Here is a 52,021-nt window from a genome sequence, read left to right as displayed (position 1 = left end):
GCGCGCCCTTCCCCCCCCCGATCTCCCCCCCCCGCCCTCGGCACGCAACAGCACGCCACTCCCGAACAACCCCCCGGGCGGGGGCCCACGCCGGGGGGGCCCCCGCCCCGCGGCGTGTCCGGACACGCCGCGTGTTCAGGTCGTTTCAGAACGTCTGCAGCGTCACCAGCGTGATACGGCGGGCTTCGCCCTCGCCCTCCGTCTCGATGCGCACGCGCTGGCCGGGCCGCAGCAGCCGCAGGCCGCCCGCGTCGAACGCCGGGGCGCCGAACGGCACCGGGGTGCCGTCGTCGAGCAGCACCTGGCCACTGCGGGTGTCGGGGTCGTACGTGTACGCGGTCGCCTGCATGATGCGCAGCCTACTGTCCGGGTATCAGCAGCCGCGCGGCCGCGGCGGCCGTACGGGGCCCCACCCCCAGCGCCAGCGCCGCCCGCAGGTCGTCACCGGTGTCCACGTCCTGGCGCACGGAGTCCACCGCGTCGAGAGGGAGCTCCACGGCCCCCGAGGCGCGATGGCGGGCGCGGGAACCGACGCCGAAGGCCGGGAGCAACGGCGCGCCCGGGCTCGCGGCCAGCAGCGTCGTACCCAGGGTCGCGGCGTCCGCGAGGAAGGCGCGCGGGAACGCGGCCGCCGCGTCCAGGACACGGGCCAGTTCCGCGGGGCGCAGAGCCGGCAGATCGGCGTTCAGGGCCGCCACGGGCTGCTCGGGCCGTGAAGAGCGGACGACCGTCTCCCCGTGCGCCAGGGCGGCGTTCAGGCCCGCTCCCGGGGTGTCGGGGACGATCCGGGCCCCCAGCGCGGCCAGCTCGCGGCCCGCCAGATCGTCGTCGGTGACGACCGCCACGTCCCGGACGGCGGGACAGGCGAGCGCCGCGGCCACCGTGTCCTGCGCGAACGCGAGCGCCAGTCCCGGACGCACCGCGTCGTCGGCGGCGTCCGAGAGCCTGCTCTTGGCCCGCACCAGCGGTTTCAGGGGCACCACCAGGGTCCACTGCACGAGCGCTCCGTTCCTCCCTCGCCGGGCCCGGACCCCGCCGCCCCGGCTCCCGTCCGCGACAGGGCTCGGCCTGTTGTCTGCCGCGCCCATTCTCACCCGGCCTTTACAAGGACCATGCTCTGGGCGCCCTGGTACTCCGACCCTCGGGGCGTACGGTGTTCTCGACAGACCGTCGGCTTGGGGTCACACTTGTGCGGCTCCCCGGGCCCCAGAGCCCAAGGTTCTAGAGGAAGGTGTCCGCGTGCCCCGCCGCAGAATCGGCTTCTGGTACCGCTTCGCAGCGGTCCTCTGCAAACCGCCGCTGGTGGCTCTGCTCAAGCGGGACTGGCGCGGAATGGAGAACATTCCGGCCGACGGCGGATTTATCACCGTGGTGAACCACAATTCCCACGTGGACCCCTTCGCGTACGCGCACTTTCAGTACAACACCGGGCGCGTTCCGCGATTCCTCGCGAAGAGCGCGCTTTTCAAGAAGGGATTCGTGGGCGCCGCGATGCGCGGCACCGGACAGATCCCCGTCTACCGCGAGAGCACCGACGCGCTGAGCGCCTTCCGCGCCGCGATCGGGGCCGTCGAGCGCGGGGAATGCGTCGCCTTCTACCCCGAGGGCACCCTCACCCGCGACCCCGGCCTGTGGCCCATGACCGGCAAGACCGGCGCCGCGCGGGTCGCCCTGCAGACCCGGTGCCCGGTGATCCCGGTGGCCCAGTGGGGCGCCAACCTGCTGCTGGCGCCGTACGCCAAGAAGCCCGACCTCCTTCCGCGCAAGACCCACCACGTGCTGGCCGGCCCGCCGGTGGACCTGACGCGCTTCTACGACAAGGAGATGACCCCGGAGCTTCTGAAGGAGGCCACCGAGGTCATCATGGCCGCCGTCACCGCGCAACTCGAGACCATCCGCGGTGAGAAGGCGCCCGAGACGCCGTACGACCCGAAGCAGGTGCGCATCGAGCAGCGCCGCCGGGCCGCGCACACGGAGAAGGCCGAGCAGCAGCACGCCATGGGCAAGCAGGGACAAGGAGAGGGGCACAGCACGTGAGCAAGCCGGTCAAGGCGGCCGTCTTCGGCACCGGTTCGTGGGGCACGGCGTTCGGGATGGTGCTCGCCGACGCCGGCTGCGACGTCGTCCTGTGGGGACGGCGCGCGCAGCTCGTGGACGCGGTCAACTCCACCCGGACCAACGCCGACTACCTGCCCGGCGTCGAGCTCCCGGCGAACCTGCGGGCCACCACGGATCCCGCCGAGGCCGCCGCCGAAGCCGACTTCACCGTCCTCGCCGTCCCCTCGCAGACCCTGCGCGGCAACCTCGCCGAATGGGCGCCGCTGCTGGCCCCCGGCACGGTCCTCGTCTCCCTCATGAAGGGCGTCGAACTCGGTTCCGCCATGCGGATGAGCGAGGTCGTCGAGGACGTCGCCAAGGTCGGTCAGGATCGCGTCGCCGTGGTCACCGGGCCCAACCTCGCCCGTGAGATCGCCGCCCGCATGCCGGCCGCCTCCGTGGTCGCCTGCACCGACGAGATCGTCGCCAAGCGCATCCAGGCCGCCTGCCACACGCCGTACTTCCGCCCGTACACCAACACCGACGTGGTCGGCTGCGAGCTCGGCGGCGCGGTGAAGAACGTCATCGGTCTCGCCGTCGGCATCGCGGACGGCATGGGCCTCGGCGACAACGCCAAGGGCTCGCTCATCACACGCGGACTCGCCGAGACCACCCGGCTGGGCCTGTCGATGGGCGCCGACCCGCTGACGTTCTCCGGCCTCGCCGGACTCGGCGACCTGGTGGCCACCTGCTCCTCGCCCCTGTCCCGCAACCACACCTTCGGCACCAACCTCGGCAAGGGCATGACCCTCCAGGAGACCATCGCGGTCACCCGGCAGACCGCCGAGGGCGTCAAGTCCTGTGAGTCCGTACTGGACTTGGCGCGCCGCCACGGCGTCGACATGCCGATCACGGAGACCGTCGTCGGCATCGTCCACGAGGGCAAGCCGCCCGTCGTCGCCCTCAAGGAACTGATGTCGCGCAGCGCCAAGCCGGAGCGCCACTGAGGGACGACGCTCCGCAGCCGTCCGTACGACACTCGGCGATGATCGGCGACGACCGGGGGAACTCGCCACGCGAGGGGCCGGTGGGGCACTGACGAGCCCCGCTACCTACGGGTACGCTCATCGCGATATGAGCACCGAGAACCTCCCCCAGAGCCCTGGCCAGCCGCCCCGCAAGCCGCGCGTGGCCGTCGTCTTCGGCGGCCGCAGCTCCGAGCACGGGATCTCCATGGTCACCGCCGGCGCCGTCCTGCGCGCCATCGACCGGACGAAGTACGACGTCCTGCCGATCGGCATCACCCGGGACGGCCGCTGGGTGCTCACGGCGGACGACCCGGACCGCATGGCGATCACCGAACGCCGCACGCCCGAGGTCGAGCAGCTCGCCGAGTCCGCCGAGGGCGGGGTGATCCTCCCGCTCGACCCGTCCAACCGCGAAGTCGTCTACAGCGAGCCCGGATCGGTCCCCAAGGCCCTCGGCGAGGTCGACGTGGTCTTTCCCGTGCTGCACGGCCCGTACGGCGAGGACGGCACCCTCCAGGGCCTCCTGGAGCTCTCCGGGGTCCCGTACGTCGGCTCGGGCGTCCTCGCCTCGGCCGTCGGCCAGGACAAGGAGTACATGAAGCGGGTGTTCACCTCCTTCGGGCTCAAGGTGGGCCCCTACGTGGTGATCCGTCCGCGCGAGTGGGAGCGCGACGAGCCCGCCGCCCGCAAGAAGATCATCGACTTCGCCGGGGAGCACGGCTGGCCGCTGTTCGTGAAGCCCGCCCGCGCCGGGTCCTCGATCGGCATCACCAAGGTCGACGACCTGTCCGGCCTCGACGAGGCGATCGCGGCCGCCCAGCAGCACGACCCGAAGATCCTCGTCGAGGCGGCGGTGCGGGGCCGCGAGATCGAGTGCGGCGTCCTGGAGTTCGAGGACGGCCCCCGTGCCTCGGTACCCGCCGAGATCCCGCCGCCCGAGGCCCACGCGTACTACGACTTCGAGGCCAAGTACATCGACTCGACGCCGGGCATCGTGCCCGCCCCGCTCACCGACGAGCAGACCGCCGAGGTCCAGCGGCTGGCCGTCGACGCCTTCGAGGCCGCCTCCTGCGAGGGGCTGGTCCGCGCGGACTTCTTCCTCGGCGAGGACGGCGAGTTCGTGATCAACGAGATCAACACGCTGCCCGGTTTCACACCGATCTCCATGTACCCGGCGATGTGGCAGGCCAGCGGGATCAGCTACCCGGAGCTGGTGGAGCGGCTGGTGGAGGCGGCGCTGCGGAGGTCCACGGGCCTGCGCTGAAAAGCGCGGCTGAGGGGCGCGCCCTCAGGGCGCGGGGCTGTATCGATATGCGGCTCCGCCGCGATGGGGGTCCCCCCGCTCGAGCGAAGGCGAGAGTGGGGGAGCGACCAGCCACAATGGACCCGCAGCGCTGAGACGACCCGTCACACAACGGCGCTCAATCCGGCTCACCCAGCGGAGCGCTCAGTCCGCGATGCCCTCCGGTATCGCCTTCTTGATCGCCCCGGCCAGGTCGATGAGCGCGCCCGAGCTGTCGCGCCCCTTCGCCACGGAGACCTCGACGTACGCGGTGCGGTTCGCGGTGGTGAAGCGGTACGCGCCGTCGTCCCGCTTCTCCATCAGCCAGTCCACGCCGTTCACGCCCCCGGCCACCGCGTCCGGGTCGGCGCCCTTGGCCACCTTGGGGTCGATCATCTTCGGAGGCCGCTGTACACCGCAGCGCAGTATGATCGCCGAGCCTCCCCAGCCCGCGGTCAGCGCCGACCGGGGCTCGGGATCCTCACGGCTCAGGCCGTCCACCTTGTCCGGCAGCGCCTCGTCCAGGTTCCGGCACAGCCCGGTGGCCTTCGTGTCCGGGCTGGGAACCGCGGCCGAGTCGTTGTCGTCGCTTGAGGAACAGCCCGCGGTGACGATCAGCAGGGCCAGGACGGGCAACCCGGCAAGGGTGCGCCGCCGGCGATGGAAGATGTTCACCGGCCACAGGGTAGACGGGGGCTAGAGGTGCACGACCGGGCAGGTCAGGGTGCGGGTGATGCCGTCCACTTGCTGGACCTTCGCGACCACCATGCGGCCGAGATCGTCGACCGTGTCGGCCTGCGCGCGCACGATCACGTCATACGGTCCTGTCACGTCCTCGGCCTGGATGACGCCAGGGATCTTGCTGATCGTCTCGGCGACGGTCGACGCCTTGCCGACCTCCGTCTGGATCAGGATGTACGCCTGTACCACGGAACCTCCAGGGCGGCCACGAGGATCATGGGGGGAAAAGGAACGCCACGGTATCGCGTCGCCGCTCAACTCGGGGAGACCCGTGGAGGCTGTGGCGCGCACATCGGGGCGCACGCACCACACTGGTTGACGGTCGACCTGACCGTACCGAGGAGCAGGCCCGCCCGCGACCGGGCGCGGGCGGCAGAAGAAGGGGACGTACACCGATGCTGTGCCATCCCGGGGGCCGACCCCCGGACCCGCGGCCGAGGAACACCCGGCGCCGGGCGACGATCGTTGAAAGGACCAGGTGAGACACGGTGAAGGGAACCGTGGGCGAGCTCGGGGAGTTCGGGCTCATCAGGGAGCTCACCTCGCGGCTCACCACCACCCCGGCGGTCCGCGTCGGCCCCGGCGACGACGCCGCCGTGGTGGCCGCACCCGACCGCAGGGTCGTGGCGAGCACCGACATCCTCCTGGAGGGGCGGCACTTCCGCCGCGACTGGTCCACGGCGTACGACGTCGGGCGCAAGGCGGCGGCGCAGAACCTCGCCGACATCGCGGCCATGGGCGCCGTGCCCACCGCGCTGCTGCTCGGGCTGGTCGTGCCCGCCGAACTCCCGGCCACCTGGCCGTCCGAGCTGATGGACGGGCTGCGCGACGAGTGCCAGGTCGCGGGAGCGGCCGTGGTCGGCGGTGACGTCGTACGCGGCGACACGATCACGGTCTCGATCACCGCGCTCGGCGATCTGCGGGGCCACGAGCCCGTGACCCGGGCCGGCGCGCAGCCCGGGGACGTGGTGGCCGTGACCGGCTGGCTGGGCTGGTCCGCCGCCGGGCACGCGGTGCTCTCGCGCGGGTTCCGCTCGCCCCGCGCCTTCGTGGAGGCCCACCGGCGCCCGGAGCCGCCGTACCACGCGGGGCCGGCGGCGGCCGGTCTTGGCGCGACCGCGATGTGCGACGTGAGTGACGGGCTGATCGCCGACCTGGGGCACATCGCGGAGGCGAGCAAGGTCAGGATCGACGTCCGCTCGGGCGCGATCGACATCCCGACCCAGATGAACGACATCGGGCAGGCCGTCGGCGTCGACCCCATCCAGTGGGTGCTCACCGGGGGAGAGGACCACGCGATAGTGGCGACCTTCCCACCCGACGTGAAGCTGCCCGCCCGCTGGAAGGTGATCGGCGAGGTGCTCAACCCCTCGGCGCTGCCCCAGGTGACCGTCGACGGGGCGCCCTGGACGAAGAAGGGCGGCTGGGACCACTTCGGGGACATCGAGTCATGAGCGCCCCGCGCCCACTGCCAGGTCCCACGCCAGGTGCACTGCCCCGCGTGCTGACGGTCGCGGGCTCCGACTCCGGGGGCGGGGCAGGCATCCAGGCCGACCTGAAGACGATGCTCGCCCTCGGCACGCACGGCATGAGCGTGGTCACGGCCGTCACCGCCCAGAACTCCCTCGGCGTGCAGGGGGCTTGGGAGCTGCCCGTGGAGGCGGTACGGGCCCAGTACCGTGGCGTCGTCGACGACATCGGCGTCCAGGCGGTCAAGACCGGCATGCTGGCCTCGGCCGAACTCGTCGAGGCGGTGGCCGAGTTGATCGGCGGCACGGACGCGCCGGCCGTGGTCGACCCGGTGGGGGTCTCGAAGCACGGGGATCCGCTGCTGGCGGCCTCCGCGCTGGACTCCGTCCGCACGAAGCTGCTGCCGGTCGCGACGGTGGCGACACCGAACCTGGACGAGGTGGCCCAACTCACGGGCGTCCGGGTCGAGTCGGAGGAGGACGTGCGGCGGGCCGCGGCGGCCGTCCTGGCGTACGGCCCGGCGTGGGTGCTGATCAAGGGCGGCCATCTGCCCGGCGACGCCGTCGACCTGCTGACCGACGGCTCCGATGAGCACTGGCTGCGCGCCCCGCGCCACGACAACCGGCACACCCACGGCACGGGGTGCACGCTGGCGTCGGCGATCGCCTGCGGGCTGGCCAAGGGGGAGACCGCCCCGGACGCGGTGGCGGCGGCCAAGGAGTACGTGACCGGAGCGATCGCCGCCGGGTTCGCACTCGGGGGCGGGATCGGGCCGGTGGACCACGGGTGGGCCCTGAGAGCCCGGGGGTGAGCCGCGGCGCTCACACGGGGTACTCCGGCAGCTTGATGTTGGTCGCCGACTTCTCGGTGAGCCGCTTGAAGAAGGCCGCCAGCGGGCGGGAGGCGAGCAACCGGTACATCCGGTCCCGGCTGCGGATGCGCCGCTCGGTGGCCGGCGCGAAGAACGGACCGGCGTTGCCGGAGGTCTTCTGGCAGCCGATGGCGAAGTCCCGGATCCGCTCCTCGTAGGCGGCGAACGCCGTACGGTGATCCCCGCCCGCCAGGGCGAGTTCACCGGCCAGGACGTACGAGCCGACGATCGCCACACCGGTGCCCATGCCGCCCATCGTGGCGCCGTACCCCGCGTCCCCGAGCAGTGCCACGCGGCCCTTGGTGAGCCGGTCGACGTGGATCTGGGCGATCGCGTCGAAGTACAGGTCGTCGGCCGTCGCCAGGGCCTTCAGGACGTTCGGGCCCTCCCAGCTCATCCCCGCGAACTTCTCGGCCAGGAGCCGCTTCTGCCCGTCGATGTCCCGGCGGTCGTACGACAGCCGCTCGGACCGGAAGACCAGCAATGCGCCCGCGCGGTCCGGGTGACCGTCGTAGTTGCCGAGGGCGATCGCGCGGCCGGGCTCGCTGTAGACCCGGCCGGTGCGGTCCAGGCCCAGGTGGTTCGGGATCTCGAAGCCGGCCACGTAGTGGTCGAAGAAGCGCAGGTAGCGGGACTCGTCGCCGAAGACGAGGGAGCGGGTGCGGGAGTGGAGGCCGTCCGCGCCGATCACCAGGTCGAAACGGCGCGACGGGCTGTTCTCGAAGGTGACGTCGACGCCGTCGGGCGTATCGGTGAGTGTGGCGATCGAGTCGCCGAACACGTACTCCACGCGGTCCCTGGTGCGCTCGTACATGATCCGCGCGAGCTCGCCGCGGAAGATCTCCACGTCGCCGCTCATCATCTCCGACGGCAGGTCCACCTTCGGCGAGCCGTCCGCGTCGACGACCATCTGCCGGCCCATATGGGTCTGCCGGGCGTGGATCTCGTCCCAGATACCCATCTCGGTGAGGACCTTGCGGTGGACGTGCCCCCGGAAGTCGACGGCGAAGCCGCCTCCTCGCAGGTCCGGTGCTTTCTCGACGACGGAGACCCGGGCGCCGTAGCGCTGGAGGTTCAGGGCGAGCGCGGGCCCGGCGACGCTGGCGCCGGAGATCAGGACGGTGAGGTGGCTGAGGTCGTGCGTCTTGTTCGTCATGTACGGCAGCTTGGAGGGAGGCGCTGACCGTCCTCCTACCGTTCACTGACCGTCGCTGACCACCGCTCCCGGCCCCGCTCGAAGGCCTTGTCGTAGGCCTCGGGGGACAGTTTCGCGCGTACGTCCTCGCGCGTCCGTACGGCATCGGGGTCGCCCTGCGGCTCGGCGCCCCGCAGGCCCGCGGCGGCGCCGAGGAGTTCGGCGGCCCGCTCCGGGGCCGGGGCGACGGACGCCAGCGCGTCCACGACGGCCGCCAGGGCGATGACGTCGGGCGAGTCCAGGGCATGCGTGCGGGCCTGCGCGAACCAGTCCCGGGCCTGTTCGACCGCTCCCTCCGCGGCGGCGGTACGCCCCAGGCCGACGAGGATCAGCACGGTCTCGCCGACGCTGAACCAGTTCGCCGCGCACGCTTCCAGGGCGCTTTCGTAGTGCACGCGCGCGTGGGCGGTGTCACCGGACAGCCGGGCCGCGTCGCCAAGGCCCCGCCGGGCGCTCGCGACCTTGTCCAAGGCGCCGGCGGTGCGGGCCAGGGCGGCGGAGCGCTCGTAGTGGGAGACGGCCGCCTCGGTCTCGCCGCGGTGCAGCAGCACGGTCGCCCGCGAACGCAGCAGGTCCGCGGCCTCTTCCGACGCCTCCAATTCCCGTACGTGCTCCAGTCCCTCGTCGAACAGTTCCAGGGCCCGCCCGTACTCACCGCGCCAGTTCGCGAACGTGCCCAGCGGGTCCAGGCAGTTCGCCATGCCCCAGCGGTCGCCGGTCGCGCGGAAGCCCGCCAACGCGCGCGTGAAGGCGGCCTCGGAGTCGGCGGGGCGCCCGGTGAACAGCGCCCGGTAGGCGAGCCCCATCTCCAGCAGCGCCTCGCCCCAGGGGTCGCCGCTGATCTGGACGGCCAGGTTCCGCTCGTCCGCGGAGAGCAGCGGGCCCCCGGTCAGCGACCACAGGACCATGGTGAACGGCAGCCGCAGTGGCTGGTCCATAACCTGCATGATCTCGGCCGCTCGATCGATGCGCCCCGGTTCGGCCGGATCGTCGCCGCGTCCGGTGACCGTGTTCATCAGGCACAGGGCGTACTCCTCGGCCAGGCCCTCCGGCGGTTCGTCGCCGGCCGCCGCCAGCAGCGCGCGGGCCACCGGAACTTGCTCGCCGTACGACCCGCGCAGCCGCCAGAACCAGGACAGGGAGGCCATGAGACGCAGGGCGTCCGCCGGCGCCACCGTCACGAGACGGCGCAGGGCCGCGTCCAGGTTGTCGCGCTCGGCGGTGAGCCGGGCCAGCCAGGGCAACTGCTCCGCGCCCCGCAGATACGGCTCCGCCCGCTCCGCCAGCCGCAGGAAGTACGCGGCGTGGGCGTCCCTGACGTCCCGCTCCCGGGCGTTGCCCTCGGCGGCGAACGCCCGGATCGTCTCCAGCATCCGATAGCGCCCCCCAGCCACCTCCAGGAACGACTTCTCGACCAGCGAGGCCAGCAGATCCTCCGGATACGGCATACCGCACACCGTCTCGACGGCCTCCAGCGTCGCGCCCCCAAAGAACACGGTCATCCGTCGGGCCAACTCCCGCTCCTCGTCGTCGAGCAGATCCCAGCTCCACTCCACGACGGCCCGCAGGGTGCGGTGCCGGGGCGCCTTGGAGCGGTCGCCGCGGGACAGGAGGCGGAAGCGGTCGCCGAGGCGGTCCGCCAGCTCGTCGGGGGTGAGCGTGCGCAGCCGGGCCGCCGCCAGCTCGATGGCGAGGGGGAGCCCGTCGAGGGCGGCGCAGATGTCGGGCACGCGCGCGTGGCCCTCGAAACCCGGGCGCACGGCCCGCGCCCGGTCGAGGAAGAGCCGCACCGCCGGGTCAGGCTGCAACGGCGGCACAGGAACCAGCACTTCGCCGGTGATGCCGAGGGACTCACGGCTGGTGGCGAGGACACGTACGCCGGGGCAGGCCGCCAGGAGCAGCGCGGTGAGCCTCGCGGCCTCCTCGACCAGGTGCTCGCAGTTGTCGAGCACGAGCAGCAGCTCGCGCTCCTCCAGGGCGGCCAGCAACCGGTCCGCGCTGTCCGTCGCGGGGGTGCGGGCGCCTCGGACACCCAGGGCGGTCAGAACGGCGTACGGGATCTGCGCACCGTCGGTCAGGGGGGCCAGCTCGACGAAACAGACACCGGGCCGAGCGCTCGCCGCCTCGATCGCGAGCCGTGTCTTGCCCGCTCCGCCGGGACCGGTGAGCGTGACCAGGCGCACCTCGGTCAGGAGGGCGGCGATCCGGACGAGTTCGCTCTCGCGGCCGACGAAGCGGGTCAACTGGACGGGGACCCGCTTGCGCTCCGCCTCACGACCCCGCAGCAGCTCCAGATGGAGCGCGGCCAGTTCGGGCGAGGGATCGGCGCCCAGCTCGTCGGCGAGGGTGCGCCGGGCCTCCTCGTAGACGGTGAGCGCCTCGGCGGCCCGCCCGGCCGCGTGCAGAGCCCGCATCAGCTGCCCGTAGAGCCGTTCACTCAACGGATGGGCGGCCAGCAGGGTCCGCAGCTCTGGTACGAGTTCGGGGCTGCCCCCGAGCGCCAGATCCGCCTCGATGCGGTCCTGTACGGCGGCCAGGCGGAGCTCGTCGAAGCGGGCCCGCTCGGTGTGCGCGTCGGGCAGGTCGGGCACGGCCGGGCCGCGCCACAGCCCCAGCGCCTCGCACAGCCGGGCCGCGGCCCGCGGATGGTCCCCGGCGGCCAGGGCGGCGCGCCCTTCCCTGGACAGCAGCTCGAACCGGTGGGCGTCGACGGAGTCGGCTGGGGCGGCGACGCGGTATCCGGTCGGGGTCGCCTCGATCTCCGTGTGCGGGGCGAGGCGCCTGCGCAGGCGGGAGATCTGGGACTGGAGCGCGTTGGCGGCTCCGGCGGGCGGCTCGCTGCCGTACAGGCCGTCGGTGAGCCGCTCCGTGGAGACCGCGCGAGGAGCGTCCAGCAGCAGGAGAGTGAGCAGGGCGCGCGGGCGCGGGCCGCCGGGGTCCACGGGGGTGCCGTCGTCGGTGCGTACGTCCAGGGGGCCCAGGATGCCGAAGCGCATTCGCAGGATTCTGGCAGTTCACCCGGGCTCGGGCACAGCAAAAAGCCGGTCCACACTCGGTGGACCGGCTTCGTGCAGCGAACCAGCAGTGGCCGCGCGCTAGCTGAGCGTCAGCGCGAGACCTTGCCGGCCTTGATGCACGAGGTGCAAGCGTTCACGCGCTTCGGCGTCCCGCCCACCACGGTACGCACACGCTGGATGTTCGGGTTCCAGCGGCGGGACGTACGGCGGTGCGAGTGCGAGATGTTGTTGCCGAAGCCCGGCCCCTTGCCGCAGACGTCGCAGTTGGCAGCCACGGGTCACTCCAAAGACTTCAGATCCACTTACGGTTGAACCCGGCATGCCGGGTTCAGGACCCGCGATCGATCGAGATTCACGATCGGAGACCTGAGTGGCGTTGCCAGGGGTAAGGCCCGATAAGGATCGGGCAACCGGAGCAGCATACAACGACTGCTTCCGTACAACGAAACTACCATGGCTGGTCCGGCGCCCGTCCCCGGCCCTCTTCCGGTTCGCACCACCCCTGGGTCTACGCTGCGGTCCCACGTCCAGCAGCTCAAGGAGGCGCAGGTGCCGCAGGTGCCGCAGACATTGGACGCATCCGCGGTGCGCACCTGGTGCGGGCTCGCGCTGGAGGCGCTGGGGCGGGCCCGCGAGGAGATCGACGCGATCAACGTCTATCCGGTGGCCGACGGGGACACCGGGACGAACCTGTACCTGACCGTGGAGTCGGCCGTCGCGGCGGTCGAGGCGGTGTTCGAGGGGCACGAGGCGGCGGGTCGCGGGGCAGCGGACCAGGGGCCGGCGGGCCACGGGGCCAGGGACGGCGCCGGGGACGGGGCTGGGCACGGCGCTGTGGACGGGGCCGGGGACGGCGCGGCGAAACCCCTTCTCGCCGAGGTCGCCCGGGCGATGGCGCACGGTGCGCTGATCGGGGCCCGGGGGAACTCGGGGACGATCCTCGCGCAGTTGCTGCGGGGCATGGCACAGGTGCTGGCGGCCGACGGTGAGGCCGCGCACACCGACGGCCCCGGCCTGCGGGTCGCGCTGCGGCACGCGGCCGACTCCGCGCGCGAGGCGGTCGCGCACCCCGTCGAGGGCACGGTCCTCACGGTGGCCTCCGCCGCGGCCGACGCCGCGAGCGGGGCCGAGGGCGACTGCGGGGCGGTCGCCCGGGCGGCGTACGAGGGGGCGCGGGCGGCTCTCGCGGCGACACCGGGGCAACTGGCCGTCCTGGAGCGCGCGGGCGTCGTGGACGCGGGCGGGCGCGGGCTGGTGGCGGTCCTGGCGGCGCTGGTGCAGACGTTCACCGGAGAGGCGCCGAAGCCACCGGGAGCCGTGCCGTCGACGGCACCGGCACAGGCCCCGGGAACGGCGGCCCCGGACACGGCGGACGGGCGCACGCGCGCACACGGCGCCGAGTGCGGGGACGGCGGTCCCGCCTACGAGGTCATCTATCTGCTGGAGGCCGGCGACACGGCCGTGACGCGGCTCAGGGAGCGGCTGGACGCGCTGGGGGACTCACTCGTCGTGGTCGGCGGGGACGGGCTGTGGAACGTCCACGTGCACGTCGACGACGCCGGTGCCGCCGTGGAGGCGGGAGTCGAGGCCGGGCGGCCGTACCGGATCAGGATCACCCACTTCGGGGCGGAGGACGCGCACATGGCGGGCGCCGGGCGGCCGCCGCGCGAACGGGCCCCGCGCGCGGTGGTGGCCGTCGTGCCGGGGGAGGGGCTGGCCGGGCTGTACTCCGAGGCCGGGGCGACGACGGTCCTGGCCCGCCCCGGGGAGCCCCCCGCCAGCGGGGAACTGGTGGAGGCCGTACGACGTGCCCACGCGCGCGAGGTGGTGCTGCTGCCGAACGACGCGGACCTGCGGTACACCGCCGCCGCGGCGGCCGAGCAGGCGCGTGCGGAGGGTGTCCGGGTGGCCCTGATCCCCACCCGGTCCGCCGTCCAGGGCATCGCCGCGCTCGCCGTCCACGAGCCGGACCGCCGCTTCGACGAGGACGTCGTCTCGATGACGTCAGCTGCGGGTGCCACGCGCTACGCCGAGGTCGTCATCGCCGAGCGTGAGTCCTGGACCATGGCCGGGATCTGCCAGGCCGGCGACGTCCTCGGTCTCATCGACGGCGACGTCGCCGTCATCGGCTCCGACGTCACGGCCACGGCGGAAACCGTCCTCAACCGCATGCTGGCCGCCGGTGGCGAGATGGTCACGCTGGTCCTCGGCGACGAGGCCCCGCCGACGATCGTGGACCACCTGGAGTCCCGGGTACGGGAGTCGTATCTGGCGGTGGACACAGTGGTGTACCGGGGTGGGCGGCAGGGAGCGCTGCTGCTGATCGGCGTGGAGTAGCGCCCCCGCCGCCCCTACCCGTCCCATCCTGTATCTGGGGGCTCCGCCCCCGGGCCCCCGTGGGGTGGGGGGTGTCTGGGGTGGGTTGGTTGGGTGCGGATGGGTGGGGGCTGGTCGCGCAGTTCCCCGCGCCCCTGAACACCGTGCGGTTACCCGGGGCAAATCCAGCCCCTTGGGGGCACCTCCCAGCGGTAGCTGGGGGAGTTTGAGGAGCGGGGTCCGGGGCGGAGCCCCGGGGGACGATGGGGGTCCCCCCGCTCGAGCGAAGCCGAGAGTGGGGGAGGGTAGGGGCGGCGGGGGCGGAATCACCCCAGCAGCTCCACCATCCGTCCGGCCTCCGCACGACGCGCCTCAGCCACCTCGCCCGGCAAACCCTCGTAGGCAGCCAACACCCCTCGGGCCCGCACCACCGCGTCCGCCGGCCGCTGAAGATCCGCCTCCAGCCACCCGGCCGCCAACTCGGCCCCGGTACGCGCATCGAGGCCACCATCACCAAGGGCCCCGTACGCGTCGATCGCCCGCCCCAGATGCCCCAGCGCCTCCTCGAACACCGGCCGGACATCCTCGGCCTCCGGGTCCTCCGCGCCCTCCGGCACGGAACCGGCCATCAGATCCCCGAACTGCCGGTACGACTGCCCGAGTTCGGCGAGCATCGCCCGACGCGCGTCCTCACCGTCACCGAGCCCGTCACCGGACTCGTCGCCCGCCCCGGCGCCCAGCAGCGCCTCACACTCCGCGACCGCCTCGGCCATCAACTCCCGCGCCCGGTCGAGCCCTTCCTCACGATCGTCCCGCGCCACGAGCCAGGCCCGCGCCCGCAGGGCACGCACCAGCCCCTGGACGTTGCCGAGCTCGCGCCACAGGTCGCCGGCACGCGCGTACGCCCGGTCGGCCTCCGCCGGCAACCCCGCGTGCCCCAGCGCCTCCGCGGCGAGGTGCGCGAGCATGGCGTGGTCACGCTGCTCGGGCCAGTGCCGGGCGGTCTCGGCGGCCTGCAACCAGCGCTCGGCGGCCTCCCGGTGCTCCCCGAGCTCGGTGAGGCAGTCACCGAGCCACCACTGGGTCTGGACGACCGCCCCGTCGCCGTGGGTCTCGGGGTCGAGGTCCGGGAGCGCCGACTCCAGCACCTCGGCGGCCTCGGCCCAGCGCCCCTGCCGGAGCAGGAAGTTACCGAGCTGGTGCCGCGCCCACGCGCCGAGCGTCCGCGACTCGCCGGCCTCGTCGGCCCAGTGCGCCGCGTGAAGGGCGTGCTCCGCCGCGGGCGCGAACTGCCCGGCCTCGCTCAGGACCTCGGCCAGCTGGAGGTTCAGCTGGGCGTGTCCCATCGGCTCCAGGTACGGCCCTCCGTGCTCCAGCGCCGCCCGTCCCGCCCGCTCGGCTGTGGCCAGGTCGCCGAGGTGCCGCGCGGCCCTGGTGAGCCGTGCCTCCTGCTCCACGGCGAACCACGGCAGCCCGGCCGCCACGTACGCCTCCGCCGAGTGGGCGAGCAGCTCCGCCGCTGCCCGGGCGTCCCCGCCGCGCGCGGCCAGCTCGCCGAGCATCCCGTGCGCCTCCGCGGCCCGCGAGGCCACGCGGACGTCCGCCGTGTGCGGCTCGGTGAGGGCCAGCAGCTCCCGCGCGGCCTCCTCGGCGGCCGTCAGGGCAGCCGAGGCGTCGTCGTCCTGCGCCTCGTCCAGCCGCTGCATCAGGATGCGCGCGCGTCCCACCAGCACGGACGCCGTCTGCCGAACCCCCGTGCCGCCCTCCGCGAAGAGCGCGAGGACCTTCTCGTACGGCTCGGAGACCAGCGCCAGGGCGGCCTCCGTCCGCCCGGTGAAGGCGTGGACGGACGCCGCGCGCGCACGAGCCGCCAGTGCCTCCCCATGGTCGCCCGCCTCCTCGTACAGCTCGGCCGCCCGCGCGAAGAGGTCCAGCCCCTCGGGGCCGAGACCTATCGCCTGGTGGTCGACGATCTCCGCCCGGTCGTACGGGTCCAGCCGGGTGCCGTCGGCCCCGGCCGCCCGCGCCACCGCGGCCCAGGCCTCCACGGCGTCGGGGTGCACGGTCTCGGCGAGCCGCCGCGCCTCGGTGAGGAGAGCGGGCAGGTCCGGGGGAGTGTCCGGCACGGCGGGCTCCACGGGAGCCGGAGGCCGCGGCGCCGGAACCGGCACCTTCCGGGCCGTGCGTACGCCCAACGGCAGCCGCTCCACCACCGGCCGCCGGTCCATGCGCTCCCTGGCGCGCTCACTCACGTACGGCGTGCCGTTGCGCTCGTCGAAGCGGGCGGCCAGCGAAAGGGCCTCCCCGCGCGCGTGGGCGGCCAGTTCGCGGGCCGTCCACGAGGTGCGGTCGGCGGGACCGGGGACCGACTGGTCACCCATGCCGAGTTCGACCAGCCGGTCCATGAGCAGCGCCACGACCGCCATGAAGTCCAGCTTGCTGCGCGGGTCCCCGTCGTCCGTGAAGTACGCCGGGCGCTCGGCCAGCAGCTCCAGGCCGCGCGCCTCGTTGCCGGAGAGGGCGCAGAACTCCACGTGGTCCGCGTAGGCGCCCCGCATGCTCTCCATGGCCCGTACGAGCCGGAAACCGCGCAGATGGTGGGCGCGGGCCTCGTCCAGGCGGCCCAGGCGCAGCAGCGGCAGCAGGGAGGCCGCGAGGACCGTGTGCGGCTCGTGGGCGCACGTGTACTCGCCCTCCAGGACCGGCGCCCACGACTGAAGGGCCTCGGCGTCCTCGTGCCGCAGAGCCTGCCACCAGCCCTGTCCGTGCAGCTCGCAGGCGTGGCAGTCGGCCATGCCGTCCCGGTCGGCGGCCAGCCACGCCCCGTACGCCCGCCCGGCCCGCTCCAGGTCGCCGACGTGCGCGGCCACGCTGTACTCGGCGCTGCGCACGGCCCGTTCGGAGTGCCCGGCCAGGGCGTAGCGGCGCTCCATCTCGCCGAGCCACTTCTCGATGGAGGCGAGCGGGATGTGCGGCTGGTTCAGCATGCCGGCCGACATCCACTTGAAGACCCAGTGCAGCGAGTGGGTCTCGTACTCGTCGAAGTCCTCGGGCCGCTCGTCCCACATGCGCAGCAGGCGCGCGAAGGGGACGAACATCTTGTCCTTCTCGGAGCTGTAGTTGTAGACCTTCAGCTGGTGCCCGAGGGCCTCGATCACGGCGAGCGGGATATTCAGCCTCTCGGCCTGCGTGAGCAGGTGCTCCGCGCGCGCGTTGCGGGCCGGGCCCTCCGGCTCGTCGTAGTTCTCCGCCATCGCGTGGCGCAGCTCGTCGAAGTCGGTGATCTCGCTGAACTCGCTCATCGGCGGCCGTCCTCCCCGGACTCGGTGTGCGTGGCCCACTCCAGCAGGCCGATGAACGCGCGGTTCAGGAGGGCGGAGTCCGCGGGCCTGAGCGGGCGCTGCGCCATCAGCAGGGCCTGCCCGTAGAGGGACTCCGTGGCGGTGCCGATCAGCTCCGGGTCGTTCAGCGAACTGAGCCTGCGGATCAGCGGGTTGAGGTGGTTGAGCACCAGCCGCGCGCGGGGGGCGCTGCCGCGCAGGGAGCCGAGGATGCCCGCCCACAGGTCGTCGGCCTGCTCCTCGGCCTCCGCGCGCGCCTGCTCGTGCCGGGCCGCCCGGTCGTCCAGGTGCAGCGCGGGCACGGACAGCGGGTGGAAGGCCCGGAGCACGACATCGCACCCCAGGGAGTCGAGCCTGCCCCGCGCGGCCGACAGGAAGCCCGACAGCGCGAGCTCCTCCGCCGGGTCCACGGAGTCCAGGTGCGCGGTCACCGTGTCGGCGTCCAGCTCGGCGACCACCGTCCCCGGGCGCACCGACGGCAACGCCTCGACCAGGTCGCTGTCGTAGGTGTAGCCGCCGTTGACGACGCCGACGCCCTGCGCCGAGGCGATCGGCGCGACCTGCCGGTACTCCTCGACCGTCCGCGTGAAGTGCACGACCGGGTGCCGCTGCGCGAACTCCTCCAGGGACAGCCGCCCGTCCGTGGTCTCGAACGGCAGCCACGGCAGCATCGTGCGCAGCATCTCCCTGTCGTGCCGCGCCAGGGACTTCACGCCCAGGTGGTGCACCGACAGGAAGGCCGCCAGCCGCTCCGGATCCCCCGCGGCCAGCCCGGTCAGCCAGGCGCGGATCCGCTCGCCCAGGGCCTCCCGTACGGCCGCGAGCGTCTCGTCCTCGTACAGCGACTCGCGCGACGCCGTGGGCCGCAGACTGTCCGTGTCGAGGACGCAGCGCACGAAGAACGCCCAGTCGGGCAGCAGCTGTTCGGCCCGCTCGGTGAGCAGCATGCCCTTCAGGTGCACACGGTGGCCCGCGCGCTGGGCGGGGCTCACCGCGGACGGCAGCACGTACGCCACGCCCCGGATCCCGGCCAGCGGCACGTCCAGCTCGATCGAGTCCAGCGGTGTGAACCCGAACAGCTCGTGGCAGTGCCGTGCCAGGGCCACCCTGCGGGTGGCGGGCGACGGGTACGGGCGGTCCCAGGGCGCCGGCAGGTCGGTCACCGCCTCGTCGCCCACGCGCACGTCGTACGGCAGCAGCGAGCCGAAGTCCCGCGCCAGGGACAGCACGCGCTCGTGGGCGAGCCAGTCGGTCGCCCCGGGCCGCGCCACCAGGTGCACGGTCGTGCCGGGCTCGGTGCGGGCGTCCTGCGGCAGGGTGCGCACGGTGTACGAACCGTCGTCGGTCGCCGTCCACTCCACGGGCGCCGCGTCGGGGGTGCGGGCGCTGCGGCTGACGACGCGGATGCGCTCGGCGACGACGAAACACGCCAGCAGCCCGATGCCGAACTGGCCCAGGAAGTCGGAGCGCGCCGACTCCAGGCCGTCGGCGTCGGCCCGCTTGGAGCTGCGGCCGATCGTCGCCAGCAGGTTGTGCACGTCGGACTCGGTGAGCCCCACGCCGGAGTCCTCCACGCGCAGGGAGCCGCCGTCCGCGAACAGCCGCACGCGGGCGGGCGCGTCGGGCTGCTCGGCCCGTCTCGCGGTGATGGCGTCCACGGCGTTCTGCAGGAGCTCGCGCAGGTAGACCTTCGGACTGGAGTAGAGGTGATGGGAGAGCAGGTCCACCAGACCACGAAGGTCGACCTGGAACGTATGAGGCGATTGAGGTGCCTGAGATGCCTGAGGTGCCTGGGATGACTGTGAGCTCTGGGAATCCATCGTCACGGCGCCGCGGGTGGGGGACGTTCGACGGCGCGGGGTCGGGCGGTCCCGGTGGGGCGGTGACCGCGGAAGGAAGGCCGGGAGTGGGCATCCTAGGCCGCGAACTACCCGTCTGACCAGCGGATTTCCAAGACGTATACGGCTTTGTCAGTGCTGTGGTGTGCAATGGATCTCGTGCCCGCACTGCGAGAACCACTGCAACAACCGCTGAAGTCGGTGCTCGGCCCCGCCACCGCGAAGGTGATGGCCGAGCACCTCGGCCTGCACACCGTCGGAGACCTGCTCCACCACTATCCCCGCAGGTACGAGGAGCGCGGGCAGCTCACCCACCTCGCCGACCTGCCCATGGACGAGCACGTGACGGTGGTCGCCCAGGTCGCCGACGCCCGCCTGCACTCGTTCGCCTCGGCCAAGGCCCCGCGCGGCAAGGGCCAGCGCCTCGAAGTGACCATCACCGACGGCAGCGGCCGCCTCCAACTGGTCTTCTTCGGCAACGGCGTGCACAAGCCGCACAAGGAGCTCCTCCCCGGCACGCGCGCCCTGTTCGCCGGCAAGGTCTCGGTCTTCAACCGCCGCCTGCAGCTGGCCCACCCGGCGTACGAGCTGCTGCGTGGCGACACCCCAGACGCGACGCAGGCCATCGACAGCTGGGCGGGCGCCCTCATCCCGATCTACCCGGCGACCGCCAAGCTGGAGTCCTGGAAGATCGCCAAGGCCGTCCAGACGGTCCTGCCGAGCGCCCAGGAGGCCGTCGACCCCCTGCCGGAGTCGCTGCGGTCCGGCAGGGGCCTCGTCCCGCTCCCGGAAGCCCTGCTGAAGATCCACCAGCCGAGCACCAAGGCGGACACCTTCGCCGCCCGCGACCGCCTCAAGTGGGACGAGGCCTTCGTCCTCCAGGTGGCCCTCGCCCGCCGCCGCCACGCCGACGCCCAACTCCCGGCCGTGGCCCGCAGACCCGCGCCGGACGGCCTCCTCACCGCCTTCGACGCCCGCCTCCCCTTCACCCTCACCGACGGCCAGCAGAAGGTCTCCAGGGAGATCTTCGACGACCTGGCCACCGAGCACCCGATGCACCGGCTGCTCCAGGGGGAGGTGGGGTCGGGCAAGGCCCAGCCTCTCGACGCGCTCGTTCTCACACCTGCGGGTTTTCGTCGCATGGGCGATGTGAGGCCAGGTGACGAGATTGTCGTGCCAGACGGGGACATCGCGCTGGTCGATGGCGTCTTCCCGCAAGGAGAGCGCGATGTCTGGCGCCTGGTCCTCTCCGACGGAAGCGCCGTCGAGTGCGACGACGAACACCTCTGGATCGTTGGCACGAGTTGTGGGTGGCACAGAGGCCAGGCCCCCAAGGTCATGACGACTCGGGAGATCCGCCAGGACACTTTCAAGGCCAACGGAAATTCAAAGTGGTACCTCCCGGCAGCCGCTCCGGTCGATCTCGGAGACGACTTCGGGCTGCCTCTCGATCCGTACCTGTTCGGCCTTCTCCTGGGAGACGGCTCATTCCGGCACAACCTGCGTCTGTCCACGATCGACGCCGAGATTCGTGAGGCAGTGGCCACCGCCGTGGCACCGGAATGCCGGCTGGTCCCGGTGAAGGGATCCCGCTGCGACTACACGATCCAGCTGACCCGCCGTACGGGCGGCGCTCGCAATCCAGTGATCCAGGCCTTGCGGGACTTGAACCTCTGGGGTTTGACGTCGCATGGCAAATTCGTCCCCGACATGTTCAAGAACACGTCGATCAAGAACCGCCTCGCTCTTCTTCAAGGGCTCATGGACACCGATGGCACTGTCCACACGGGCGGCTTCAGTGCCTCGTTCTGTTCGGTCTCGCGGAGGCTCGCGGAGGACGTCGCCTGGCTGGTGCGTTCGCTGGGAGGCAGGGCGCGGATCCAGCCGAAGCAAGCGGCGTTCAACGTCTCCGTGTCTCTGCCCGACATGTACGCCCCGTTCAGGCTGACACGCAAGGCGGTACAGGTAGGTCCCCGCCCGAAATACAACACCTTCCGACGGGGGATCCGGGCGGTCGAGTATGTGGGCCGGAAGCCGGTCCAGTGCATCAGCGTCGCGCATCCGAGCCACGCATACGTCACCGACAACTTCACAGTGACTCACAACACGCTGGTGGCCCTGCGCGCCATGCTCGCCGTCGTCGACACCGGCGGCCAGGCGGCCATGCTCGCGCCCACCGAAGTGCTCGCCCAGCAGCACCACCGGTCGGTCACGGAGATGATGGGCGAGCTGGCCGAGGGAGGCATGCTGGGCGGCGCCGAACACGCCACCAAGGTCGTCCTGCTCACCGGTTCCATGGGCGCCGCGGCCCGCCGCCAGGCGCTGCTCGACCTCGCCACGGGGGAGGCCGGGGTCGTCATCGGCACGCACGCGCTGATCGAGGACAAGGTGCAGTTCCACGACCTGGGGCTCGTGGTCGTCGACGAACAGCACCGTTTCGGGGTCGAGCAGCGCGACGCCCTGCGCGGCAAGGGCAAGCAGCCGCCGCACCTCCTCGTCATGACCGCCACCCCCATCCCGCGCACGGTCGCGATGACCGTCTTCGGCGACCTGGAGACCTCCGTCCTCGACCAGCTCCCCGCCGGACGCTCCCCGATCGCCAGCCACGTCGTACCGGCCGCCGACAAGCCCCACTTCCTCGCGCGCGCGTGGGAGCGGGTGCGGGAGGAAGTGGGCAAGGGACACCAGGCGTACGTCGTCTGCCCCCGCATCGGCGACGAGGAGGACGATCCCAAGAAGTCCAGGAAATCCGCCGAGGACGAGGCCGAGAAGCGCCCGCCCCTGGCCGTGCTGGACGTCGCCGACCAGCTCGCGGGCGGCCCTCTCCAGGGACTGAGGGTCGAGGTCCTCCACGGCCGGATGCATCCCGACGACAAGGACGCCGTGATGCGCCGCTTCGCCGCCGGGGAGACGGACGTTCTCGTCGCGACCACCGTCATCGAGGTCGGCGTGAACGTCCCGAACGCCACCGCGATGGTGATCATGGACGCCGACCGCTTCGGCGTCTCCCAGCTCCACCAGCTGCGCGGCCGCGTCGGCCGTGGCTCGGCGCCGGGCCTGTGCCTCCTGGTCACCGACATGCCGGAGGCGAGCGCCGCCCGCCAGCGCCTGGGCGCGGTCGCCTCCACCCTCGACGGCTTCGAGCTCTCCCGCATCGACCTCGAACAGCGCCGCGAGGGCGACGTCCTCGGCCAGGCCCAGTCCGGCGCCCGCACCTCCCTGCGCATGCTCGCCGTCATCGAGGACGAGGAGATCATCGCGGAGGCCAGGGAGGAGGCCGCGTCGGTCGTGGCCGCCGACCCTGAGCTGGAGCACCTCCCCGGGCTGCGCACGGCGCTGGACGCGCTGCTGGACGAGGAGAGGGAGCAGTATCTGGAGAAGGGGTGAGTCTCCCGGCCCGTCGTGGGGTCCCCCCCCCGCTCGAGCGAAGCCGAGAGTGGGGGAGTTCGGGGGAGTTCGAGGACGAGGCCACCACCCGCCCCACTTCCCACCCGGCCTCCGGCCCCGGTCACCACCCGCCCCTGCCAGACTGGATCTGTGACCGCCCCCACGACCAAGGACCCGAGATGACCCGCGTGATCGCCGGCGCGGCCGGCGGACGCCGCCTGGCCGTCCCGCCGGGCCACGGCACCCGCCCCACCTCCGACCGCGCGCGCGAGGGCCTGTTCTCCACCTGGCAGGCCCTGCTCGGCGGCCCGATCGACGGCGAGCGCGTCCTCGACCTGTACGCCGGCTCGGGCGCCGTGGGCCTGGAGGCGCTCAGCCGGGGCGCGGGCCACGCCCTGCTCGTCGAGGCCGATGCCCGCGCCGTCCGCACGGTGCGCGAGAACGTGAAGGCACTGGGCCTGCCCGGCGCCGAGGTCAGAGCGGGCAAAGCGGAGCAGATCGTCCACGCTCCGGCGCCGGCCACGCCGTACGACATCGTCTTCCTCGACCCCCCGTACCGGGTCACGGACGACGATCTTCGCGAGATTCTGCTCACACTCCGCACCGGGGGCTGGCTCGCCGCCGAAGCTCTCGTCACCGTGGAGCGCAGCACCAGAGGCGGTGAATTCCGGTGGCCGGACGGCTTCGAGGCGCTCCGGGCCCGTCGCTACGGCGAAGGGACGCTTTGGTACGGTCGCGCCGCCTCTACGTGCGAAGACGCACGATGACCGGACCGGAGAGCGAGGGACCCAAGTTGCGCCGCGCCGTCTGTCCCGGGTCGTTCGACCCCATCACCAACGGACACCTCGACATCATCGCCCGTGCCTCCAAGCTGTACGACGTCGTTCACGTCGCAGTGATGATCAACAAGTCCAAGCAGGGCCTGTTCACGGTCGACGAGCGGATCGACCTGATCCGCCGGGTCACCGCCGAGTACGGGAACGTCGAGGTCGAGGCCTTCCACGGCCTCCTCGTCGACTTCTGCAAGCAGCGCGACATCCCCGCCATCGTCAAGGGTCTGCGCGCGGTCAGCGACTTCGACTACGAGCTGCAGATGGCCCAGATGAACAACGGCCTCTCGGGCGTGGAGACCCTGTTCGTACCCACCAACCCCACCTACAGCTTCCTGTCGTCCTCCCTGGTCAAGGAGGTCGCGGCCTGGGGTGGCGACGTCTCGCACCTGGTGCCGCCGGAGGTCCTGGAGGCACTGAACGAGCGCCTCGCGAAGGACTGAGCGCGAGGCCGGGCGCCGGACCGGGCTCCGGGCCGGCCCCACTCACGACGGACACCTCGCCACCGCCCCCGGCACCTGACAGCCCGTCACCCGGTGTCGGCCGGGACTCGTGGGGCCGTACAGTCGACCCGTCCGTCTCCAACAACGCTGTAGAGAGTGGCGAGCACACGGTGGACGTGCAGAAGAAGCTCGACGAGATCGTCGCCGCGGTCTCCGGTGCCCGGGGCATGCCCATGTCGGCCTCGTGCGTGGTCAACCGCTCCGACCTGCTCTCGCTGCTCGAAGAGCTGCGCGAGGCCCTGCCCGGCTCCCTCGCCCAGGCCCAGGAGCTGATCGGCGACCGTGAGCACATGGTCGAGCGGGCCCGCCAGGAGGCCGAGCGGATCATCGAGACCGCGCACGCCGAGCGCGGCTCCCTGATCTCCGACACCGAGGTCGCCCGCCGCTCCCAGAACGAGGCCGAGCGCATCCTCGCCGAGGCCCGCCAGGAGGCCGAGGAGATCCGCGCCGAGGCCGACGACTACGTCGACTCCAAGCTCGCCAACTTCGAGGTCGTCCTCACCAAGACCCTCGGCTCCGTGGGCCGCGGCCGCGAGAAGCTCCTCGGCACCGGCCCCGGGACCGACGAGAACGGCTACGAGGACGAGGACGCCCCCGAGCGCAGCCACGACCCCGAGACCCTGCGCAAGGACGCCGACGCGTACGTGGACGTGAAGCTGGGCGCCTTCGAGGCGGTCCTCGCCAAGACCCTGGAGGCGGTCGGCCGCGGCCGCGAGAAGCTGCACGGCCGCATCGCCAGTGACGACCTCGGTGCCCTCTCCCTGAACGACGACGGCACGCCCAAGCAGCACACCAGCGACGCCGACTACCTCGCAGACCTGGCCGCCCTCTCGGACACCCCGGAGCCCGCCCGGACCCCCGAGATCCCGGCCCAGCCGCAGTACGCCCAGCAGGACGCCTACGTGTACCAGCAGCAGGACCAGTACGGCTACCAGCAGCAGTACGCCCAGCAGGCCGATCCGTACGGCGGCTACCAGGCCGATCCGTACGCCGCGTACCCGCAACAGCCGGCGTACGACCCGCAGCAGGCCCAGCAGGACCACCAGCAGCACCAGGGGCACCAGCAGCACCAAGGTCACCAGGCACACCAGGGTGATCAGGGCTACACCCAGCCCCAGCCGAACACGCTCGACGAGACGAGCCTCTTCGACACGACCATGATCAGCGCGGAGCAGCTGCGCCGCTACGAGCAGGGCCGCTGACCGCGCATTGACCGTGGATTGGGACCTGAGCGAAAGGTCCAGTATCCTGGCTCTTCGGTCGCGTGTACGTCCGCGATCAAACCTGCCCGGAACACCGCAGGGCAGCATTTCCACTGAGTTCCGAAGACTGAAAGCAGAATGGCCTTGAACGCCCGCCTCGACCACCGCAACCCCCTCGTGTTCGACACGCACGAGCTGGGTCGGCGGCCCGGTGCGCTGCAGCGCCTGACCCGTGAGGTCGACGCTCCCAAGGACTTCGGTATCCAGGGTGTCGTCGGTGTGCCGGAAGGCGCCCCGATGGAACTCGAACTCCGTCTGGAGTCGGTCATGGAAGGGGTGCTCGTCACGGGCACCGCCCGTGCCACGGCCAAGGGGGAGTGCGTAAGGTGTCTGGAGCCGCTGGAGCTGACGCTCGAAGCGGAGTTCCAGGAGATGTTCTCGTACCCCGACGCCGATGAGCGGGGCCGCGTGATCGCGGAGCCCGACACCGACGCCGAGGACGACGAGGACAGGCTCTTCATCGAGGACGGCTTGTTCGACCTCGAGCCCGTGCTGCGTGACGCGGTGGTGCTTGCCCTGCCGATGCAGCCGGTGTGCCAGGACGACTGCCCCGGCCTGTGCTCCGAGTGCGGAGCGAGGCTCGCGGACGACCCGGACCACCACCACAACGCCGTCGACATCCGTTGGGCGGCACTGCAGGGACTCGCCGAGACCATGACGGACGGCGAGAAGGACGAGATGAGCGGCGGCGCGCCTCGATCAGCACGCGCCGACGAGAAGCAGGAGAAGTAGCTGTGGCTGTTCCGAAGCGGAAGATGTCGCGCAGCAACACGCGCCACCGCCGGTCGCAGTGGAAGGCTGCGGTCCCCACTCTGGTTGCGTGCGAGCGCTGCCACGAGCCCAAGCAGCAGCACATCGCGTGCCCGTCGTGCGGCACCTACAACAAGCGCCAGGTCCTCGAAGTCTGAGCGGCCGGTGAGAGGTCTGATGTCTGACGCCAAGGCGGATTCGAACGCCAGGAAGAAGGCGGAGAGCACGGCCTCGTCCCACACGCTTCTGGAAGGGCGGCTCGGCTACAAGCTCGAGTCCGCCCTTCTGGTGCGTGCGCTGACCCACCGTTCCTACGCGTACGAGAACGGCGGTCTGCCCACCAACGAGCGTCTGGAGTTCCTCGGGGACTCCGTGCTCGGCCTGGTGGTCACGGACACGCTGTACCGCACCCACCCCGACCTGCCCGAGGGCCAGCTGGCCAAGCTGCGGGCCGCGGTGGTCAACTCGCGTGCGCTGGCGGAGGTCGGTCGTGGTCTCGACCTGGGCTCCTTCATCCGGCTCGGCCGGGGTGAAGAGGGCACGGGCGGCCGGGACAAGGCGTCCATCCTCGCCGACACCCTCGAAGCGGTGATCGGCGCGGTGTACCTCGACCAGGGGCTGGACTCGGCGGCGGAGCTGGTGCACCGCCTGTTCGACCCGTTGATCGAGAAGTCCTCGAACCTCGGAGCCGGCCTGGACTGGAAGACCAGTCTCCAGGAGCTCACCGCGACCGAGGGGCTCGGCGTGCCCGAGTACCTGGTCACGGAGACCGGCCCCGACCACGAGAAGACCTTTACTGCTGCTGCCCGCGTCGGAGGCGTCTCGTACGGCACCGGCACCGGCCGCAGCAAGAAGGAGGCGGAGCAGCAGGCGGCGGAGTCCGCCTGGCGCGCCATCCGCTCCGCGGCGGACGAACGCGCGAAGGCGGCCGAGGAGGCCGCCGACGACGACCCCGAGGACGGCGCGCCAGCCGTCGCCTCGGCCTGACGCCGAACTTCCCAGAACCCCCGCCGGACGACCTGTCCGGCGGGGGTTCTGCGTACGGGACGCACGGCAGAGGGCAGGAGGACGGGGACGTGGACTCGGCCGTCGAAGCGGCCCGGTTGCTCGGGGTCCGCGGCGAAGTCGGGTCGGCCGTCGGTGTGTTGACACCCTCGTGGCCCACGGTGACGTGGAGCGGGCCGTACCAGGGGGGCACGGCGCCTCGCCGACGCCCCCTGACCACCGGGTACGCTGCGGAGGTCACCCCGTCACGCTTCCGGAGGACCCCGTGCCCGAACTGCCCGAGGTCGAGGTCGTACGGCGCGGACTGGACCGCTGGGTGGCCCATCGCACCGTGGCCGACGTCGAGGTCCTGCATCCGCGTGCCATACGCCGCCATCTCGCGGGCCCCGAGGACTTCGCTCACCGCCTCAAGGGCCACCGGATCGGCGAGCCCAGCCGTCGCGGCAAGTACCTGTGGCTGCCCGTGGAGGACTCCGGTACGGCCGTCCTCGCGCATCTCGGCATGAGCGGCCAGTTGCTCGTCCAGCCGCACGAGGCGCCCGACGAGAAGCACCTCCGCATCCGCGTGCGCTTCACGGACGACCTCTCCACGGAGCTGCGCTTCGTGGACCAACGCACCTTCGGCGGGCTCTCGTTGCACGACACCACGCCCGAGGGGCTGCCGGACGTCATCGCGCACATCGCGCGCGACCCCCTCGACCCGCTCTTCGACGACGAGGCCTTCCACCAGGCCCTGCGCCGCAAGCGCACGACGATCAAACGGGCCCTGCTCGACCAGTCGTTGATCAGCGGCGTCGGCAACATCTACGCGGACGAGGCGCTGTGGCGGGCCCGCGTCCACTACGAGCGTCCCACGGCCGGTTTCACGCGCCCGCGCAGCTTCGAACTCCTGGGCCACGTACGGGACGTGATGAACGCGGCCCTCGCCGTGGGCGGCACGAGCTTCGACAGCCTGTACGTCAACGTCAACGGCGAGTCGGGCTACTTCGACCGCTCACTCGACGCGTACGGGCGTGAGGGCCTGCCCTGCCGGCGCTGTGCCACACCGATGCGGCGGCGTCCCTGGATGAATCGCTCCAGCTATTTCTGCCCGCGCTGTCAGCGGGCGCCACGGGTCTCGTCGTAACGCTCGCGCGACCGCAGCACGTCCTCCATGCGGCCTTCCACGCACTGGATGAGGGCCAGCAGACGTTCGGAGACCTCATGGCCCAGCGGGGTGAGCGTGTAGTCGACGCGGGGCGGATTGGTGGGCTGTGCCTCGCGGTGGACCAGCCCGTCGCGCTCCAGGGCGTGCAGGGTCTGCGAGAGCATCTTCTCGCTGACCCCGTCCACCCGGCGGCGCAGCTCGTTGAACCGGAACGATCCCTCGTGCAGAGCGCCCAGCGTCAGCGCACCCCAGCGCCCCGTCACGTGCTCCAGGGTTCCCCTGGAAGGACAGTTCTTCGCGAACACGTCAAACGCGAGGGCGTCGAGAGCGTCGAGTTCCATAGGTCGAGGATACTCGCCCACAGCGCTAACCAACAGGTTGCACTAACTCGTGGTTAGTGTCTGACTCGGACTGAGGCGAACCCCTAGTACCCGAAGTCCTGGGTCCACCAGGGCCCGCCGGACCCCAGGTTCACACCCACGCCCAGCGTCTTGAAGTCGCAGTTCAGTATGTTCGCCCGGTGACCGGGGCTGTTCATCCACGCCTCCATGACGGCCTCCGCGGTCGCCTGCCCCCGGGCTATGTTCTCCCCGCCCAGGTCGGTTATCCCCAGAGCGGCGGCCCGGTCCCACGGGGTGTCCCCCTCGGGGTCGGTGTGGTCGAAGAAGCCGCGCTCGGCCATGTCGTCACTGAACGCCCCGGCCAGGTCCGCCAGCGCGCTGTTCGCGGCCACCGGGCTGCACCCGGCCTTCTCCCGCTCCACGTTGACCAGGCGGAGCACCTCCGCGGCGGCCTGGGCCTCCGCGGAGACCGTCACCGGGGTTTCCTTCTCGGACTTCCCGGGCTTCTTCGTGGCCTTGTCGGAGGGCTCCTTGGTCTTCTCCGGCTTGGTGGGCTCGGCCGACGGCTTCTTGGAAGGCGTCTTCTTCGGCGGAGTGGCCGGCTTCGACGGGGCGGCGGAGGGCGAGGTCTCGCGCTCGGAGTCACGGCTCGTGGACTCGTCGGCGCGGTCCGCGGGGCCGTCCGTACCGCCCTGCTGGCTCTCCACGCTCGTCGGTGAACCGGCCGGAGTGACGGTGTCGGCACTGCTGCCGCCGCTGACGGCGTACTTGCCGCCACCGGGCAGTACTCCGGTGGCCACCGCGGCGGTGCCGATGGCGACGGCCGCGGACACGCCCAGCAGGCCGGTCTTCACGGGCGTCACGGTCTTCTTCTGTTTGCGGTGCGAACGCCCGCGGGGCGTTTCGGCCTCGAGGACGGCGGCGAAGCCGTACAGGTTCTCGGGTCCGTAGCGCTCCGTGGTCGCGTCCTGCGCCTGCGCAGCCCCCGTGGCGCGGCCCCTGGCGGCGCGGCCGGCGGCGGAGCGTCGGTGGCGTCCCATGTCCTGGCCTTCCTCGACCTTGCGGTCACTCTCTTTACTGAACTCACACGAACGAGTGAGTTTCATATGAGATTCGTTTGGACCGGGACGGTACAGCATGCCGTGGGGGGACCGTGAGCCCTGAGAGACATTCGCCCGTTAGCGTGCAGGCATGAGCGAGGATGTAAGGCTGGTCGCCTGGGTGCGCGGACACGTCCAAGGTGTCGGTTTCCGCTGGTTCACCCGGGCAAGGGCCCTGGAGATCGGGGGCCTGAGTGGTTTTGCTCTCAATTTGGCGGACGGGCGGGTCCAGGTGGTCGCGGAGGGTTCGCGAGACGGCTGTCAAGGACTGCTCGAGTGGCTCGAGGGACCCGACACGCCCGGGCGCGTGGACGGTGTCACAGAGATCTGGGACACACCTCGCGGGGGCTATGACGGCTTCGCGGTCCGGTGAGCCGGAGGCGCCGAAACGGCCGCCCGGAGCGGCCGGAAAATGCCCTTGGCATCCGCCCGGAACGGAAATGACCTGGTGGTTGCCAAGAATCGCTTGTCGTGACAAGCTCCGCCGTGGATGATGATCTCCTCACCCCTGGGGCCCCTCAGGAGCCGCAGCGCCGCCTGTCCGGGCCGCGCGCGCCCGGGCTGCCCGCCAACGCGGGGCGTGATCGTGTTGACCGTCAAACTTTTTGGTGAGACGCTGAAAGCCCCGCGCACCTTAGCTGTTTGGCATGGAAGAACGGCAGCAAAACTCCACAGTGCCAAGCACCCCGGTGCCATTCCCTCACGACCCACACCGCTTCGATCAGCGGTCACTCAGTGTGGAGGACCATCCATCATGGCAAAGGCGCTTCTCGGTTACGTCGGCGGCTCCGACCCGCGACTCCTCGCCGAGATGCGACGGCTCCAGCAGCGTGTCCAGGACCTGGAATCCGAGCTCGTACGGATCCAGGCGGAGAACGACGCGCTGACGGCTGCCGCTTCTCACGACTCGCTTATGGAGAGCATCGACGCACACCAGGCGGAGCCTGCGCTCACCTGATCACTGCATCGCACCACGACAGCAGTGGTTGGGCGGCTCGTATCAACCGCTAAGTTGTCAGATCTGCAAGGGGCGCCTTTTCGGCGTCCCTTCTTTCTTGGCCCCCGCTTACCAACCCCCGCGCCCCTCCCCACTCTCTTTAACGTTGGGTGTGCCCTCCGCGTTCATGGGTGAAACCGCGCGTTCATGGAGTGAGACAAGGCCGGAAGGTAGAGTCCAGCGCCGTGCACCTCAAGGCCCTGACCCTTCGGGGGTTCAAATCGTTCGCCTCGGCGACCACGCTGCGGTTCGAGCCGGGCATCACGTGTGTCGTGGGTCCGAACGGCTCGGGCAAGTCCAACGTCGTGGACGCGCTGAGCTGGGTCATGGGCGAGCAGGGCGCGAAGTCGCTGCGCGGCGGCAAGATGGAGGACGTCATCTTCGCCGGCACCACCGGGCGCCCGCCGCTCGGCCGGGCCGAGGTGTCCCTGACCATCGACAACTCCGACGGGGCCCTGCCCATCGAGTACGCCGAGGTCACCATCACGCGGATCATGTTCCGCAACGGCGGCAGCGAGTACCAGATCAACGGTGACACCTGCCGTCTCCTCGACATCCAGGAACTCCTCTCCGACTCCGGCATCGGCCGCGAGATGCACGTCATCGTCGGCCAGGGACAGCTCGACTCCGTCCTGCACGCCGACCCCATGGGCCGCCGGGCCTTCATCGAGGAGGCGGCCGGCGTCCTCAAGCACCGCAAGCGCAAGGAGAAGGCCCTTCGGAAACTGGACGCGATGCAGGCCAACCTGGCCCGCGTCCAGGACCTCACCGACGAGCTCCGCCGCCAGCTCAAGCCCCTCGGCCGCCAGGCCGCGGTCGCCCGCAGGGCCGCCGTGATCCAGGCCGACCTCCGCGACGCCCGCCTCCGCCTGCTCGCCGACGATCTCGTACGACTCCGCGAGGCGCTCCAGGCCGAGGTCGCCGACGAGGCCGCGCTGAAGCAGCGCAAGGAGGCCGCCGAGGCCGAGCTGAGGAAGGCGCTCCAGCGCGAGGCGTTGCTGGAGGACGAGGTACGGCAGCTCGCGCCGCGCCTGCAGCGGGCCCAGCAGACCTGGTACGAGCTCTCGCAGCTCGCCGAGCGGGTGCGCGGCACCATCTCACTGGCCGACGCCCGCGTGAAGAGCGCCACGTCCACGCCCGCCGAGGAGCGGCGCGGGCGCGACCCCGAGGACCTGGAGCGCGAGGCCGCCCGGATCCGCGAACAGGAGGCCGAGCTCGAAGCGGCCTTGGAGGCAGCCGAGCGCGCCCTGGAGGACACGGTCGCGCACCGGGCCGAGCTGGAGCGCGAGCTGGCCGTCGAGGAGCGCCGGCTGAAGGACGTCGCCCGGGCCATCGCCGACCGTCGCGAAGGTCTCGCACGCCTCAACGGCCAGGTCAACGCGGCCCGTTCCCGCGCGGCCTCCGCTCAGGCGGAGATCGACCGCCTCGCCGCGGCCCGCGACGAGGCGCAGGAACGTGCTGTCGCCGCCCAGGAGGAGTACGAGGCCCTCAAGGCCGAGGTCGACGGCCTCGACGCGGGCGACGCGGACCTCGCCGAGCAGCACGAGGCGGCCAAGCGGGCGCTGGCCGAAGCCGAGGCGGCCCAGTCGGCGGCGCGCGAGGCGGCCACCGCGGCCGAACGCAAGCGGGCCGCGACCCAGGCCCGCCACGAAGCCCTGGCCCTGGGCCTGCGCCGCAAGGACGGCACCGGCGCGCTGCTCACGGCGAAGGACCGAATCGGCGGACTGCTGGGCCCGGCGGCCGAACTGCTCAACGTGACCCCGGGGTACGAGGTCCCCCTGGCCGCCGCCTTCGGCGCCGCGGCAGACGCCGTCGCGGTCACGACCCCGGCCTCCGCCGCCGACGCCATCCGCCTGCTCCGCAAGCAGGACGCGGGCCGGGCGGCACTGCTGCTGAGCGGCGCCCCCGACGACGTACCGCCGCGGGAACGCGCCGACGGCCCGCCGTTCGCCGCCGACCTGGTCCGCGGGCCGGCCGAACTCATGCCCGCCGTACGGCGGTTGCTGCGCGGCATCGTCGTCGTCGGCACCCTTGAGGACGCCGAGGACCTCGTCTACGCGCGGCCCGAGCTGACCGCCGTCACCGCCGAGGGCGACCTGCTCGGCGCGCACTTCGCGCACGGAGGCTCCGCCGGGGCGCCCAGTCTGCTCGAAGTGCAGGCGTCCGTCGACGAGGCGGCGGCCGAGCTCGAAGAACTCGCCGTGCGCTGCGAGGAGTTGACCGAGACCCAGCAGCTGGCCACCGAACAGCGCAAGGAACGGGCCGCGCTCGTCGAGGAACTGGGGGAGCGGCGGCGGGCGGCCGAGCGGGAGAAGTCGGCCGTGGCGCAGCAGCTCGGCCGGCTCGCCGGGCAGGCCCGCGGCGCCGCCGGGGAGGCCGAGCGCAGCACCGCCGCTGCCGCCCGGGCGCAGGAAGCCCTCGACAAGGCCACGACCGAGGCCGAGGAGCTGGCCGAACGGCTCGTCGTCGCCGAGGAGATGCCGGTCGAGGAGGAGCCCGACACCTCCGTACGGGACCGGCTGGCCGCCGACGGCGCCAACGCGCGGCAGACCGAGATGGAGGCCCGGCTCCAGGTGCGCACCCACGAGGAGCGCGTCAAGGGGCTCGCGGGGCGTGCCGACTCACTGGACCGCGCCGCACGGGCCGAGCGCGAGGCGCGGGCGCGCGCCGAACAGCGCAAGGCACGCCTGCGCCACGAGGCGGCCGTGGCCGAGGCCGTCGCGTCCGGCGCCCGGCAACTGCTCGCCCACGTCGAGGTCTCGCTCGTCCGCGCCGACGAGGAGCGCACCGCCGCCGAGGCCGCCAAGGCGCGTCGGGAACAGGAGCTCGCCCAGGCCCGTAACCAGGGCCGTGACCTCAAGGCGGAGCTCGACAAGCTGACCGACTCGGTCCACCGCGGCGAGGTGCTCGGCGCGGAGAAGCGGATGCGGATCGAGCAGCTGGAGACCAAGGCGCTGGAGGAACTGGGCGTGGAGCCGGCGGGCCTGATCGCCGACTACGGCCCCGACCAGCTCGTACCGCCCTCCCTGCCCGCCGAGGGCGAGGAGCTGCCCGAGGACCCCGAGCACCCGCGCAACCAGCCCAAGCGGTTCGTCCGCGCCGAGCAGGAGAAGCGGCTCAAGGCGGCCGAGCGGGCGTACCAGCAGCTCGGCAAGGTCAATCCGCTCGCGCTGGAGGAGTTCGCGGCGCTGGAGGAGCGCCACAAGTTCCTCAGCGAGCAGCTGGAGGACCTGAAGAAGACCCGCGCGGACCTCCTGCAGGTGGTGAAGGAGGTCGACGAGCGCGTCGAGCAGGTCTTCACCGAGGCGTACCGGGACACGGCGCGCGAGTTCGAGGGGGTCTTCAGCCGGCTGTTCCCCGGCGGTGACGGCCGGCTCATCCTGACCGACCCCGACAACATGCTCACCACGGGTGTCGATGTGGAGGCGCGTCCGCCCGGCAAGAAGGTCAAGCGGCTCAGCCTGCTCTCCGGCGGCGAGCGGTCACTGACCGCGGTGGCCCTGCTCGTGTCGATCTTCAAGGCACGGCCCAGCCCCTTCTACGTGATGGACGAGGTCGAGGCGGCTCTCGACGACACCAACCTCCAGCGGCTGATCCGCATCATGCAGGAGCTGCAGGAGGCCTCCCAGCTGATCGTGATCACCCACCAGAAGCGCACGATGGAGGTCGCCGACGCGCTGTACGGAGTCTCCATGCAGGGGGACGGGGTGTCGAAGGTGATCAGCCAGCGGCTCCGCTGACGGCGAGCGCCCACGGGCCTCGGTTTCGATTTCTTCAAAAGTTGAACGCAAAGCCCTCACCAGCACCTTACTCCACGGTCAACCCCCCTTGTTGACTTCGAAACTTGAAGGCATAGTCTCTGCAACGTTGCTTTTGCCTTCAGGTATCGCCACCTGGAAGGGATCATCCACGCCGGCAGCGTTGCCGGTGGCACGAGGAGTACACGTGACCAGCTCAGCGCAGGCATCCAGGTCAGGAGCCCGGGACGCTCATCCCGAGCATCTCTCCCACGTCATCTTCATCGCGGCGGCGGCCGCGATGGGCGGCTTCCTCTTCGGCTACGACAGTTCCGTGATCAACGGCGCCGTCGAGGCCATCCGGGACCGCTACGACATCGGCTCCGCGGCGCTGGCCCAGGTCATCGCCATCGCGCTGATCGGCTGTGCCGTCGGCGCCGCCACCGCGGGCCGTATAGCCGACCGCATCGGCCGCATCCGGTGCATGCAGATCGCGGCCGTCCTGTTCACCGTCAGCTCGGTCGGCTCGGCACTGCCCTTCGCTCTCTGGGACCTCGCCCTCTGGCGCGTGGTCGGCGGCTTCGCCATCGGCATGGCCTCCGTGATCGGCCCCGCCTACATCGCCGAGGTCGCGCCCGCCGCGTACCGGGGCCGCCTCGGCTCCTTCCAGCAGGCCGCGATCGTCATCGGCATCGCCGTCTCCCAGCTGGTCAACTGGGCCCTCCTCAACGCCGCGGGCGGTGACCAGCGCGGTGAGCTGCTGGGCCTGGAGGCCTGGCAGGTCATGCTCGGCGTGATGGTCGTCCCGGCCGTGCTGTACGGGCTGCTGTCGTTCGCGATCCCCGAGTCCCCGCGGTTCCTGATCTCCGTGGGCAAGCGTGCGCGCGCCCGTGAGGTGCTCGCCGACATCGAGGGCGAGGGCGTCGACCTGGACGCCAGGGTCGCCGAGATCGAGGGCGCCATGAAGAGCGAGCACCGGTCCACCTTCAAGGACCTGCTCGGCGGCGGCTTCCTCTTCAAGCCGATCGTCTGGATCGGCATCGGCCTGTCGGTCTTCCAGCAGTTCGTCGGTATCAACGTCGCGTTCTACTACTCCTCGACGCTGTGGCAGTCGGTGGGCGTCGACCCGGCGGACTCGTTCTTCTACTCCTTCACGACGTCGATCATCAACATCCTCGGCACCGTGATCGCCATGATCTTCGTCGACCGCATCGGTCGCCGTCCCCTCGCCATCATCGGCTCGGTCGGCATGGTCGTCGGCCTGGCCCTGGAAGCCTGGGCGTTCAGTCACGACCTCGTCGGCGGCAGGCTTCCCGCCGCCCAGGGCTGGATCGCGCTGATCGCCGCCCATGTGTTCGTGCTCTTCTTCGCCCTGTCCTGGGGCGTGGTCGTCTGGGTCATGCTCGGTGAGATGTTCCCGAACAAGCTCCGCGCCGCCGCCCTGGGCGTGGCCGCCTCCGCTCAGTGGATCGCCAACTGGGCCATCACCGCGAGCTTCCCGTCGCTGGCCGACTGGAACCTCTCCGTGACGTACGTGATCTACACGGTCTTCGCCGCGCTCTCCATCCCCTTCGTCCTCAAGTTCGTCACGGAGACCAAGGGCAAGGCGCTGGAGGAGATGGGGTAACGCGCCCGAGCCGCGTCACCGAACCCGCGTCACCGAACCCGCTCACCGAGCCCGGGGAGAGGGGTCAACGTCCCCGCCGCCCCTCTCCTCGCACCGTCCGCCGCCCCGCCCCGGTCACTGCCCGGGCCGGGGCGGCGGATTCGGTCCGAGATCAGTCCGAGAGCCGCGGCAGCACGTCCTCGCAGAACAGGTGCAGACTGCGCCAGCCCTCGTCGACCGGCATCCCGCCGGACAACGGGTGCAGGACGAAGCTGTCCAGCCCCTGCGCCAGGCACTCCTCAGGAGTGAGGATCCGGTACACGCCCTCGGCACGCAGTTCCTCCACCGTCGTCGCCGCCGACCTCACCGCCGAGCGGATCCCCTCCGACTGCCAGGAGGCGTACGTCCGCGCCTCGTGCAGGAAGTGCTCGCCGTACACCGCCCACGCCCGGTCCGGGTCCTCGGAGACGTGCAGCAGCGGGGTCTCGGCCGCGGGCATCATGGTCCAGCCCTCGGTGCCGTACTCCACGAGCCGCTCCTTGTAGTACGCCTCCAGCTCCGGCAGATGCGCGCTCGGGAAGAACGGCAGCCCGAGACGCGCCGCCCGCCGGGCCGCCGCCTTCGAGGAGCCGCCGACCAGCAGCAGCGGATGCGGCTCGGTGTACGGGCGCGGAGTGACGCGGACCATGCGGCCCCGGTACGTGAACGGCTCGCCCGTCCACGCCTTCACCACCGTCTCCAGCACCTCGTCCTGGATCCTGCCGCGCCGCTTCCACTCCACGTCGAACAGGGCGTACTCCTCCGGCCGGTACCCGATCCCCACCACCGTCACCAGCCGGCCGCCGCTGAGCAGGTCCAGTACGGCGATGTCCTCGGCCAGCCGCAGCGGGTCGTGCAGCGGGCCGATGACCGCCGACACGGTGACAGCGATCCTCCGCGTGGCCCCGAAGACCGCGCCCGCGAAGGCGAACGGCGAGGGCAGCCAGTTGTTGGCGACCCCGTGGTGCTCCTCGGTCTGCACGGTGGTGATCCCACGGTCGTCGGCGTACGCGGCCATCTCGACGGCGGCCCTGTACCGGGCGCTCAGCGACGCCGGGGTCGCACCGGGCTCGACGAGGTTGAAACGGACGACCGTGACGGGCATGGGACCCCCTCGTGGCGTAGGTGGAGGGGGACATTAGCTGACGGGCAGTCAGATTTCTATGCCGATGACCAAGAGATCATGGCGAGGGTGTGTCACGGCCCACCTCATGGGCCGTGACACACCCTGGGGACGCTTCTTCGCGCACCCGACGGGATTCGCATACTGGTCCCGTTGTGACTCCGCCCATAAGGGCTTCCCGTCCGACCGCGAGGTCGGACGGCGGGCCAGCCCGGCCCGACGTGTACAACGAACCGCCGGGCGGGACGTCACGCCATACTGGGGGCGTTATGGAAATCCTCATCCTTGTTCTAGTCATCGCCGTGGTCGTGTTCGCCGCCATCGGCGGGCTCGTCATCGGCAGCCGCAGAAAGAAGCCACTGCCGCCGGCGCCCCCCACGACGCCCGACATCACCGCACCTCCGGCCGAGCCGCACGTCGGCGACGAGGCCGAGACGCCGCGCGACGAACCGCGCCGGACGATCGAGGAGGTGGATCTCCCCGACGGCTCGACCGGCGTGGCCGTCGAGGAGCCGCCTTCCGTCGAAGAGCTCGTAGCTCCCGAGATCGAGATCCCCGAGCCCACCGCCGGCCGTCTGGTCCGGCTGCGCGCCCGGCTCTCCCGCTCGCAGAACGCCCTCGGCAAGGGACTGCTCACGCTGCTCTCGCGCGAGCACCTCGACGAGGACACGTGGGAGGAGATCGAGGACACGCTCCTCACCGCCGACGTCGGCGTGCTGCCCACCCAGGAGCTGGTCGAGCGGTTGCGCGAGCGTGTGAAGGTGCTCGGCACCCGCACGCCGGAGGAACTGCGCGGGCTGCTCCGCGAGGAACTGCTCACGCTCGTCGGTACCGACATGGACCGCACCGTGAAGACCGAGCCCGAGACCAGCAAGCCCGGCATCGTGATGGTCGTCGGCGTGAACGGCACCGGCAAGACGACCACCACCGGCAAGCTCGCCCGCGTCCTCGTGGCCGACGGCCGCAGTGTCGTCCTCGGCGCCGCCGACACCTTCCGTGCCGCCGCCGCCGACCAGCTGCAGACCTGGGGCGAGCGGGTGGGCGCCCACACCGTGCGCGGCCCGGAGGCCGGTGACCCCGCCTCCGTCGCCTTCGACGCGGTCAAGGAGGGCAAGGAGATCGGTGCCGACGTCGTCCTCATCGACACGGCGGGCCGCCTCCACACCAAGACCGGCCTCATGGACGAGCTCGGCAAGGTCAAGCGCGTCGTCGAGAAGCACGCCCCACTGGACGAGGTGCTGCTCGTGCTCGACGCGACCACCGGTCAGAACGGTCTGATCCAGGCGCGTGTCTTCGCCGAGGTCGTCGACATCACCGGCATCGTGCTGACCAAGCTCGACGGCACGGCCAAGGGCGGCATCGTGGTCGCCGTCCAGCGCGAGCTCGACGTGCCGGTCAAGCTGGTGGGTCTGGGTGAGGGCGCCGACGACCTGGCGCCGTTCGAGCCGGAGGCGTTCGTGGATGCGCTTATCGGCGAGTGACCGTGGACGAACCGTACGACTCCGCGTAAGAGCCCCATCACGTGATGGGGCTCTTCGCTGTTGTTCCCGCTGCTGTCCGGCGGGGCTACGCCCGCGACCGGTGCGCCACGTACGCCAGCGTGCCCAGCAGCAGGCGTGCGGCCGGTGGCTTCGTCGCCGAGTCCAGGGCGGGGGAGCGGAGCCAGCGGACCGGGCCCAGGCCGCCCCGGTCGGAGGGCGGGGCCGTGACGTACGTGTCCGGGCCCAGTCCGCGCAGGTCGAGGGACGACGGATCGTCCCAGCCCATGCGGTAGAGCAGCTGGGGCAGCTCGGCCGCCGCGCCCGGGGCGACGAGGAACTGGGCGCGGCCCTCGGGGGTGACGACGACCGGGCCGAGGGGCAGGCCCATCCGTTCCAGCCGGACCAGGGCTCGGCGTCCCGCGGCCTCGGCGACCTCGATCACGTCGAAGGCGCGGCCCACCGGCAGCATGACGGAGGCGCCAGGAAACTCCGCCCAGGCCGTGGTCACCTCGTCGAGCGTCGCTCCGGCGCGCACGAGGGGGGCGAAACCGAGGGGATGCGCGCCGGGGGCACGACAAGTCACCTTGCCGCACGAGCACGCTCCCGCCGCCGCCCGCGCCCCGGGCACCACGTCCCAGCCCCAGAGCCCGGTGAACTCGGCCACGGTGGTGCATTCCGACGAGCGGCCGCCGCGCCGGCGCGCGCCGGACCGCATGTCCCGCATGCCGCCGATCGTGAAGCCCATGCCCCCTCCAACGGGTCCAGTGCGCCAGTGGTTACGAGGCGAAAGCGGTTCGTGACCCTGTGTTTCCATCCTGGTCCGGGTCGCCGCTCGCCTCTGTGGCGCTCAGTGGTGCTCCGGGTGGTGTAGTCGACGATGCGCGCCTCTGAATGCATCGCTCCGCCCACCCCCGGCCGTCATGTGTCAAGTGAATCGCGCGAAGGCTGTCGCGAGTTCATTCGAAGGGGTGGCGAATGGTGGCGTTTCTGGATTCCCCGTGGCTGGACGGGTGATCGTAGGATTACTGTGTGTGCACGGGTCCTGGGTGCGTGTGCTCGTGGGTATGCCGGAGGCAAGTCGAGTTCCCGTTCGAGGGGTGGCAACTGCCGGACGTGTGACGGTGTGTACCGGCATTCTGGTAGGGCTTGGCGCACACAGCGCACAGGTGGTTTCAGGGATGGGGGCGTTCCAGTGGGCGGCAACGGCGGAGGCGGTACGAACGCTGACAAGCGCCCCAACGAGCTCTTGGGTTCGTGGTTCGTGCGGAGCGGCTGGTCCAAGGGCGAGCTCGCCCGTCAGGTGAACCGCAGAGCGCGCCAGCTCGGCGCCAACCACATCTCCACGGACACCTCCCGCGTGCGCCGCTGGCTCGACGGCGAGAATCCGCGCGAGCCGATCCCCAGGATCCTGTCCGAGCTGTTCTCCGAGCGGTTCGGCTGTGTCGTCGCCGTCGAGGACCTGGGGCTGCGCGCCGCCCACCAGTCCCCGTCCACCTCCGGCGTCGACCTGCCCTGGACGGGCCCGCAGACCGTGGCACTCATCAGCGAGTTCTCGCGCAGCGACCTGATGCTGGCGCGGCGCGGCTTCCTCGGAACGTCGCTGGGCCTGGCCGCGGGCCCGTCCCTCATCGAACCGATGCAGCGCTGGCTGGTGCCCTCGCCCCCGGCCCCCCGCCAGGCGCCCGAGCCCGCGGGCGCCGCGCGCCGTCCGGGCCGGCTGTCGAAGCCCGAGCTGGACCTCCTCGAGTCCACCACCGTGATGTTCCGGCAGTGGGACGCCCAGTGCGGCGGCGGCCTGCGCCGCAAGGCGGTCGTCGGCCAGCTGCACGAGGTGACGGACCTTCTCCAGGAGCCCCAGCCCGAGGCCACCGCCAAGCGTCTGTTCAAGGTGGCTGCCGAGCTCGCCGAGCTGGCGGGCTGGATGAGCTACGACATCGGCCTCCAGCCGACGGCCCAGAAGTACTTCGTCCTGGCCCTGCACGCCGCCAAGGAAGCGGGCGACAAGCCGCTCGGGTCGTACGTCCTGTCGAGCATGAGCCGCCAGATGATCCACCTCGGCCGCCCCGATGACGCGCTGGAGCTGATCCACCTCGCGCAGTACGGCAGCCGTGACTGCGCGAGCCCGCGCACGCAGTCCATGCTGTATGCGATGGAGGCCCGCGCCTACGCCAACATGGGCCAGCCCAGCAGGTGCAAGCGGGCCGTCCGGATGGCCGAGCACACCTTCGCCGACGCCGAGGAGTGGGACGAGCCGGACCCTGACTGGATCCGCTTCTTCTCCGAGGCCGAGCTGTACGGGGAGAACTCCCACTCCTACCGCGACCTCGCCTATGTCGCCGGCCGCAGCCCCACGTACGCCTCCATGGCCGAGCCCGTGATGCGCAAGGCCGTCGACCTGTTCTCCGAGGACAGCGAGCACCAGCGGTCGTACGCGCTCAACCTGATCGGCATGGCCACGGTGCACCTTCTGCAGCGCGAGCCGGAGCAGGGCGCGGTGCTGGCCCGCAGGGCCATGGAGGTCGCCGGAAAAGTGCGCTCCGAGCGGGTCAACACTCGTATCCGAAAGACCGTCGACACGGCCGTACGCGATTTCGGTGATCTCGCCGAGGTCGTGGACCTCACCGACCAGCTCGCGAAACACCTGCCCGAGACCGCCGAAGCGGTCTGACGCCCTCCGCTCCAGGGCTCCGAGACTCCGGCCGCGGCCGGCCATCCCGACTGCCCGACTCGGCTCCCCCATGCCAGGTCAACGGATGGCCGCCGTGGCCGGTACGCGCGCCTGGCGCCAGCCGGCGCCGACGCGGTTCCCTGGAGCTTTGGGGAAGGTTGCGTCACGATAACGATCATCCGGTCCGGCATCCGGCAGTTCATCAAGGCGTAACACGCCCGGCGCCTTCGTCACGGTGGCGAAACATCGAGGGGCTTCGACCGAAACCGCGCTGCGTCAATCTCGTGGCGCATAACCGGCCCACCCCTCATTCCGCTCAGGCTTCGCCCGCACGGGGCCGTACCTATTGACGAGGAGACGCCGATGGCATCAACCGCCATCACGCTAGCCGCAGAGGCACCCAAGCTCTCGGCCGCCAACACAGGGTTCATGCTCATCGCTTCAGCGCTGGTGCTGCTCATGACTCCGGGTCTGGCCTTCTTCTACGGAGGCATGGTCCGCGTCAAGAGCACCCTGAACATGCTGATGATGAGCTTTATCAGTATCGGGATCGTCACCATCCTGTGGGTGCTGTACGGCTTCTCCATGGCCTTCGGTACGGACTCCGGCAGCATCATCGGCTGGAACTCCGACTGGCTGGGCCTCAGCCACATCGGCCTGACGGAACTGTGGCCCGGCTACACCATTCCGATCTTCGTGTTCATGGTCTTCCAGATGATGTTCGCGATCATCACGCCCGCCCTGATCAGCGGTGCCATCGCGGACCGCGTCAAGTTCACGGCGTGGGGCCTGTTCGTAGCGCTGTGGGCCACGGTCGTCTACTTCCCGGTCGCCCACTGGGTCTGGGGCGCCGGCGGCTGGGCCTTCGAGCTCGGTGTGATCGACTTCGCCGGTGGTACGGCGGTCCACATCAACGCGGGTGCCGCGGCGCTCGGCGTGATCCTGGTCATCGGCAAGCGCGTCGGCTTCAAGAAGGACCCGATGCGTCCGCACAGCCTGCCGCTCGTCATGCTCGGCGCCGGTCTGCTGTGGTTCGGCTGGTTCGGCTTCAACGCCGGCTCGTGGCTGGGCAACGATGACGGCGTCGGCGCGCTGATGTTCGTCAACACCCAGGTCGCCACCGCCGCCGCCATGCTCGCCTGGCTCCTCTACGAGAAGATCCGCCACGGCGCGTTCACCACGCTGGGCGCCGCCTCCGGCGCGGTCGCCGGTCTGGTCGCCATCACCCCGTCCGGTGGTGCGGTCTCCCCGCTCGGCGCGATCGCCGTCGGCGCCATCGCCGGTGTGCTGTGCGCCATGGCCGTCGGCCTCAAGTACAAGTTCGGCTACGACGACTCCCTCGACGTCGTCGGTGTCCACCTGGTCGGCGGTGTCGCCGGCTCCCTGCTGATCGGCTTCTTCGCCAGCGGCCACGGCCAGTCCGACGTCGCGGGCCTCTTCTACGGCGGCGGCCTGACCCAGTTCTGGAAGCAGTGCGCCGGTGTGTTCGCCGTCCTCGCCTACTCCCTGATCGCCTCCGCGGTCCTCGCCTTCCTGATCGACAAGACGATCGGAATGCGGGTCAGTGAGGACGACGAGGTCGCCGGCATCGACCAGGCCGAGCACGCCGAGACCGCATACGACTTCAGCGGTGCGGGTGGCGGCGCGGCGAAGACCGCCGTCGCGGCCGCGGTCGCCGCCGAGAGCAAGAAGGTGGACGCATGAAGCTCATCACCGCCGTCGTGAAGCCGCACCGGCTCGACGAGATCAAGGAGGCCCTGCAGGCCTTCGGAGTGCACGGCCTGACGGTCACCGAGGCCAGCGGCTACGGTCGTCAGCGGGGACACACCGAGGTCTACCGCGGCGCCGAGTACACGGTCGACCTCGTCCCCAAGATTCGCATCGAGGTGCTGGTCGAGGACGACGACGCCGAGCAGCTGATCGAGGTGGTCGTGAAGGCGGCCCGCACCGGCAAGATCGGTGACGGCAAGGTCTGGTCCGTCCCGGTCGACACGGCCGTACGGGTCAGGACCGGCGAGCGCGGACCCGACGCGCTCTGACGCAGAAGAACAGGAGTTGCTGGGTGTCGAGTACGGACGTACGTACGGAAGCAGAGGACTCGGGACCCAGCGGCTACGCGGCGGCCCGGCTGCGTCTCCTCACTGAGGGGGCGCAGTCCGGGCCGCCGCGCCGTGCGGCTCTCGCCGAGCTCACGGACGACTGGCTCAGTGGTCTCTTCACCGCCGGCGCCGACGATCTGCGCGGTGTGTCGCTGGTCGCCGTCGGCGGCTACGGCCGGGGCGAGCTGTCGCCGCGCAGCGACCTCGACCTGCTGCTCCTCCACGACGGCGGTGACGCGGGCGCGGTCGCCGCCCTCGCCGACCGCATCTGGTACCCGGTGTGGGACCTGGGCCTCGCCCTCGACCACTCCGTCCGCACCCCTGCCGAGGCGCGCAAGACCGCGGGCGAGGACCTCAAGGTGCAGCTCGGCCTGCTGGACGCCCGCCACATCGCGGGCGACCTCGGGCTGACCGCCGGACTGCGCACGGCCGTACTGGCCGACTGGCGCAACCAGGCACCCAAACGCCTCCCCGAACTCCAGGAGCTGTGTGCCGAACGCGCCGAGCGCCAGGGCGAGTTGCAGTACCTGCTGGAACCCGACCTCAAGGAGGCCCGCGGTGGCCTGAGGGACGCCACGGCCCTGCGCGCCGTCGCCGCGTCCTGGCTCGCGGACGCACCCCGTGAGGGCCTCGCCGACGCCCGGCGCCGCCTCCTCGACGTACGGGACGCGCTCCACCTCACCACCGGCCGCGCCACCGACCGGCTTGCCCTCCAGGAACAGGACCAGGTCGCCGCCGAACTCGGTCTGCTCGACGCCGACACACTGCTGCGCCAGGTCTACGAGGCCGCGCGCGTCATCTCGTACGCCACGGACGTGACCTGGCGCGAGGTGGGGCGCGTGCTGCGGTCGCGCGCGGTACGGCCGCGGCTGCGTGCCATGCTCGGGGGCGGGAAGCCCACCGCCGAGCGCTCCCCGCTCGCGGAGGGCGTGGTCGAACAGGACGGCGAGGTGGTGCTCGCGCGGGCCGCGCGCCCCGAGCGCGACCCCGTCCTGCCGCTGCGCGCCGCCGCCGCTGCCGCCCAGGCCGGACTGCCCCTCTCGCTGCACGCGGTCCGCCGTATGGCGGCCGCCGCCCGCCCCGTGCCCACGCCCTGGCCCGCCGAGGCGCGCGAACAACTCGTCACGCTGCTCGGCTCGGGCCGCCCGACCGTGGACGTCTGGGAGGCGCTGGAGGCGGAGGGCCTGATCACCCGGCTGCTGCCCGACTGGGAGCGGGTGCGCTGCCGTCCGCAGCGCAACGCCGTGCACCTGTGGACCGTCGACCGGCACCTGATCGAGACGGCGGTACGGGCCTCCGAGTTCACCCGGCGCGTCCACCGCCCCGACCTCCTCCTGGTCGCCGCGCTCCTGCACGACATCGGCAAGGGCTGGCCCGGCGACCACTCCGTCGCGGGCGAGATCATCGCGAAGGACGTGGCCGCCCGCATCGGGTTCGACCGCGACGACGTGGCCGTGCTCGCCACCCTCGTACGCCACCACCTGCTGCTCGTGGAGACGGCCACCCGGCGCGACCTGGAGGACCCGGCGACGGTCCGCTCGGTCGCCGAGGCGGTCGGCTCCCAGGGAACCCTGGAGCTGCTGCACGCCCTGACCGAGGCGGACGCGCTGGCCACCGGCCCGGCGGCCTGGTCCACCTGGCGTGCCTCGCTGGTGGCCGACCTGGTCAAGCGGGTCGCGGCCGTGCTCTCCGGCGACGCCCCCGAGGAGATCGTGGCCGACGACGAGGCGCCCACCGCCGAACAGGAGCGGCTCGCCATCGAGGCGTTCCGCACCGGTGGCCCCGTCCTGGCCCTGCGCGCCCAGACCGAGCCGCCCGGCGGGAGCGAGGACAAGTCCTCCGGCGACCCCGAGCCCCTCGGCGTCGAACTGCTCATCGCCGTCCCCGACCAGCCGGGTGTCCTGCCCGCGGTCGCCGGCGTCCTGGCCGTGCACCGCCTGACCGTGCGCACGGCGGAGCTGCGCGCCCTGGACCTGTCCGACACCGTCGACGGCTCGGTGCTCCTGCTGAACTGGCGGGTGGCGGCGCAGTACGGCTCCCTGCCCCAGGCCGCCCGGCTGCGCACGGACCTGGTACGGGCGCTGGACGGCTCCCTGGACATCGCCTCCCGCCTGGCCGAGCGCGACGCGGCGTATCCGCGCCGCCGCGGTGTGGTCGCGCCCGCGGCGCGGGTGACGGTCGCCCCGGCCGCCTCCCACCACGCCACGGTGATCGAGGTACGGGCCCAGGACGCGCCCGGGCTGCTGTTCCGCATCGGGCGTGCGCTGGAGGACGCGGACGTACGGGTACGCAGTGCCCACGTCAGCACGCTGGGTGCCAACGCGGTGGACGCCTTCTACGTGACCAGCGCGAAGGGGGCGCCGCTGCCGGGGGAGGAGGCGGCCTCGGTGGCAAGGGCGCTGGAGGAGACGTTGCGGGGGTAGCCGACGGCCGGAGGCGCCTGTGTGCCGGGCGCCTCACAGTCCCGTACAGAACGGGTGGAGACCCCACCGCGCCCGGACAGATACCCTGGAGGGCAACCCACACTGCCCCCGACTCCGAGGACCGAAGCCGCCGTGTTCGATACGCTCTCCGATCGCCTCTCAGCGACTTTCAAGAACCTGCGGGGTAAGGGACGCCTCTCCGAGGCGGACATCGACGCCACGGCACGTGAGATCCGCGTCGCGCTCCTCGAAGCGGACGTGGCTCTTCCGGTCGTCCGGGGGTTCATCAAGAACATCAAGGAGCGGGCGCTCGGCGCCGACGTCTCCAAGGCGCTGAACCCGGCCCAGCAGGTCCTCAAGATCGTCAACGAGGAGCTCGTCCAGATCCTCGGCGGCGAGACCCGGCGCCTGCGCTTCGCCAAGCAGCCGCCGACCGTGATCATGCTGGCCGGTCTGCAGGGTGCCGGTAAGACGACGCTCGCGGGCAAGCTCGGCAAGTGGCTCAAGGAGCAGGGGCACTCCCCGCTGCTCGTCGCCGCCGACCTCCAGCGCCCGAACGCGGTCAACCAGCTCAGCGTGGTCGCCGAGCGCGCCGGCGTGGCCGTCTTCGCGCCGGAGCCCGGCAACGGCGTGGGCGACCCGGTCAAGGTCGCCAAGGACTCCATCGAGCACGCGAAGTCGAAGGTCCACGACATCGTGGTCGTCGACACCGCGGGCCGCCTGGGCATCGACCAGGAGATGATGCAGCAGGCCGCGGACATCCGGGACGCGGTCGGCCCCGACGAGATCCTGTTCGTCGTCGACGCGATGATCGGTCAGGACGCGGTCAACACGGCGGAGGCGTTCCGCGACGGTGTCGGTTTCGACGGTGTGGTGCTGTCGAAGCTGGACGGTGACGCGCGCGGTGGTGCGGCCCTGTCGATCGCCTCGGTGACCGGCAAGCCGATCATGTTCGCGTCGAACGGTGAGAAGCTCGAGGACTTCGACGCCTTCCACCCCGACCGGATGGCCTCCCGCATCCTCGACATGGGTGACCTGCTCACCCTGATCGAGCAGGCGGAGAAGACGTTCAGCCAGGAAGAGGCCGAGAAGATGGCCTCCAAGCTGGCGTCCAAGAAGGGCCAGGACTTCACCCTGGACGACTTCCTGGCCCAGATGGAGCAGGTCCGCAAGATGGGCTCCATCTCGAAGCTGCTCGGCATGCTGCCGGGCATGGGCCAGATCAAGGACCAGATCAACAACCTCGACGAGCGGGACGTCGACCGTACGGCCGCGATCATCAAGTCGATGACTCCGGCCGAGCGCCAGGAGCCGACGATCATCAACGGCTCGCGGCGTGCTCGTATCGCCAAGGGCTCCGGCGTCGAGGTCAGCGCGGTCAAGAACCTGGTCGAGCGGTTCTTCGAGGCCCGGAAGATGATGTCCCGTATGGCACAGGGCGGCGGCATGCCGGGGATGCCCGGGGTGCCGGGCATGGGGGGCGGCCCCGGCCGTCAGAAGAAGCAGCCGAAGAAGGCCAAGGGCAAGCAGCGTTCCGGCAACCCGATGAAGCGGAAGCAGCAGGAGGAGGAGGCCGCGGCTCGGCGTGCCGCCGGCCCTCAGGGCGCACCGGGCGGCGCGTTCGGCCTGCCGGGCCAGCAGGGCGGAGAGGACTTCGAACTGCCGGACGAGTTCAAGAAGTTCATGGGCTGATCGTCGGGTGGCGGGCCTGTGGCCGGCTTGGCTCCGTAGGGGCTGTTGGCTGTCGGCTGTCGGCTACGGCCGTCTCGTGCAGGACGCGTACATCGCCGGGGCGCTCTCGCTGTGAGGGAGCCCCGGCTTTTTGGCGCCCCCGCCGCCCCTACCCGTCCCATCCCCAGGAGCGCTGCCCCTTCGACCCCGGCCACCCGCTCCCCAAACGCCGGAGCGGCTTGATGGTGCGGGGCGGCGCTGGAGGGTAGGGCAGAAGGGGCGGTTTTCCAGGGCCGCGGGGCACTGCACGGCTTTTAGGGGCGCGGGGAACTGCGCGACCAGCCACACCCAACCCGCACCAACCCACCCGCACCAACCCACCCGCACCAACCCACCCGCACCAACCACCCCTCACCCCCAACACCCGCCCCCTCCCTGGGGCATGGGGGCGGAGCCCCCGGGGATGGGACGGGTAGGGGCGGCGGGGGCGAGAAAACGACGGGCTAAGGCGTCGTCGCGATCAGGTAGCGGAACACGTTCGGCATCCACACTGTCCCATCACCCCGCCGATGCGGATGAAGAGCCTCCGCCAACTCCTTGTCAACCTGCACCTGATCCGTCGCCGCGATCGCCGCGTCGAACAACCCCGTGGACAACAGCCCCCGCACCGCGCTGTCGACATCCGCGTACCCGAAGGGGCACGCCACCCGCCCGGACCCGTCCGGCCGCAGCCCGGCCCGCTGGGCGACCTCCTCCAGATCGTCCCGGAGGGCAGGACGCCAACTCCCCGCGGTACGCAACGGATCCGCCAGCTTGGCGGCCACCCGGAGCACGGACGACGTCGCACACCGCTCCGGCGGCCCCCAGCCCACCAGCACCACGGGCGTCCCCCGCCCGGCCAGTGGAGTCGCCTCGCTGAGCAGTTCGGCGAGCCCCTCGGAGTCTCCCGCCACACAGCCGATGGGCTCGAAGGCGGTCACGAGGTTGTACGCGGACTCCCCGGCGGCACCGACCACACCACCCGCACCGACCGCACCACCCGCACCGACCGCGTCCTCGGGCGCACCGTCGACGACCTGGATGTCCGCGCGCCCACGCGCCCCCCACGCCTCCGCCCCCAGCCTCTCCCGCGCCAGACACACCCGTTCGGGTGACTTCGCGTCGATGCCGGTGACGGTGGCCCCCCGGGAGGCCGCCATTAACAGAGCGAGTCCGGAACCGCAGCCGAGCCCCAGCACCCGCGTACCGGACCCCACTTCGAGTCGCTCATAGGCGGCCTCGTAGAGCGGCACGAGCATCCTTTCCTGGATCTCGGCCCAGTCACGCGCGCGTGTGCCCTGGTCCACGCGGGTCGCTGTCCCCGCGCGAGGTAGGTGCTGCCGCACGAGCGTAGGTGTCATATCGAAAGCGCCCCAATCCGCCGAGAGTTGCCCTGTGCCGTTCCTTGGCCCCCGTGCAGTGCGCTCGCACTCCCCCCGCTTTATCCCCCCGTATGCCAGGAAACTCCGCACCCGCCGTCGCGTCCAGTACTCACGGGCTCCGGCTTGTGCGCCGAGTGCGCGCGGAGAAAAGAATTCACATCCCCGCAACGTGCCGCCGTAGCATCGCGCCATGGCAAAGGCACCCGTTCTCACGCCCCGGGCGGACGACTTCCCGCGCTGGTACCAGGACCTGATCACCAAGGCCGAGCTGGCGGACAACGGGCCGGTGCGCGGCACCATGGTCATCCGACCGTACGGGTACGGACTGTGGGAGCGGATGCAGGCCGAGATGGATGCCCGGATCAAGGAGACGGGCACGCAGAACGCGTACTTCCCGCTGCTGATCCCGCAGTCGTACCTCACCCGTGAGGCCGACCACGTCGAGGGCTTCGCGCCCGAGCTCGCCGTGGTCACGCACGGTGGCGGCAAGGAGCTGGAGGAGCCGGCCGTCGTCCGCCCGACCTCCGAGATGATCATCAACGACTACTTCTCGAAGTGGGTGCAGAGCTACCGCGACCTGCCCCTGCTGATCAACCAGTGGGCCAACGTGGTCCGTTGGGAACTGCGGCCCCGGCTCTTCCTGCGTACCACCGAGTTCCTCTGGCAGGAGGGCCACACCGCGCACGCCACGCACGAGGACGCGCGCGACTTCGCCTCGCACATCCACCGCGAGGTCTACGAGGACTTCATGGTGAACGTGCTGGCGATGGACGTCGTCCCCGGCCGCAAGACCGTCAGGGAGCGCTTCGCCGGCGCCATCAACACCCTCACCCTCGAAGGCATGATGGGCGACGGCAAGGCCCTCCAGATGGCCACCAGTCACGAACTGGGCCAGAACTTCGCCCGGGCCTTCAACACCCAGTACCTGTCCAGGGAGGGCAGGCAGGAGCTCGTCTGGCAGACGTCCTGGGGCTCGACCACTCGCATGATCGGCGCCCTGGTGATGATGCACGGCGACGACAACGGCCTGCGCGTGCCGCCGCGCCTCGCCCAGGTCCAGGCGGTCGTCCTCGCGATCAAGGGGGACGAGGCGGTTCTGGCCAAGGTCCGGGAAGTCGGTGACAAACTCAGGGCGGCCGGGGTCCGCGTCCAGGTGGACGACCGGGTCGACACGCCCTTCGGCCGCCGTGCCGTCGACTGGGAGCTCAAGGGCGTGCCCGTACGGATCGAGGTCGGCCCCCGCGACCTGGAGAACGGGACCGCGATGCTTGCCCGCCGCATCCCGGGAGGCAAGGAGCCGGTCTCCCTGGACTCCCTGGCGGAGCTCGTTCCCGCCGTCCTCGAAGAGGACCAGGCCCTTCTCCTGAAGCAGGCCCGCGAGCGCCGCGAGTCCCGTACGACGGACGTGGCGACGTTCGAGGAGGCCGTCGAGGCCGTCACGGCCGGTGGCTGGGCCCGCATCCCGTGGGCGGTCCTCGGCGCGGACGGCGAGGCCAAGCTCGCGGATCACGCGGCGACCGTACGGTGTCTGGTCGCCGAGGACGGGTCGGTGCCCGAGGCCGAGGACGCACCGGGTAACGTCGCCATCGTGGCGCGCGCTTACTAGTGCAGCCGGTTCCGGCGAGAGAGAGGCCGAAACGCCTCTTGCGTAGCTGATGACCCCAGGTGCCCCGGCGCGCGGGCGACGCCTACGCGCTGGGGCGTACGTGTGACTACGTACCGCCTTGGTAGGAGCTGTGAGGCTTCTCCGCAGATCGGCGCACCCGCCCTCGTCAGGTCGCATCAGCGGCAACTGACGGGTACGTGCAAATTATTTGAGATGCCCCGGAATAGGAACACAGCGGGACCCCGGCTCGTTGTCATTACGTGAGCACGACACAGACACCACCTGTTCTCGCCGCAGAGCTGGCGCAGGCGTGGGCCGACATTCAGCGGCACCACCCCGAGCTGCCGGATCTTGCCGCTCCAGAGTCCCTGATCGGGGAGTCGTCGTCCGCCTGCGGGCACGAGCTCTCCTTCGAGCGACTGCTCCATGAGGCAGTCCACGGCATCGCCGCCGCCCGAGGAGTCCGCGACACCTCCCGCGCCGGCCGCTACCACAACCGCAGATTCCTCGCGATCGCCGAGGAGCTGGGCCTGGACCACCCCGAGGAGCCGCACCCCAGCAGCGGCTTCTCGCTGGTCACGCTCAACCCCGAGGCGAAGCGCCGCTACCGCCCGACCATCGAGCGGCTCCAGCGCGCGCTGAAGGCCCACTCCGCCGCGACCGCCGCCGACACGGCCAGCTCCTTCCGCGGCCCGGCGGCCCGCCACGGCTCCTCCGGGGGCGGTGTCCGGGTGAAGGCGGTCTGCGACTGCGGGCGCAACGTCCGGGTCGTTCCGTCGGTCCTGGCCCAGGCGCCGATCGTGTGCGGCGGATGCGGAAAGCCGTTCCGCATCCCCGAGGTGGTCGGCGCGGCGGCCAGCTGAGACGACGGCTGCTCGTGGCAGCCGTACCCCAGCAGTCGCAGCGGGACATGAGCGGGTGTGGCGGCACCCTGCCCGGACGGTGAGCGGACGAGCCTCACCGATCCGGCGCCGGGTGTCGCTCGGTCATGCCCGAAGCCCCTCGTGGCCGGAGCGATCTCCGGTGTGTGGCACAATGGCTAGCTGTACTCGACAGCCGCACAGGACCCCTCTCTCCTCCGGCTGACGCGTCCATCGGGCACTCGGGTACCGCAACCCCACGCGGCTCTCTCGCCGTGCCCAACCACGTCAAATCCAGGAGAACCCACTCCCGTGGCAGTCAAGATCAAGCTGAAGCGTCTGGGCAAGATCCGTTCGCCTCACTACCGCATCGTCGTCGCCGACTCCCGTACCCGCCGTGACGGCCGGGCCATCGAGGAGATCGGCAAGTACCACCCGACGTACCACCCGTCGGTGATCGAGGTCGACGCCGAGCGTGTCGCGTACTGGCTGGGTGTCGGCGCGCAGCCGACCGAGCCCGTGCTCGCGATCCTCAAGAAGACCGGCGACTGGCAGAAGTACAAGGGCGAGCCCGCCCCGGCACCGCTGCTCGTGGCCGAGGCCAAGTCCTCGCGCCCGTCCTTCGAGGCTCTCGGCGGTGACGACGAGGCAAAGGGTGAGGCCATCACCCAGAAGAAGAAGGCCGAGAAGAAGGACGAGGCTGCGGCTGAGTCCGAGTCGACCGAGGCCTGAGCATGCTCGAGGAGGCTCTCGAGCACCTCGTGAAGGGCATCGTCGACAACCCTGATGATGTGCAGGTCGCCTCGCGCAACCTGCGCCGCGGGCGCGT

General features: G+C 71.4%; 42 protein-coding genes (1 of these 42 running past the window's edge). 28 read left to right on the top strand and 14 right to left on the bottom strand.

Annotation, left to right across the window (positions count from 1 at the left end; translation table 11 throughout):
- Positions 1-145: 145 nt before the first annotated feature.
- On the bottom strand, positions 146-349 hold the full coding sequence (locus AB0959_RS37160) for a hypothetical protein (RefSeq protein ID WP_366831167.1): 204 nt from the start codon (positions 347-349) through the stop codon (positions 146-148).
- A 10-nt stretch (positions 350-359) separates the two neighbouring features.
- On the bottom strand, positions 360-998 hold the full coding sequence (gene cofC / locus AB0959_RS37155; protein ID WP_366831166.1) for a 2-phospho-L-lactate guanylyltransferase: 639 nt from the start codon (positions 996-998) through the stop codon (positions 360-362).
- Between the two features lie 241 nt (positions 999-1,239).
- Here cofC and AB0959_RS37150 point away from each other — a divergent pair, with 241 nt between their 5' ends.
- The 3 genes from AB0959_RS37150 to AB0959_RS37140 all read left to right on the top strand — a co-directional run bounded on the left by AB0959_RS37150 (position 1,240) and on the right by AB0959_RS37140 (position 4,329).
- Positions 1,240-2,037, top strand: a complete 798-nt coding sequence (locus AB0959_RS37150) for a lysophospholipid acyltransferase family protein (RefSeq protein ID WP_366831165.1) — start codon at positions 1,240-1,242, stop codon at positions 2,035-2,037.
- A complete protein-coding gene (locus AB0959_RS37145; RefSeq protein ID WP_366831164.1) occupies positions 2,034-3,044 on the top strand; it encodes an NAD(P)H-dependent glycerol-3-phosphate dehydrogenase in 1,011 nt (336 codons plus the stop codon). Before AB0959_RS37150 ends, AB0959_RS37145 begins: the two co-directional genes overlap by 4 nt.
- A gap of 127 nt (positions 3,045-3,171) precedes the next feature.
- Complete coding sequence (locus AB0959_RS37140; RefSeq protein WP_366831163.1) at positions 3,172-4,329, top strand: D-alanine--D-alanine ligase family protein; 1,158 nt, start codon at positions 3,172-3,174, stop codon at positions 4,327-4,329.
- Positions 4,330-4,512: 183 nt separating this feature from the next.
- On the opposite strand, the gene AB0959_RS37135 is transcribed toward AB0959_RS37140, so the two are convergent.
- Complete coding sequence (locus AB0959_RS37135; RefSeq protein WP_366831162.1) at positions 4,513-5,022, bottom strand: DUF3515 domain-containing protein; 510 nt, start codon at positions 5,020-5,022, stop codon at positions 4,513-4,515.
- 21 nt (positions 5,023-5,043) lie between these two features.
- Positions 5,044-5,277, bottom strand: a complete 234-nt coding sequence (locus AB0959_RS37130; protein WP_003997603.1) for an Lrp/AsnC ligand binding domain-containing protein — start codon at positions 5,275-5,277, stop codon at positions 5,044-5,046.
- Between the two features lie 299 nt (positions 5,278-5,576).
- Here AB0959_RS37130 and AB0959_RS37125 point away from each other — a divergent pair, with 299 nt between their 5' ends.
- Together AB0959_RS37125 and thiD are read left to right on the top strand one after the other, a co-directional pair.
- On the top strand, positions 5,577-6,542 hold the full coding sequence (locus AB0959_RS37125) for a thiamine-phosphate kinase (RefSeq protein ID WP_366831161.1): 966 nt from the start codon (positions 5,577-5,579) through the stop codon (positions 6,540-6,542).
- A complete protein-coding gene (gene thiD / locus AB0959_RS37120) occupies positions 6,539-7,369 on the top strand; it encodes a bifunctional hydroxymethylpyrimidine kinase/phosphomethylpyrimidine kinase (protein ID WP_366831160.1) in 831 nt (276 codons plus the stop codon). Before AB0959_RS37125 ends, thiD begins: the two co-directional genes overlap by 4 nt.
- Before the next feature lie 10 nt (positions 7,370-7,379).
- Here the strand turns inward: thiD and AB0959_RS37115 are convergent, their stop codons facing one another.
- The 3 genes from AB0959_RS37115 to rpmB form a co-directional block, all read right to left on the bottom strand.
- Entirely contained in the window at positions 7,380-8,585 is a 1,206-nt protein-coding gene (locus tag AB0959_RS37115) for an FAD-dependent monooxygenase (RefSeq protein WP_366831159.1), read from the bottom strand.
- A 35-nt stretch (positions 8,586-8,620) separates the two neighbouring features.
- Positions 8,621-11,620, bottom strand: coding sequence for a BTAD domain-containing putative transcriptional regulator (locus AB0959_RS37110; protein WP_366831158.1), 3,000 nt, complete (start codon positions 11,618-11,620; stop codon positions 8,621-8,623).
- 110 nt (positions 11,621-11,730) lie between these two features.
- Positions 11,731-11,916: a 50S ribosomal protein L28 gene (gene rpmB, locus AB0959_RS37105; protein WP_003993230.1), complete on the bottom strand. Its 186-nt coding sequence runs from the start codon at positions 11,914-11,916 to the stop codon at positions 11,731-11,733.
- A gap of 274 nt (positions 11,917-12,190) precedes the next feature.
- Between rpmB and AB0959_RS37100 the strand changes: the two genes are divergently transcribed.
- Entirely contained in the window at positions 12,191-13,978 is a 1,788-nt protein-coding gene (locus AB0959_RS37100; RefSeq protein ID WP_366831157.1) for a DAK2 domain-containing protein, read from the top strand.
- Between the two features lie 305 nt (positions 13,979-14,283).
- Here the strand turns inward: AB0959_RS37100 and AB0959_RS37095 are convergent, their stop codons facing one another.
- Both AB0959_RS37095 and AB0959_RS37090 read right to left on the bottom strand, forming a co-directional pair.
- Entirely contained in the window at positions 14,284-17,259 is a 2,976-nt protein-coding gene (locus AB0959_RS37095) for a tetratricopeptide repeat protein (RefSeq protein ID WP_366831156.1), read from the bottom strand.
- Positions 17,256-19,118 carry an HSP90 family protein gene (locus tag AB0959_RS37090; RefSeq protein ID WP_366831171.1) on the bottom strand — a complete coding sequence of 621 codons (1,863 nt, stop codon included), beginning with the start codon at positions 19,116-19,118 and terminating at the stop codon, positions 17,256-17,258. Before AB0959_RS37090 ends, AB0959_RS37095 begins: the two co-directional genes overlap by 4 nt.
- A gap of 168 nt (positions 19,119-19,286) precedes the next feature.
- On the opposite strand from AB0959_RS37090, the gene AB0959_RS37085 reads away from it, so the two are divergent.
- From AB0959_RS37085 to mutM, 8 genes are all read left to right on the top strand, one after another.
- Positions 19,287-22,523 carry a helicase-related protein gene (locus tag AB0959_RS37085; protein WP_366831155.1) on the top strand — a complete coding sequence of 1,079 codons (3,237 nt, stop codon included), beginning with the start codon at positions 19,287-19,289 and terminating at the stop codon, positions 22,521-22,523.
- A 146-nt stretch (positions 22,524-22,669) separates the two neighbouring features.
- Complete coding sequence (gene rsmD, locus AB0959_RS37080; protein ID WP_366831170.1) at positions 22,670-23,290, top strand: 16S rRNA (guanine(966)-N(2))-methyltransferase RsmD; 621 nt, start codon at positions 22,670-22,672, stop codon at positions 23,288-23,290.
- A gap of 26 nt (positions 23,291-23,316) precedes the next feature.
- Positions 23,317-23,796, top strand: coding sequence for a pantetheine-phosphate adenylyltransferase (coaD, locus tag AB0959_RS37075; RefSeq protein ID WP_194238624.1), 480 nt, complete (start codon positions 23,317-23,319; stop codon positions 23,794-23,796).
- A gap of 170 nt (positions 23,797-23,966) precedes the next feature.
- Positions 23,967-25,058, top strand: coding sequence for an ATP synthase F0 subunit B (locus AB0959_RS37070; protein ID WP_366831154.1), 1,092 nt, complete (start codon positions 23,967-23,969; stop codon positions 25,056-25,058).
- A gap of 138 nt (positions 25,059-25,196) precedes the next feature.
- Positions 25,197-25,850, top strand: a complete 654-nt coding sequence (locus tag AB0959_RS37065; protein ID WP_366831153.1) for a YceD family protein — start codon at positions 25,197-25,199, stop codon at positions 25,848-25,850.
- A 2-nt stretch (positions 25,851-25,852) separates the two neighbouring features.
- Positions 25,853-26,026 (top strand): 50S ribosomal protein L32, encoded by a 174-nt coding sequence (rpmF, locus tag AB0959_RS37060; RefSeq protein ID WP_003951102.1) that lies wholly within the window; start codon positions 25,853-25,855, stop codon positions 26,024-26,026.
- Positions 26,027-26,045: 19 nt separating this feature from the next.
- Positions 26,046-26,855, top strand: a complete 810-nt coding sequence (rnc, locus tag AB0959_RS37055) for a ribonuclease III (RefSeq protein WP_366831152.1) — start codon at positions 26,046-26,048, stop codon at positions 26,853-26,855.
- 283 nt (positions 26,856-27,138) lie between these two features.
- Positions 27,139-27,999, top strand: coding sequence for a bifunctional DNA-formamidopyrimidine glycosylase/DNA-(apurinic or apyrimidinic site) lyase (mutM, locus tag AB0959_RS37050; protein WP_366831151.1), 861 nt, complete (start codon positions 27,139-27,141; stop codon positions 27,997-27,999).
- Here the strand turns inward: mutM and AB0959_RS37045 are convergent.
- The gene (locus AB0959_RS37045) at positions 27,972-28,361 is read right to left on the bottom strand and encodes a helix-turn-helix domain-containing protein (protein ID WP_366831150.1); all 390 of its coding nucleotides are present in this window, start codon (positions 28,359-28,361) and stop codon (positions 27,972-27,974) included. The two genes, mutM and AB0959_RS37045, sit on opposite strands and share 28 nt — an antisense overlap.
- A gap of 83 nt (positions 28,362-28,444) precedes the next feature.
- Positions 28,445-29,401 carry a CAP domain-containing protein gene (locus tag AB0959_RS37040; protein ID WP_366831149.1) on the bottom strand — a complete coding sequence of 319 codons (957 nt, stop codon included), beginning with the start codon at positions 29,399-29,401 and terminating at the stop codon, positions 28,445-28,447.
- Between the two features lie 151 nt (positions 29,402-29,552).
- On the opposite strand from AB0959_RS37040, the gene AB0959_RS37035 reads away from it, so the two are divergent.
- The 4 genes from AB0959_RS37035 (at position 29,553) to AB0959_RS37020 (ending at position 35,822) form a co-directional block, all read left to right on the top strand.
- A complete protein-coding gene (locus tag AB0959_RS37035) occupies positions 29,553-29,834 on the top strand; it encodes an acylphosphatase (RefSeq protein ID WP_366831148.1) in 282 nt (93 codons plus the stop codon).
- Positions 29,835-30,215: 381 nt separating this feature from the next.
- Positions 30,216-30,419 carry a hypothetical protein gene (locus tag AB0959_RS37030; RefSeq protein WP_009327638.1) on the top strand — a complete coding sequence of 68 codons (204 nt, stop codon included), beginning with the start codon at positions 30,216-30,218 and terminating at the stop codon, positions 30,417-30,419.
- A 224-nt stretch (positions 30,420-30,643) separates the two neighbouring features.
- Positions 30,644-34,198, top strand: a complete 3,555-nt coding sequence (gene smc / locus AB0959_RS37025) for a chromosome segregation protein SMC (protein WP_366831147.1) — start codon at positions 30,644-30,646, stop codon at positions 34,196-34,198.
- 205 nt (positions 34,199-34,403) lie between these two features.
- On the top strand, positions 34,404-35,822 hold the full coding sequence (locus AB0959_RS37020; RefSeq protein ID WP_366831146.1) for a sugar porter family MFS transporter: 1,419 nt from the start codon (positions 34,404-34,406) through the stop codon (positions 35,820-35,822).
- Between the two features lie 151 nt (positions 35,823-35,973).
- On the opposite strand, the gene AB0959_RS37015 is transcribed toward AB0959_RS37020, so the two are convergent.
- Positions 35,974-36,945: an LLM class flavin-dependent oxidoreductase gene (locus AB0959_RS37015; RefSeq protein WP_366831145.1), complete on the bottom strand. Its 972-nt coding sequence runs from the start codon at positions 36,943-36,945 to the stop codon at positions 35,974-35,976.
- A 287-nt stretch (positions 36,946-37,232) separates the two neighbouring features.
- On the opposite strand from AB0959_RS37015, the gene ftsY reads away from it, so the two are divergent.
- Positions 37,233-38,444 carry a signal recognition particle-docking protein FtsY gene (gene ftsY / locus AB0959_RS37010; protein WP_366831144.1) on the top strand — a complete coding sequence of 404 codons (1,212 nt, stop codon included), beginning with the start codon at positions 37,233-37,235 and terminating at the stop codon, positions 38,442-38,444.
- Positions 38,445-38,529: 85 nt separating this feature from the next.
- Here the strand turns inward: ftsY and AB0959_RS37005 are convergent, their stop codons facing one another.
- Entirely contained in the window at positions 38,530-39,189 is a 660-nt protein-coding gene (locus AB0959_RS37005) for a bifunctional DNA primase/polymerase (RefSeq protein WP_366831143.1), read from the bottom strand.
- Positions 39,190-39,636: 447 nt separating this feature from the next.
- Here AB0959_RS37005 and AB0959_RS37000 point away from each other — a divergent pair, with 447 nt between their 5' ends.
- The 5 genes from AB0959_RS37000 to ffh all read left to right on the top strand — a co-directional run bounded on the left by AB0959_RS37000 (position 39,637) and on the right by ffh (position 47,326).
- Positions 39,637-41,112 (top strand): hypothetical protein, encoded by a 1,476-nt coding sequence (locus AB0959_RS37000; protein ID WP_366831142.1) that lies wholly within the window; start codon positions 39,637-39,639, stop codon positions 41,110-41,112.
- Positions 41,113-41,475: 363 nt separating this feature from the next.
- A complete protein-coding gene (locus tag AB0959_RS36995) occupies positions 41,476-42,816 on the top strand; it encodes an ammonium transporter (protein ID WP_366831141.1) in 1,341 nt (446 codons plus the stop codon).
- Positions 42,813-43,151: a P-II family nitrogen regulator gene (locus tag AB0959_RS36990; protein WP_019328769.1), complete on the top strand. Its 339-nt coding sequence runs from the start codon at positions 42,813-42,815 to the stop codon at positions 43,149-43,151. The genes AB0959_RS36995 and AB0959_RS36990 overlap by 4 nt, the downstream gene beginning before the upstream one ends.
- Positions 43,152-43,174: 23 nt before the next feature.
- On the top strand, positions 43,175-45,634 hold the full coding sequence (locus tag AB0959_RS36985) for a [protein-PII] uridylyltransferase (protein ID WP_366831140.1): 2,460 nt from the start codon (positions 43,175-43,177) through the stop codon (positions 45,632-45,634).
- 132 nt (positions 45,635-45,766) lie between these two features.
- The gene (ffh, locus tag AB0959_RS36980) at positions 45,767-47,326 is read left to right on the top strand and encodes a signal recognition particle protein (protein ID WP_366831139.1); all 1,560 of its coding nucleotides are present in this window, start codon (positions 45,767-45,769) and stop codon (positions 47,324-47,326) included.
- A 482-nt stretch (positions 47,327-47,808) separates the two neighbouring features.
- On the opposite strand, the gene AB0959_RS36975 is transcribed toward ffh, so the two are convergent.
- Entirely contained in the window at positions 47,809-48,705 is an 897-nt protein-coding gene (locus tag AB0959_RS36975) for an SAM-dependent methyltransferase (protein ID WP_366831138.1), read from the bottom strand.
- A 211-nt stretch (positions 48,706-48,916) separates the two neighbouring features.
- On the opposite strand from AB0959_RS36975, the gene proS reads away from it, so the two are divergent.
- The 4 genes from proS to AB0959_RS36955 all read left to right on the top strand — a co-directional run.
- The gene (proS, locus tag AB0959_RS36970; protein WP_366831137.1) at positions 48,917-50,332 is read left to right on the top strand and encodes a proline--tRNA ligase; all 1,416 of its coding nucleotides are present in this window, start codon (positions 48,917-48,919) and stop codon (positions 50,330-50,332) included.
- A gap of 260 nt (positions 50,333-50,592) precedes the next feature.
- Positions 50,593-51,195, top strand: coding sequence for a hypothetical protein (locus AB0959_RS36965; protein WP_366831136.1), 603 nt, complete (start codon positions 50,593-50,595; stop codon positions 51,193-51,195).
- Positions 51,196-51,504: 309 nt separating this feature from the next.
- A complete protein-coding gene (gene rpsP, locus AB0959_RS36960) occupies positions 51,505-51,924 on the top strand; it encodes a 30S ribosomal protein S16 (protein ID WP_322724744.1) in 420 nt (139 codons plus the stop codon).
- Positions 51,925-51,926: 2 nt separating this feature from the next.
- Positions 51,927-52,021, top strand: the start of a protein-coding gene (locus AB0959_RS36955; RefSeq protein WP_030361979.1) for an RNA-binding protein. 145 nt of this gene lie beyond the right edge of the window; only the first 95 of its 240 coding nucleotides appear in the window; the start codon lies at positions 51,927-51,929; its stop codon lies off the right edge, out of view.

This window comes from Streptomyces sp. NPDC046862, from assembly GCF_040704615.1.
Classification (GTDB): domain Bacteria; phylum Actinomycetota; class Actinomycetes; order Streptomycetales; family Streptomycetaceae; genus Streptomyces.
Note: the sequence above shows the minus strand (reverse complement) of the source record. Positions and strands in the feature narration are given on the sequence as shown.

What these genes read in the sequence shown, in the direction of transcription:
- AB0959_RS37040 (WP_366831149.1), bottom strand. Translation starts at nt 29,401, where the DNA reads ATGGGACGCCACCGACGCTCCGCCGCCGGCCGCGCCGCCAGGGGCCGC.
- AB0959_RS37085 (WP_366831155.1), top strand. Translation starts at nt 19,287, where the DNA reads ATGGATCTCGTGCCCGCACTGCGAGAACCACTGCAACAACCGCTGAAG.
- AB0959_RS37095 (WP_366831156.1), bottom strand. Translation starts at nt 17,259, where the DNA reads ATGAGCGAGTTCAGCGAGATCACCGACTTCGACGAGCTGCGCCACGCG.
- AB0959_RS37140 (WP_366831163.1), top strand. Translation starts at nt 3,172, where the DNA reads ATGAGCACCGAGAACCTCCCCCAGAGCCCTGGCCAGCCGCCCCGCAAG.
- AB0959_RS37045 (WP_366831150.1), bottom strand. Translation starts at nt 28,361, where the DNA reads ATGGAACTCGACGCTCTCGACGCCCTCGCGTTTGACGTGTTCGCGAAG.
- proS (WP_366831137.1), top strand. Translation starts at nt 48,917, where the DNA reads ATGGCAAAGGCACCCGTTCTCACGCCCCGGGCGGACGACTTCCCGCGC.
- AB0959_RS37015 (WP_366831145.1), bottom strand. Translation starts at nt 36,945, where the DNA reads ATGCCCGTCACGGTCGTCCGTTTCAACCTCGTCGAGCCCGGTGCGACC.
- AB0959_RS37065 (WP_366831153.1), top strand. Translation starts at nt 25,197, where the DNA reads ATGGCCTTGAACGCCCGCCTCGACCACCGCAACCCCCTCGTGTTCGAC.
- AB0959_RS36995 (WP_366831141.1), top strand. Translation starts at nt 41,476, where the DNA reads ATGGCATCAACCGCCATCACGCTAGCCGCAGAGGCACCCAAGCTCTCG.
- AB0959_RS37030 (WP_009327638.1), top strand. Translation starts at nt 30,216, where the DNA reads ATGGCAAAGGCGCTTCTCGGTTACGTCGGCGGCTCCGACCCGCGACTC.
- ftsY (WP_366831144.1), top strand. Translation starts at nt 37,233, where the DNA reads ATGGAAATCCTCATCCTTGTTCTAGTCATCGCCGTGGTCGTGTTCGCC.
- AB0959_RS37090 (WP_366831171.1), bottom strand. Translation starts at nt 19,118, where the DNA reads ATGGATTCCCAGAGCTCACAGTCATCCCAGGCACCTCAGGCATCTCAG.
- AB0959_RS37005 (WP_366831143.1), bottom strand. Translation starts at nt 39,189, where the DNA reads ATGGGCTTCACGATCGGCGGCATGCGGGACATGCGGTCCGGCGCGCGC.
- AB0959_RS37035 (WP_366831148.1), top strand. Translation starts at nt 29,553, where the DNA reads ATGAGCGAGGATGTAAGGCTGGTCGCCTGGGTGCGCGGACACGTCCAA.
- AB0959_RS37110 (WP_366831158.1), bottom strand. Translation starts at nt 11,620, where the DNA reads ATGCGCTTCGGCATCCTGGGCCCCCTGGACGTACGCACCGACGACGGC.
- AB0959_RS36990 (WP_019328769.1), top strand. Translation starts at nt 42,813, where the DNA reads ATGAAGCTCATCACCGCCGTCGTGAAGCCGCACCGGCTCGACGAGATC.
- AB0959_RS37160 (WP_366831167.1), bottom strand. Translation starts at nt 349, where the DNA reads ATGCAGGCGACCGCGTACACGTACGACCCCGACACCCGCAGTGGCCAG.
- AB0959_RS36975 (WP_366831138.1), bottom strand. Translation starts at nt 48,705, where the DNA reads ATGACACCTACGCTCGTGCGGCAGCACCTACCTCGCGCGGGGACAGCG.
- thiD (WP_366831160.1), top strand. Translation starts at nt 6,539, where the DNA reads ATGAGCGCCCCGCGCCCACTGCCAGGTCCCACGCCAGGTGCACTGCCC.
- AB0959_RS37115 (WP_366831159.1), bottom strand. Translation starts at nt 8,585, where the DNA reads ATGACGAACAAGACGCACGACCTCAGCCACCTCACCGTCCTGATCTCC.
- rnc (WP_366831152.1), top strand. Translation starts at nt 26,046, where the DNA reads ATGTCTGACGCCAAGGCGGATTCGAACGCCAGGAAGAAGGCGGAGAGC.